Annotated in this window: 46 protein-coding genes (2 of these 46 cut by a window edge); 30 read left to right on the forward strand and 16 right to left on the reverse strand. The window is 47.6% G+C overall.

Annotated features, from left to right (window positions below):
• The 4 genes from QFZ48_RS02105 to QFZ48_RS02120 all read left to right on the forward strand — a co-directional run.
• Nucleotides 1–123, forward strand: the final stretch of a protein-coding gene (locus QFZ48_RS02105; RefSeq protein ID WP_429060932.1) for a hypothetical protein. The gene continues 174 nt to the left of window position 1, outside the view; only the last 123 of its 297 coding nucleotides appear in the window; its start codon lies off the left edge, out of view; its stop codon occupies nt 121–123.
• A 70-nt stretch (nt 124–193) separates the two neighbouring features.
• Nucleotides 194–781, forward strand: a complete 588-nt coding sequence (locus QFZ48_RS02110; RefSeq protein ID WP_429046129.1) for a DUF445 domain-containing protein — start codon at nt 194–196, stop codon at nt 779–781.
• Nucleotides 782–948: 167 nt separating this feature from the next.
• Nucleotides 949–3,525, forward strand: coding sequence for a TonB-dependent receptor domain-containing protein (locus QFZ48_RS02115; protein ID WP_429060934.1), 2,577 nt, complete (start codon nt 949–951; stop codon nt 3,523–3,525).
• 170 nt (nt 3,526–3,695) lie between these two features.
• Nucleotides 3,696–6,164, forward strand: coding sequence for an outer membrane beta-barrel protein (locus QFZ48_RS02120; protein ID WP_429060937.1), 2,469 nt, complete (start codon nt 3,696–3,698; stop codon nt 6,162–6,164).
• Nucleotides 6,165–6,212: 48 nt separating this feature from the next.
• Here the strand turns inward: QFZ48_RS02120 and QFZ48_RS02125 are convergent, their stop codons facing one another.
• Nucleotides 6,213–6,866, reverse strand: coding sequence for a protein-L-isoaspartate(D-aspartate) O-methyltransferase (locus QFZ48_RS02125; protein WP_429046124.1), 654 nt, complete (start codon nt 6,864–6,866; stop codon nt 6,213–6,215).
• A gap of 124 nt (nt 6,867–6,990) precedes the next feature.
• Between QFZ48_RS02125 and QFZ48_RS02130 the strand changes: the two genes are divergently transcribed.
• Together QFZ48_RS02130 and QFZ48_RS02135 are read left to right on the forward strand one after the other, a co-directional pair.
• Nucleotides 6,991–8,715, forward strand: coding sequence for a phospho-sugar mutase (locus QFZ48_RS02130; RefSeq protein WP_429046122.1), 1,725 nt, complete (start codon nt 6,991–6,993; stop codon nt 8,713–8,715).
• Between the two features lie 102 nt (nt 8,716–8,817).
• Nucleotides 8,818–9,756 carry a DUF2279 domain-containing protein gene (locus QFZ48_RS02135; protein WP_429060940.1) on the forward strand — a complete coding sequence of 313 codons (939 nt, stop codon included), beginning with the start codon at nt 8,818–8,820 and terminating at the stop codon, nt 9,754–9,756.
• A gap of 4 nt (nt 9,757–9,760) precedes the next feature.
• Here QFZ48_RS02135 and QFZ48_RS02140 read toward each other — a convergent pair whose 3' ends face one another.
• Nucleotides 9,761–10,258, reverse strand: a complete 498-nt coding sequence (locus tag QFZ48_RS02140) for a phosphoribosyltransferase family protein (protein WP_370912661.1) — start codon at nt 10,256–10,258, stop codon at nt 9,761–9,763.
• 126 nt (nt 10,259–10,384) lie between these two features.
• On the opposite strand from QFZ48_RS02140, the gene QFZ48_RS02145 reads away from it, so the two are divergent.
• Nucleotides 10,385–11,701, forward strand: coding sequence for a 4Fe-4S dicluster domain-containing protein (locus QFZ48_RS02145; RefSeq protein WP_429060943.1), 1,317 nt, complete (start codon nt 10,385–10,387; stop codon nt 11,699–11,701).
• A gap of 47 nt (nt 11,702–11,748) precedes the next feature.
• Here the strand turns inward: QFZ48_RS02145 and QFZ48_RS02150 are convergent, their stop codons facing one another.
• From QFZ48_RS02150 to QFZ48_RS02175, 6 genes are all read right to left on the reverse strand, one after another.
• A complete protein-coding gene (locus QFZ48_RS02150) occupies nt 11,749–13,155 on the reverse strand; it encodes a PKD-like family lipoprotein (protein ID WP_429046118.1) in 1,407 nt (468 codons plus the stop codon).
• A 16-nt stretch (nt 13,156–13,171) separates the two neighbouring features.
• Nucleotides 13,172–14,011, reverse strand: coding sequence for a DUF4843 domain-containing protein (locus QFZ48_RS02155; RefSeq protein ID WP_429046116.1), 840 nt, complete (start codon nt 14,009–14,011; stop codon nt 13,172–13,174).
• A gap of 10 nt (nt 14,012–14,021) precedes the next feature.
• Complete coding sequence (locus QFZ48_RS02160) at nt 14,022–15,476, reverse strand: RagB/SusD family nutrient uptake outer membrane protein (RefSeq protein ID WP_429046114.1); 1,455 nt, start codon at nt 15,474–15,476, stop codon at nt 14,022–14,024.
• Between the two features lie 11 nt (nt 15,477–15,487).
• Complete coding sequence (locus tag QFZ48_RS02165) at nt 15,488–18,967, reverse strand: SusC/RagA family TonB-linked outer membrane protein (RefSeq protein WP_429046112.1); 3,480 nt, start codon at nt 18,965–18,967, stop codon at nt 15,488–15,490.
• Between the two features lie 128 nt (nt 18,968–19,095).
• Nucleotides 19,096–20,139, reverse strand: a complete 1,044-nt coding sequence (locus tag QFZ48_RS02170; RefSeq protein ID WP_429046111.1) for a FecR family protein — start codon at nt 20,137–20,139, stop codon at nt 19,096–19,098.
• A gap of 106 nt (nt 20,140–20,245) precedes the next feature.
• Nucleotides 20,246–20,824, reverse strand: a complete 579-nt coding sequence (locus QFZ48_RS02175) for an RNA polymerase sigma factor (RefSeq protein ID WP_370912668.1) — start codon at nt 20,822–20,824, stop codon at nt 20,246–20,248.
• A gap of 196 nt (nt 20,825–21,020) precedes the next feature.
• Here QFZ48_RS02175 and QFZ48_RS02180 point away from each other — a divergent pair, with 196 nt between their 5' ends.
• The 12 genes from QFZ48_RS02180 (at nt 21,021) to QFZ48_RS02235 (ending at nt 30,341) form a co-directional block, all read left to right on the forward strand.
• Nucleotides 21,021–21,467: a (Fe-S)-binding protein gene (locus QFZ48_RS02180; protein ID WP_429060946.1), complete on the forward strand. Its 447-nt coding sequence runs from the start codon at nt 21,021–21,023 to the stop codon at nt 21,465–21,467.
• Between the two features lie 28 nt (nt 21,468–21,495).
• Nucleotides 21,496–21,801: a heterodisulfide reductase-related iron-sulfur binding cluster gene (locus QFZ48_RS02185; RefSeq protein WP_429065449.1), complete on the forward strand. Its 306-nt coding sequence runs from the start codon at nt 21,496–21,498 to the stop codon at nt 21,799–21,801.
• Between the two features lie 23 nt (nt 21,802–21,824).
• Nucleotides 21,825–22,331: a hypothetical protein gene (locus QFZ48_RS02190; protein WP_429046103.1), complete on the forward strand. Its 507-nt coding sequence runs from the start codon at nt 21,825–21,827 to the stop codon at nt 22,329–22,331.
• 217 nt (nt 22,332–22,548) lie between these two features.
• Complete coding sequence (miaB, locus tag QFZ48_RS02195) at nt 22,549–23,961, forward strand: tRNA (N6-isopentenyl adenosine(37)-C2)-methylthiotransferase MiaB (RefSeq protein WP_429060949.1); 1,413 nt, start codon at nt 22,549–22,551, stop codon at nt 23,959–23,961.
• A 127-nt stretch (nt 23,962–24,088) separates the two neighbouring features.
• On the forward strand, nt 24,089–24,292 hold the full coding sequence (locus tag QFZ48_RS02200) for a HepT-like ribonuclease domain-containing protein (RefSeq protein ID WP_429065451.1): 204 nt from the start codon (nt 24,089–24,091) through the stop codon (nt 24,290–24,292).
• 6 nt (nt 24,293–24,298) lie between these two features.
• Entirely contained in the window at nt 24,299–25,537 is a 1,239-nt protein-coding gene (locus QFZ48_RS02205; protein WP_370912672.1) for a sigma-54 interaction domain-containing protein, read from the forward strand.
• A gap of 24 nt (nt 25,538–25,561) precedes the next feature.
• Entirely contained in the window at nt 25,562–26,083 is a 522-nt protein-coding gene (lptE, locus tag QFZ48_RS02210) for an LPS assembly lipoprotein LptE (RefSeq protein WP_370912673.1), read from the forward strand.
• Between the two features lie 33 nt (nt 26,084–26,116).
• Entirely contained in the window at nt 26,117–27,055 is a 939-nt protein-coding gene (locus QFZ48_RS02215) for a hypothetical protein (RefSeq protein ID WP_429060952.1), read from the forward strand.
• A gap of 5 nt (nt 27,056–27,060) precedes the next feature.
• Nucleotides 27,061–27,420, forward strand: coding sequence for a preprotein translocase subunit SecG (secG, locus tag QFZ48_RS02220; RefSeq protein ID WP_429046097.1), 360 nt, complete (start codon nt 27,061–27,063; stop codon nt 27,418–27,420).
• A gap of 133 nt (nt 27,421–27,553) precedes the next feature.
• The gene (mltG, locus tag QFZ48_RS02225) at nt 27,554–28,606 is read left to right on the forward strand and encodes an endolytic transglycosylase MltG (protein ID WP_429046096.1); all 1,053 of its coding nucleotides are present in this window, start codon (nt 27,554–27,556) and stop codon (nt 28,604–28,606) included.
• 14 nt (nt 28,607–28,620) lie between these two features.
• A complete protein-coding gene (locus tag QFZ48_RS02230) occupies nt 28,621–29,580 on the forward strand; it encodes a YihY/virulence factor BrkB family protein (protein WP_429046095.1) in 960 nt (319 codons plus the stop codon).
• A gap of 152 nt (nt 29,581–29,732) precedes the next feature.
• On the forward strand, nt 29,733–30,341 hold the full coding sequence (locus QFZ48_RS02235) for a redoxin family protein (RefSeq protein WP_429046094.1): 609 nt from the start codon (nt 29,733–29,735) through the stop codon (nt 30,339–30,341).
• Nucleotides 30,342–30,343: 2 nt separating this feature from the next.
• On the opposite strand, the gene QFZ48_RS02240 is transcribed toward QFZ48_RS02235, so the two are convergent.
• Nucleotides 30,344–32,875 (reverse strand): M14 family metallopeptidase, encoded by a 2,532-nt coding sequence (locus tag QFZ48_RS02240; RefSeq protein ID WP_429060955.1) that lies wholly within the window; start codon nt 32,873–32,875, stop codon nt 30,344–30,346.
• A 129-nt stretch (nt 32,876–33,004) separates the two neighbouring features.
• Here QFZ48_RS02240 and ggt point away from each other — a divergent pair, with 129 nt between their 5' ends.
• From ggt to QFZ48_RS02265, 5 genes are read left to right on the forward strand one after another with little or no spacing between them, the layout of a single operon-like run.
• Nucleotides 33,005–34,711: a gamma-glutamyltransferase gene (ggt, locus tag QFZ48_RS02245; protein ID WP_429060957.1), complete on the forward strand. Its 1,707-nt coding sequence runs from the start codon at nt 33,005–33,007 to the stop codon at nt 34,709–34,711.
• A 15-nt stretch (nt 34,712–34,726) separates the two neighbouring features.
• Nucleotides 34,727–35,254 carry a DUF1572 family protein gene (locus QFZ48_RS02250; protein WP_429060960.1) on the forward strand — a complete coding sequence of 176 codons (528 nt, stop codon included), beginning with the start codon at nt 34,727–34,729 and terminating at the stop codon, nt 35,252–35,254.
• Between the two features lie 6 nt (nt 35,255–35,260).
• Nucleotides 35,261–35,683 carry a hypothetical protein gene (locus QFZ48_RS02255; protein ID WP_429046088.1) on the forward strand — a complete coding sequence of 141 codons (423 nt, stop codon included), beginning with the start codon at nt 35,261–35,263 and terminating at the stop codon, nt 35,681–35,683.
• A gap of 5 nt (nt 35,684–35,688) precedes the next feature.
• A complete protein-coding gene (locus tag QFZ48_RS02260; RefSeq protein WP_429060961.1) occupies nt 35,689–36,459 on the forward strand; it encodes an aminotransferase class I/II-fold pyridoxal phosphate-dependent enzyme in 771 nt (256 codons plus the stop codon).
• Between the two features lie 8 nt (nt 36,460–36,467).
• Nucleotides 36,468–36,743, forward strand: coding sequence for a hypothetical protein (locus QFZ48_RS02265; RefSeq protein ID WP_429060963.1), 276 nt, complete (start codon nt 36,468–36,470; stop codon nt 36,741–36,743).
• Nucleotides 36,744–36,884: 141 nt separating this feature from the next.
• On the opposite strand, the gene QFZ48_RS02270 is transcribed toward QFZ48_RS02265, so the two are convergent.
• Genes QFZ48_RS02270 through QFZ48_RS02290 form a run of 5 tightly spaced genes read right to left on the reverse strand, consistent with a single transcriptional unit; the run spans nt 36,885 to nt 43,334 of the window.
• Nucleotides 36,885–37,874, reverse strand: coding sequence for a DUF5007 domain-containing protein (locus QFZ48_RS02270; RefSeq protein ID WP_429060964.1), 990 nt, complete (start codon nt 37,872–37,874; stop codon nt 36,885–36,887).
• 23 nt (nt 37,875–37,897) lie between these two features.
• Complete coding sequence (locus tag QFZ48_RS02275) at nt 37,898–38,572, reverse strand: hypothetical protein (RefSeq protein WP_429046083.1); 675 nt, start codon at nt 38,570–38,572, stop codon at nt 37,898–37,900.
• A gap of 26 nt (nt 38,573–38,598) precedes the next feature.
• Nucleotides 38,599–39,945, reverse strand: coding sequence for a RagB/SusD family nutrient uptake outer membrane protein (locus QFZ48_RS02280; protein WP_429060966.1), 1,347 nt, complete (start codon nt 39,943–39,945; stop codon nt 38,599–38,601).
• A complete protein-coding gene (locus QFZ48_RS02285; RefSeq protein ID WP_429060967.1) occupies nt 39,908–40,159 on the reverse strand; it encodes a hypothetical protein in 252 nt (83 codons plus the stop codon). Before QFZ48_RS02285 ends, QFZ48_RS02280 begins: the two co-directional genes overlap by 38 nt.
• A gap of 19 nt (nt 40,160–40,178) precedes the next feature.
• Complete coding sequence (locus QFZ48_RS02290) at nt 40,179–43,334, reverse strand: SusC/RagA family TonB-linked outer membrane protein (protein WP_429046079.1); 3,156 nt, start codon at nt 43,332–43,334, stop codon at nt 40,179–40,181.
• A gap of 660 nt (nt 43,335–43,994) precedes the next feature.
• On the opposite strand from QFZ48_RS02290, the gene QFZ48_RS02295 reads away from it, so the two are divergent.
• Together QFZ48_RS02295 and QFZ48_RS02300 are read left to right on the forward strand one after the other, a co-directional pair.
• Nucleotides 43,995–46,466, forward strand: coding sequence for a hypothetical protein (locus QFZ48_RS02295; RefSeq protein WP_429060969.1), 2,472 nt, complete (start codon nt 43,995–43,997; stop codon nt 46,464–46,466).
• Nucleotides 46,467–46,482: 16 nt separating this feature from the next.
• On the forward strand, nt 46,483–48,786 hold the full coding sequence (locus QFZ48_RS02300) for a translocation/assembly module TamB domain-containing protein (RefSeq protein WP_429060971.1): 2,304 nt from the start codon (nt 46,483–46,485) through the stop codon (nt 48,784–48,786).
• A 109-nt stretch (nt 48,787–48,895) separates the two neighbouring features.
• Here the strand turns inward: QFZ48_RS02300 and QFZ48_RS02305 are convergent, their stop codons facing one another.
• A complete protein-coding gene (locus QFZ48_RS02305) occupies nt 48,896–50,098 on the reverse strand; it encodes a bifunctional 3,4-dihydroxy-2-butanone-4-phosphate synthase/GTP cyclohydrolase II (protein ID WP_370912690.1) in 1,203 nt (400 codons plus the stop codon).
• A gap of 428 nt (nt 50,099–50,526) precedes the next feature.
• Here QFZ48_RS02305 and QFZ48_RS02310 point away from each other — a divergent pair, with 428 nt between their 5' ends.
• The 3 genes from QFZ48_RS02310 to QFZ48_RS02320 all read left to right on the forward strand — a co-directional run bounded on the left by QFZ48_RS02310 (nt 50,527) and on the right by QFZ48_RS02320 (nt 56,168).
• Nucleotides 50,527–53,769 carry a TonB-dependent receptor gene (locus QFZ48_RS02310; RefSeq protein WP_429046075.1) on the forward strand — a complete coding sequence of 1,081 codons (3,243 nt, stop codon included), beginning with the start codon at nt 50,527–50,529 and terminating at the stop codon, nt 53,767–53,769.
• Between the two features lie 295 nt (nt 53,770–54,064).
• Nucleotides 54,065–54,508, forward strand: coding sequence for a TonB-dependent receptor plug domain-containing protein (locus QFZ48_RS02315; protein WP_429060973.1), 444 nt, complete (start codon nt 54,065–54,067; stop codon nt 54,506–54,508).
• 28 nt (nt 54,509–54,536) lie between these two features.
• Complete coding sequence (locus QFZ48_RS02320) at nt 54,537–56,168, forward strand: TonB-dependent receptor (RefSeq protein ID WP_429060975.1); 1,632 nt, start codon at nt 54,537–54,539, stop codon at nt 56,166–56,168.
• Here the strand turns inward: QFZ48_RS02320 and QFZ48_RS02325 are convergent.
• A complete protein-coding gene (locus tag QFZ48_RS02325) occupies nt 56,165–56,908 on the reverse strand; it encodes an alpha/beta hydrolase (RefSeq protein WP_429060977.1) in 744 nt (247 codons plus the stop codon). The two genes, QFZ48_RS02320 and QFZ48_RS02325, sit on opposite strands and share 4 nt — an antisense overlap.
• A gap of 57 nt (nt 56,909–56,965) precedes the next feature.
• Here QFZ48_RS02325 and QFZ48_RS02330 point away from each other — a divergent pair, with 57 nt between their 5' ends.
• Nucleotides 56,966–57,671, forward strand: partial view of an esterase family protein gene (locus QFZ48_RS02330; protein ID WP_370912694.1) — the 5' portion only. Its footprint extends 2 nt past the window's final position; the window shows 706 of its 708 coding nt (coding positions 1–706); it begins with the start codon at nt 56,966–56,968; its stop codon straddles the right edge of the window (only 1 of its three bases is visible, at nt 57,671).

Consider the following 57,671-nt stretch of genomic DNA (forward strand, 5'->3'; position numbering starts at 1 on the left):
TTAGCCCTGCACCTGGCTACCAAAAAGGACGATCTCATAACTTTTCACATCCCCCCTGACGAAATGCCGTTATGGTTCCGCAACGGTCTCCCCAACCTATTCCAACAAGGCTCTTTTGTCTAAAACAAAAAAATCATTTACTTATTGACTCCCAATTTTTTACATTTGTAATAGCTGAAAATCAATTCATTCAATGATCTTTTTCCTTCCCCTCATCGCTGCTGTCATCGGTTGGTTACTCAATAGCCTGGCGCTTACCCTGCTTTTCCGCCCGTATAAACCCGTTAAAATCGGCTTTATCACCCTGCAGGGATTGTTTCCAAAACGACAAACACACCTCGCCAACAGCATCGGAACACTGGTAGCGCAACAGTTTTCCTTTGAGGATATCAAAACAAAAATGACAGATCCGGAAAAGATCAAAAAAATTATTCCACTGGTAGAAGCGCACCTGGACAGCTTCCTGCGGGAACGGCTCCCCAAAGCAATGCCCGTACTGTCCATGTTCATTGGCGATAGTATTGTTAACCAGATAAAAACCCACCTGGTAGCAGAACTGGACACCCTCTTTCCCGTGCTGATCCGCCAATACCTCGATAACGTGGAACAGGACCTGAACCTGGAAAAAATGATATCACAGAAAATTGCAGGTATCTCTGCAGCACAACTGGAAACCATTACACATAACCTCCTCAGCAGGGAACTAAAAAGTTTCAAACTCCTCGGCGCCATCAGCGGACTGATTACCGGGTTAATTTGTATGGTCATCACCCTTTGGTAATCCGCTGAAACACAGCTCTGTTAACTACTGTTAAGACCTCTTAGCGCTTATATTTGCAATTTCCTGCGCATAATAATTCCACTCATCACAATCTTAAACCATTCATACCTGTACCCCGATACATTTGTCCTTATCTGAGAAGAAAGTCCGGATAAAAAACGATAAGGATGAAAAAATGCTACGCAGTTCTTGCTGGTATACTTTTGTTGCAGGCGCACACCTTTGCACAGGCGCCTGGAGCCACAGCCCCGCGGCAGGGACAAGGACAGGGACAACAGGGAAGACCTAACATGCCCCAGATTGGCCATCTTTATGGCAAACTGGTGGATGCAAAAACAGGGAAACCAATAGAATATGCTTCTGTTACTTTATTAAGGCAGAAAGATTCCTCACTGGTGACAGGTATGCTCACCAAACCCAATGGCGACTTCAGCCTCGAAAGCCTGCCATTCGGCCCCATGATACTGCGCGTCAACTTCATGGGCTACACCAGCATGCAGAAAAAAGTAATCATCACCCCGCAGGCTACAGAACAGGATCTCGGCAATATCAAAATGCAACAGAATGTAAAAACACTGCAAAGCGTGGAAGTTACCGGGCAAAAAAGTGCCTTCGCCATGGGTATCGATAAAAAAATATTTAATGTAGACAGGAATCTCACCTCCGTTGGCGGAACAGCACAGGATGTACTCAAAAGCGTACCTTCCGTGAATGTAGACCTCGATGGAAATGTTACCGTGCGTAATGCTTCTCCCAACATCTTTGTAGATGGTAAACCTTCTACACTTACCCTCGATCAGATACCCGCAGATGCTATAGAAAGTATTGAACTTGTTACCAACCCCTCTGCAAAATATGATGCGGAAGGTATGTCCGGCATACTGAATATTGTACTGAAGAAAAACCGCAAAGCCGGCTTCAATGGCGCTGTGAACGCAGGTATTGGTACCGGTAACAAATATAACGGCGGTGGCAATATTAATATCCGGCAAGGCAAATTCAATGTGTTCGCCAACTATAATATCAATGCCAATCAGAACTGGGCAGATGGTACTACCAGCCGCAGCAACTACAGCAACGGTCAAAAGGCAGACACCAACTTCCTCCTCCAGAACAGCAACAGCACCAGCAAACCAACCTTTCAATTCGGACGGTTCGGACTGGACTATATGCTCGATAACAGGAACACCATCTCTATCTCACAAAATATTGTAGCCGGCGATTTTAAAAACAATGAAGACCTGCGAAGCACCTTCTCCGACAAGAATCACGTGGTAACCGGGATCAGCGACCGCCTGAACAATAATAACTTCAGCTTCCGCAACTACACCACTGCACTGAGTTTCAAACATACCTTTGCACAGCCGAATAAAGAATGGACCGCTGATATCAATTATAACAACAGCAAAAACAACCGCAACGGCGACTATCTCACACAGGCGCAAAACGCCGATGGATCACCGCTCGGACAGGCATTGCTGCAAAATAACACCACCAACGGTAAAACCACTTTTGTTACTTTCCAAACAGATTACACCAATCCCATCGGAAAGAACGGTAAGCTGGAAGTAGGCGCCAAAGCTACTTTACGCGATTATACCAGTCTATACAACGTATACGACAGGGATACCACTACCGGCGAGTTTATCAACAATCCGCAGCTCTCCAACAATTATAAATACAACGAAGAGATCTATGCCGGTTACGCCAACTTCGCCAACACCATTGGCAACTTCGGCTACCAGGCAGGCTTACGTGTGGAACAATATGTGTACGCAGGCGAAAATGAAGGCACTAAGTATAAACCCACCAAAGCGGTACCAGGATTATTTCCCAGCCTCTTCCTCTCCGAAAAATTAAAGAACGATCAGGAACTGCAGTTGAATTATTCCCGCCGTGTAAACAGGCCCAATTTCTTCCAGCTGATTCCTTACCGCGATTACAGCGATCCGCAGAATCAGCGGGAAGGTAATCCCAACCTGAAACCGGAATATACCAACAGCTTTGAATTTTCATATGTAAAAAACTGGGCTAACAGCAACTTCCTCGGCAGCGTGTATTTCAGGAATACCAACGACATGATTTCCACCATCAGCACGCCCATCGGTGCGGATACGCTGCTCACACAATACATCAATGCCAACAGGAGCAATTCCTATGGTGCTGAGCTGACCATGAAGAATCAAATCCTGAAAGGATGGGACCTCACCAGTAACGTGAACTTCTATCAAACAGATATGAAGGTAAACGCCAATGGCCAGAACTATGATAATAACGGCTTCAGCTGGTTTGCCAAAATAAACTCTGAAACAAAATTACCGGCCAACTTCACGGTGCAGGTAAATGCCACTTACCAGGCGCCCACCATTGCGCTGCCCTCATCCGGCGGTGGTGGCGGAGGCGGCCGTGGTGGCGGAGGCGGCGGATTTAACCAGATCCCCAGCTCCGCACAAGGCACCATCAAAGGCTTCAGCACAGTAGACCTGGCAGTGAAAAAAGATTTCCTGAAAAATAAAGCAGCTTCTTTAACACTCAGCTTATCCGATATTTTCAATACCCGTCAGTATGAGCTGAACCAGGCATCACCGGAGTTTGCACAGGATTATATCCGCAAACGTGAATCCAGGATACTGAAACTCAACTTCAGCTACCGCTTCGGTAAATTTGATGCATCGCTGTTTAAAAAGAAAAGAAAAGACTCCGGAAACGATACGCAGATGGGCGATCCCATGCAGAGTTTCTAAAAAACATATTAAAGAAGGTGAATGCAAACCACAGGCCGGTTAGTAGTGTTACAACACTCTGCCGGCCATGTTTTTTTAGCTACCACTCATCATATTTCGTGAATGTTTACACATACGCCTATTACTTTTACGCTGTTGTTGTATCATTATTAAAGTTGCTAAGTCCACGCATGCGAAATCTTTTTTCACTCATGGTCGTGCTGTTTGTTGTGTCGTATAACGTTAACGCACAAACGCCCATCCCTGCCAGCCTGAAGGTAACAGGAAAGGTAGTAGATATTGTTACCGGGAAACCCATTGAATACGCTTCCGTGGTACTGCTAAATCAAGCCGATTCTTCCATGGTTACCGGCGCTTACACCACACCCGCCGGCACATTTTCACTTAATAATGTCACACCCGGCATCTATGTTGTCCGCATCACCTTTATGGGATACGAAAAACTGGAAAAGGCAGTGCGGGTAACAGCAGGAAAAAATACACTGGCCGGCACACTTCGCCTGCAATCCGCCGGTAAAGTGCTGAATGCGGTGGAAATCAAAGCAGAAAAACCAGCGTTCTCCATGCAAATAGACCGGCAGGTATTTGATGCCGGTAATATGATCAACGCAGAAGGAGGAACGGGAACGGATATACTAAAAAACATTCCCAGCGTGGATGTGGACATCGATGATAATATTACGCTCCGTGGTAAAAGTGTTACTATTTATGTAGATGGTAAACCCTCTCCTTTCGGGGATGCTAAAACAGCCCTGCAAATGATTCCCGCGGAAAGCATCGATCACGTGGAAGTCATCAACAATCCCTCTGCGAAATTTGAAGCCAACGGCAGCGGCGGTATTATCAACATCGTACTGAAAAAAGATAAAGCAATCGGCTATAACGTTATGTTCAACGTGGGCGGCGCCACCCGCGGGGAAGGCTTCGGAAGCGCCAATGCAAGCCTGCGCATGAAACGGTTCAATTTCTTCGGCAACTACAACGGTCGCTACGAACAGGTAAACGGCAGCGGGAAAAGCTTCCGCCAAAACCTGGTAGCAGACAGCAGCAATACCTGGTTCTTCTCCCAGAACAGTAAAAATGAAAACAGGAACACCAATAACGGCGGCCGCTTCGGATTCGATTACTTCATGGATGATCACAATACCTTCACACTGTCGCAGGGACTTAACTTTGGCCACAGCCAAAATGAAGATAATATCCTCCTGAACTACATGAACCAGAAAATGGAATCCCTGCGTAACGGAGAGCGCGCCAACAACAGCTACAACCGCAGCAATAATAAAAATACCAATCTCAGTTATAAACACACCTTTGAAAAGCCCAACCAGGAACTCACGGCTTACATCAGCTACAGCGGTAATAACAGCAGCAGCGGCAGTAACTACAATACCCAATATCACATTGCATCAGTAGATACACTTCCCAACGCCGACAAACAAAGCAATAAAGGGAAAAATGGTAACCGCTTCTGGAACCTGCAATCAGACTACACTTCCCCACTTGGAAAGAAAGGTAAGCTGGAAGCAGGCGTGAAAGCTACTATGCGGCATATCGACAATAATTACGTGGCTACGCTGTTCGACTGGGACGACAAGGATTATGTGATCAGCCCTACCCTGTCGAATAAATATGATTATGAAGAAGACATTTATGCAGGCTATCTCAACTTCGCCAATGCCATCGGCAACCTCGGTTACCAGATAGGCGTGCGCGCAGAACAATCGCAGCTCAAAGGATACTCGTTTACAAAAGATACCACGGTGAATAACCGCTTCTTTAACCTGTTTCCAAGTATATTCCTGAAATATAATATGCCGAAGAACCAGAACCAAAGCCTGGTATTCAACTATTCCACCCGGATAGACCGGCCCAACTTTGATCAGTTGCTGCCCTATATCAACAACTCCGACCCGCAGAATATCCGTACCGGCAACCCGGAGCTGCAGCCGGCACTGTCGCATAAGTTTGAGGTCAGCTACTCGGTATACTACCCGTCGTCCAATAATTACCTGAGCACCAGTACGTATTTCGCGCAAACAAACGATAATATCGACCGTATCAGCACACTGGACACTATTTCCGGCGTTACCACTACCAAACCCATGAACCTGGCCACCCAGCAGAATATGGGCGGTAATGTTTCTTACAGCCTGAATCTTACCAAATGGTGGAAAGTATGGGCCAACCTGAATGTGGAGTACAGCAAGCTTACCAGCATCGCCGTCAATAACGAAAACTTCAGCTACGGGTTAAATGGAAATACACAATTTCGTTTACCCGGTAAGTTTAGTGTGGAACTCGGCGGTCATTTCCGCTCTCCCCGCATTCAGCCCCAGGGAACCTTCAAGGCCATGAATGGCATTGATTTGGGAATCCGCAAGGAATTGCTGAACAAATCGCTGGTAGTGGCCCTCAATATCTCGGATCTGTTGAATACACAGCAGTTCAGCTCACATTACGAAACAAATACCTTCATCCAGGACTACGACCGTAAAAGGGCTACCCGCTTCATCCGGCTGAATGTGCGTTACCGCTTTGGCAAAATGGACCCGAACCTCTTTAAGAAAAAGAAACCACAGGAAGAAGAAGAAAAACAGGAAGAAGAAAAGCCCAGGGAGGGCGCCGGACGGCTTTAATAAAATCAGGCAGGATCATATCAGTGCAGGGGTATCATCACCCCTGCATTATTTTTTTCCGGCCAGCATGGGAACAAAAGAGAAGTTGTCGAACAGCTCTTGTTCAGTCTCCGTTTCGCTGATCCTGGTGATCCGCAGCATACGTTGTACATCCTGTCCGCCCACGGGAATCACCATTTTGCCGCCGATCTTCATCTGTTGCAGTAATTTTTCAGGGATATGCGGAGCGGCCGCTGTTACCAGCACCTTATCAAAGGGCGCATAGGTCGACAATCCCTCATAACCATCCCCGTAAAAGAAACGAAGATTGCGATATTGGGCTTTGAAAGGAAAACTTTTCACCTGGTCAAACAGCTTCCGTTGCCGTTCTATCGTATATACATTGGCTTTCAGCTCGGCCAGTACGCAGGCCTGGTAGGCGCTGCCAGTCCCTATCTCCAGTACTTTTTCATAAGGTTTTACCTCCAGTAGCTGCGTTTGATAGGCTACCGTATACGGCTGTGAAATGGTTTGCCCCTCCCCGATAGGGAAGGCCCGGTCGTCGTAGGCTATACTCTCAAAAGCCGTATCCAGGAAAAAATGCCTGGGAATATTGCCAATAGCTGCCAGTACGTTTTCATCTGTAATACCTTTCTGACGGATACTATCGACTAACTGTTTACGTAATCCTTTTTGTTTATAAGTATCTTCATACCGCCTCATGGCCGCAAAATTAACCAATACAAGGGATTTTCAATGTATTTTGAAATCCGTAATTTCCAACATTCATTTTTTTATTTTTACTTTACAATCCATTTTAGCATTTACGGCTCACAAAAAAAAGACCATGGATATAAATATTCAAAACAAAGTAGCGCAATGGCTCAACGGTAATTACGACGCTGAAACCGTTGCCACACTGAAGAAAATGCAGGAAGGAAACCTTGATGACCTCAACGACGCCTTTTACCGTAACCTCGAATTTGGTACCGGTGGCCTCAGGGGCATCATGGGCGTTGGCACCAACCGCATGAATAAATATACTCTTGGAATGGCCACCCAGGGCTTCGCCAATTACCTCAAAAAAACCTTTACCGGCGAAATTAAGGTAGCCATTGCACACGACAGCCGCAACAATGCCCGCTTTTTCGCAGAAACCGTTGCCAACGTTTTTGCCGCCAACGACATTAAGGTATTTCTTTTTGAAAGCCTGCGTCCCACACCGGAACTGTCTTTTACCATCCGTCACCTGCGTTGCCAGGGTGGTGTGGTACTCACCGCCTCCCACAACCCGAAGGAATACAACGGCTACAAAGCCTACTGGAACGACGGCGCACAGCTGGTGCCGCCCCACGATAACAACGTGATCCGTGAAGTAGAGAACATCGCCTCCCCGGATGAGGTAAAATGGACCGGTGGTGAAGCCAATATCACCCTCATCGGCCAGGAAATAGACGAAGCTTACCGCAAGGAACTGCTCAGCCTGTCCATCAATCCCGATATCAACAAACAACAGCACGACCTTAAAATAGTATACACACCTATTCACGGTACCGGTATCACCCAGGTGCCCCAGCTGCTGGAACAATACGGCTTTACCAATGTAACCATTGTACAGGAACAGGCCACGCCGGATGGAAATTTCCCCACCGTAGTGTACCCTAACCCGGAAGAATCCGAAGCCATGAGCCTCGGCCTCAAAAAAGCCAAAGAACTCGATGCCGATATTCTCCTGGGTACCGACCCCGATGCCGATCGTGTAGGCATTGCCGTGAAAGACCTCAAAGGAGAGTGGATCCTGCTTAACGGTAACCAAACCGGCGTACTGCTGTTTAACTACATCGTGGAAAGCCGCAAAAGCAAAGGACTCGCCAAAGCAAACGACTATATTGCCAAAACAGTAGTAACATCCGACCTGATCGATGTATTCGCTGCCAAAAACAATATTACCTGCTATAACGTACTCACCGGCTTCAAATGGATCGCTGACCTGATCCGCCGTAAAGAGCCGGAGGAAAACTTCATCTGCGGAGGTGAAGAGTCCTATGGCTATATGATTGGTCAGAATGTGCGCGATAAAGATGCCATCGCCTCTGTAGCCATGATCTGTGAAATGGCGGCCTATGCCCGCAGTCAGGGCAAATCCCTGTTTGAACAGCTGATCGACATCTATGTACGCTATGGCTATTACATGGAAAGTTTGATTTCCATTACCAAAAAGGGAATGAGAGGCGCGGAAGAAATCGCCGAAATGATGCGCGGATACCGCGAAAATCCACCGGTTACCATCAACGGATCACCGGTAGCAACGCTGTACGACTACCAGCTGCAACAGATCAGGGATATTAAAACCGGCGACACCAAAGCGCTGGATCTCCCGAAATCCAATGTACTGCAGTTTGTATTGGAAGATGGCAGCAAAATATCTGCCCGTCCCTCCGGTACCGAACCAAAAATCAAGTTCTACTTCAGCGTAAACGCACCACTGGCCAGTGCAGGAGACTACGACAAAGTGACCGCTGAACTGAATCAGAAAATAAATGGCATTATTCAGGATCTGAAACTGAAATAAAGCCCGTCATCTGAAAAGATGATAAAAGCCGGGAATGTTGAAAGAAAGGACTCCTCCGGAATTTCCCCCTTTCAGCATTCCCGGTATTGTTTAGCCACCCGCATGAAAAAGCCACTGCTTATCCTGATCCTGTTACTGCCGTTTTTCAGCAGCATGGCACAAAAAAAGGTGCCTTTTTCCACTATTCCTGATACCACCATCCCATCACGCGTATGGATCCTGAGCGGCACCACCGCAGCTCTTTACGGCGCGGGGCTGGCAGCACTCAATACCGCCTGGTACAAAGGTTACCCCAGGTCGGGATTCCATTTTTTTAATGATATGGGAGAATGGAACCAGGTGGATAAAGCCGGGCATATTTTCAGCGCTTACTTCATCGGTAAATATAGCCGCGAAATGTGGCGCTGGTCGGGGCTTCCACGAAAAAAACAGATCTGGATCGGGGGCCTGAGCGGATTTGCTTACCAGTCCGTTGTGGAGGCACTGGATGGCTACTCGGCTGAATGGGGATTTTCCTGGGGTGATATGGGCGCCAATGCCATCGGCTCCGCCCTGCTCATCAGCCAGGAACTGGCCTGGAATGAACAACGCATCCAGCTGAAGTTCTCAGCACATCCGCAACATTACGATGACCCGGTACTACAGCACAAGGCAGATCAACTCTTTGGCACCACCTTCTGGGAAAGAACCCTGAAAGATTATAACGGTCAAACCTACTGGCTGTCAGTAAACCTCTACTCCTTCCGGAAAGAAAGCCGGCTCCCCAAATGGCTGAATATTGCCCTGGGATATGGCTCACAGGGTATGATGGGTGGCCGCGATAACACCTGGACAGACGAACGCGGCATCGGTCACGATTACAGTCAACTACAGCGTGTACGGCAGTTTTATCTTTCCCCTGATGTGGATTTCACGAAAATACCCACACGGAAAAAGGGTGTTAAAGTAATATTCCAGGTATTGAATATGCTGAAGTTTCCCGCCCCCACCTTTGAAATCAACTCAAAGGGGAATATGAAATTACACGCGGTTTATTTTTAACGCCTTATTCGAAATAAGCGGAGATGATCTCTTCGCCGTTCATTTCCACCAGCACCATGTCCTGCAGGGTGGTAGCCAGTGAATATCCTACGAAGTCAACGGATAAAGGAAAGGACTTATGCTTACGGTCTACCAGCACGGCCGTCTGGATCTTTTTGGGGAGATATTTCAGCAATGGTTTCAGGGCGTACAGCATGGTGCGGCCGGAGTTGGCCACATCATCCACCACCACTATCACTTTGTTATTGAAGTCAATTTCTTCAGATACCACTACTTCACCGGGATGCTGCTTATCCAGGCGTAATTCAATAATATGGATGTTCAGGGGGGATATCTGTCCGAGGATAGCAGCCAGCTTATGGGCTATGATCACGCCACGGTCCCAGATACCCGCTAATATGATATCCGTGCCATCGCTGTTATGCTCATAGATTTCATATGCGATACGCTCAATTTTCTTTTGAATGATATCCTGCGTTAGAATGATGTTCCTGCTTTCCATGGTTGCAAAAATAAGCAATTAGCCATTAGCAGTTAGCACTTAGCAAAAAAATCAAATACACTAAACCTTAACCCCTAACGGCTGATAGCTAAAAAAGACATAAATTAGGGAGTCAAATCTGAGCTAATGCGAATTGTACAAGAATTATTATTTGTGATCCTGTTCGGAACAGCGGTATATCTTTTTGCCCAAAAAGCAATCCGGATAAGAAAAAACATACTACTGGGACGTGATAAAGACCTGAGCGACCATCCGGATCAACGCTGGAAAAACCTGCTGTTGCTGGCTTTTGGTCAGAAAAAAATGTTCCGTAACCCGCTGGTAGCTGTACTCCACTTCTTCGTATATGCCGGATTCCTGATCATCAACATTGAAATCCTGGAAATCATCCTGGATGGTATCCTGGGCACACATCGTTTATTCGTTCCCGTATTAGGCCCGGTTTACCCGGTGCTGATCGGTTTATTTGAAATACTGGCTGTGCTGGTGATTGCCGGCTGCGCCATCTTCCTCATACGTAGGAATATATTGAAGCTGAAACGCTTTATGGCCCGCGAACTCAAAGGGTGGCCGCGCTCAGATGCCAACTATATCCTGATCACGGAAATTGTGCTGATGCTGCTGTTCCTTACTATGAACGCTGCAGATCAGGCTTTACAGGCCAAAGGCGCCTCACATTATGTAGCTACCGGCAACTTCTGGATTTCAGGGATGTTTGCGCCCCTCCTCAGCGGCATGTCTGAGGGCTCGCTGGAAGTACTGGAACGCAGCTGCTGGTGGCTGCACATTGCCGGCGTACTCGCTTTCCTGAACTATCTTCCTTACTCCAAGCACCTGCATATTATCCTGGCATTCCCCAACGCATATTACGCCAGCCTGGAACCAAAAGGTGAAATGGAAAACATGCCCTCCGTACAGCATGAAGTACAGCTGATGCTGCAACCGGAGCTGGCTGCCAACGCGCCCGCCTCCGATACCGTGCCTAAGTTCGGCGCCAAAGATGTAATGGACCTTACCTGGAAAAATTTGCTGGATGCCTATAGTTGCACAGAATGCGGCCGCTGCACGGCTGCCTGCCCGGCCAATATCACCGGTAAACTGCTGTCGCCCCGCAAAATCATGATGGATACCCGCGACCGCCTGGAAGAAGTAGGCCACAACATCAAAGCCAACGGCGGCACCTTTAAAGATGATAACAAAGCCCTCTTACGCGATTATATTTTAGAAGAAGAACTGCGCGCCTGCACCACCTGCAACGCCTGCGTACAGGAATGTCCCGTGAGCATCAACCCCCTGGATATTATCCTCCAGCTGCGCCGCCACCTGGTAATGGAAGAATCCAGCGCCCCGGCAGAATGGACCGGCATGTTCAGCAATATCGAAAATAATATGGCCCCCTGGAAATTCAGTATGGACGACCGGGATAAATGGACCGGGGAATAATCTGCATAAAAAAAGGAAGGTTTAAAACCTTCCTTTTTTTATGCAAATTAATTCGTTCTCACAATCACATCTTTCGGCGCTCCCGGAATACCATCCACCCTCTTTGTGGTTTCACCATTATGCCCCGTGCCTACATTCAGGTAAAAAATACTGCCTCTTACTCCCACCAGCAGCTGGTTGCCATTTTCCAGCAACTTCAGCATAGTGATCGTTTGCCCGCCGAATGAAGAAGCCATTTCCTTTACATCTTTATTCAACGGGTTATACCGGTACACCTTATCTGCCTGTGTAAAATAAAATACACCCACCGGCGACTCTGCCCAAAGCGTGGCCGCACTGATCTTATCCGCAATCACCGGCTTCCTTTTTTCCAGCGCATGAAAAACAGGATCGCTGCCTGTTCTGAACTCCACGCCAAAACGCAGTTCCCTGATCTGCCCCGCACTGTCGCAGAACGCATAACATACGTTATCTGAAAAACGACCCAGGTGCAACATATCCATCTTCAGGTTCTTCGGTGTAAAAGCGGAATCTTTTACAATGTAATTGGTATCAAGATAATTGCCCCAATCCATCCGCACCATCTTCCGCTTCGTTTCTTCAAAACCCACAAAATACCCGCGGTTATCAGGATCACTGGCAATAATAGACGGCGACAGGCTATAGGTACCGGAAAGCGGGATGCCCATAAAACCGTAATAGGTGGCAAAAGGAGCTGTTTCTGTAGCGCCGCGGTATAATTGTTTATTGATAATGCCCACGGGTACACCAAGACTCGAAGGGATAAAAGTAGATACCTCCAGCGGCCCCGGATCAGAATAAAAATTCTTCGCCAGGGTTCTTATCTTTCCAAGGTTATTGGGATCAATATAAACGCCGCCTGTTTTAAAAGTAGCCCAGTAGCCGGTAATGAGATTGCCATAATTAACATTCTTCATCATGGTTAGCTGCAATGCGCCGCCAGGAAGGGTATCGTGATTAATATTGGTATATACGTCGGCTTGTACTGTCCCATCTTCTTTAATAAAAGATATTTTGGAAGACGTTACATCATCACTCAACACCACCGTACCACGTGTAAAAGTAGCGGTACCATTGATCACAAATTTATAATAGTACTTCATGCCGGTAATGCTATCGTACACAATGTATACTGCGGGGTAACGCGATGCGCCCAAACCAAATACAATGCGCAGCTCCTGGCCGGTATAATCCTGCGTTCCCATCTGGCCCGGAACGGATATCTTCCACAATCCCTGGTACTTTGTATTACCGGAGGCCAGCACCACTTTCGGCGATATGATAAAGCTATCCCCTACAACCGCCATGTAAGCGGTATCCAGCTTTGTGATCACCGGCTCCGGGATTGGGTGATAATCGTAATTGCCTTTGTCTTTATAGCAGGCGGTAAATAATACCAGGATGCCAATGATATATAGAAATACATGTTTCATGCGTATAGATTTTTGGTTATTGTGGTACAATCCTGTTCCCGTTTTCATCATGGAAATAATACCTGCCATCCGCAGTACTGTGTTCCAGCGGGTATTTTTTATTAAGATTACCGGTATTGTAGAAATAATAAGTACCGTCCGGTTCCTGCCCGATAGCATATCCCTTATCCTTATAGTCGGCCGCACGGGCAATAGGATCCATCATAAACGCGCGGAACTGCCGCAGGTAAAACAATGTTTTGGGAGTAGACTGCCAGTCGGAATTATCCAGCTGTAATTCAGTGGTACCGGATGTACGGATAAACAGTTCATGCTTCACACGGGAATAAACACCAAGGTCGCTTTCCCATACCACCCACCACAGCGGCTGTTCCAGCCGGTTTGAAAAAGTAACCTTAGCAGTGTCGTAGGAAGGGAAGTCATTGCCAAATGCACTGGAAGCCATGATCTTTAGTTTAATCACCACAGAGGTGTCGAGCAACAGCGGATCGCTGCCGGAAATGATCAGCGGCAAAAAAGTCCTGCCTGAATCTGCCGGGATCTTATAGGCCGAGTCCAGCATTTTGTAATGTAATCCCACGAGGGCGGTAGTACCCTCAGCTATTACCATTGCTTTGAACCACCTGTCGTACGATGCCCGTTCCCCCGAAATCCTTACCGGCAGTAAAAGCGTGTCTATTGATTTTTCAGGAAAAAGCGCAAAGGAATAAAAGAAGCTGTCTATCCTGGTATTCTTTATATAATCTGTAAAATCAAAATAAACATTATTGTTCTCACGGAACACCAGATCATCCTGCTTTTTGCATGCCATCAGCAGTATCCAGCTGAACATGCCTGTCGCTATTATCTTTTTCATGTGTGATATTTTATCGGTTACCGTATGCGATTTCATCATCAGGAAGCGGCAGTACAAACACGCCATCGGAGGGTGGCACCGGCTTACCGCCTAATCCCACTATCGACCTGTTCAGGCGTTTGTACATGTAGAATAGCTGTCCTTCCCCATACAATTCCTTGCGCGCTTCTTTCAGCAGTTCGGCATAAAAACTGTTGGTATCTGCCGGGCCGCTATATGGCCCGATACCGCGGTGTAACCGTACTTCATTGAAATATGCCCATGCCTTATCCGGATCAGTGGCAAAAGTGCATTCCGCGGCGATGTAATAAATTTCACTGAGCCGTAACGCAGGCCCCATCAGGTAATGAAGATTGTCATCTGTGCGCTTGTATTTTTCCAGTTGCAGATAAGTAGTGCTGTTAACGGATTGTTCGCTGAACCACTGTTTAAAGCGGAAATCCTCCCCGCCTACGCCTGCTACTTCATAGATGTTTTTACCTTCTGTACTGGAAATAAATAATCCTTCCCCGGTGCCTTTCCGGAACAGGTCATTCATGGCATCTTTCCGGTTAGGCATATAAAAGCCGAAGATCAGTTCCTTATACAGGATCCTGTCTTTCTTTGCATCATTGCCATTCATGAAATCTTCCTGCCGGGTCCACGGAAATTTATTGGCATTAATGATTTCCAGGGCATTCTGTAATGCGTGTACCGGGTCTTTTTTATAGAGATATACCCTGGCCAGTTCGCCGCATACCGCGTAATAATTTAAACGGTGCCGGCGCTGCTGCGCAAACATTTCCCCATTGGCTTCGGTACTGGAATCCGCGATCATATATCCTACTTTATAACCCGCATTTAAGATAGGGTCTACTCCACGCAGTATTTCTTTTGCTGCAGTGAGATCTTTGATCACAGAATCCAGCAGCGCAGTTACGGTTTGCATCGCGGCAGCGTTCTTGGAAAACGCTGTTGCATAAGGCACGCCTCTGGCGGCCGGCATGCTGGCAAAGGAAGGAGCAAAAAGGCGGAGCGCATCAAAATGGCACCAGGCCCGCATAGCCAGCGACTCTCCCTTTATCAGGCCGTAGTTAACGCCCGACAGGATACTTTTTTGCTGATCTACTTTAGCAAGAATTAAATTGCTGTTGGCAATCACTTCATACAATCTTTGCCAGATCCTGCCTTTCCTGTCGATCAGACTTTTATCTTTATAGTTATACAGGGATGCCTGCCTGTAACCTGCTCCGTCGAGAACAGGGATCGCATAGTTCTGCGCCAGTACATCCGGCAAACCACCCATCAATTCCTTGCCATAGATATCTTCATTCAAACACAGGCTGTAAAGGCCATTCACCGCATCTTTAAAGCCATCTTCGCTTTTGAACAGCTCATCACCGGATACTTCCGAAATCGGTTTAATATCCAGCCATTTGCTGCAGGAAGTGGTAAATAATAAAATGAGGACTAAATACTTCTTCATATATAATGATTTTAGAACCTTGTTTGAAGTGAGAAAGTGAAGCTCCTGGCAAACGGATAGTCAATACCTCTTTCTGCCGCTACGGTAGACCAGTAGCCGATATCATTCATATTGAGGGAAAGCCGGAGGCTTCTCATCTTCAAACGGTTGTAGAAGGCTGCAGGCGCTTCGTAAGAGAGGTACAGCGATTTAAATTCCAGCCTGTTTTCTTTTTGTACAAACCGGGAAGAAGCCCTGGTCAACGACTGATCCGCAATGTCTTTGTAGAAAGTAACATCTCCCGGTTGCTTCCACCGGTCAGTTAGCACGCGGGAGTCTACGTTAAATCTGGGATCTGCATTTTCCACACGGTCCAGCAACGTCTGGTTGTAGTAGTCGCCGCCAAACTTGGTATAGAAGCTCACTTCCAGCATCCAGCTCTTATACACCACGTTGCCGCCAAAGAAGCCTTCCAGCTTGGGTGTTTGGTCCCCTACCGGCACCGTATTTTTTACATCATAGATATACGTTTTGGAGCCATCCTGGTTCAGGAAAATTTCTTTACCGTTTTCAGGATCAATGCCCAGCGACCGTACTGCGTAAATGGTATTCATGGATTGGCCTTCTTTATAGCGCAGCAGCGATAAAGATTTCAATTCATCTTTTTCATTTTGTTGCTTGTCGATATCATCGTTATAGGCTTTGAGCGCATTGGATATTTTGGTGATAACGTTGGTATTATGCACCATGTTGACCCAGAGGTTTACAGACATATCGCGGTTACGGTATACGTTTCCACGGATGTTAAACTCATATCCTTTATTCACCATTTCTCCCAGGTTCTCTTTATACTGGTAAAAACCGGTGGAAGGCGCTACATTGATATCTGCCAGCAGATCCTTGGTGCGTTTATAATAATAGCGGGGCGCTACATACAACCGGTCGTGGAACAGGCCGAGTTCTGCACCCAGGTCGTAGTTTTGTGTGCGCTGCCATTTCAGGTTGGAGTTGCCATACGCTTTAAAATGCGCTCCTACGCCGGTAGAGTACCAGTCGCCAGTATAATACTCATAAGTAGTATTGGACAAATAAGCAGGGAAAGATACTTCCCCTGTTAAACCGGTGGTGGCTCTCAGTTTCAGCTGCGATACAATCGTGTTACGCAAAAACTTTTCGTTGTGCAGGTTCCATCCGAGGCCATACGACCAGAAAGGCGCCATGCGTGCATCTACCCCGAACTTGGAAGATCCGTCAACCCGTAGCGTGGCGTCCATCAGCAGGCGGTTCTGATAAGAATAGTTAATACTTGCAAGCGCGCCAATCAGTCTTTCTTCATACGTTTCGCCGGTAGGCGCTTTATCTTTTTCGTAGGTTCTGGCAAAGGTGATATCGGTAAACCGGTCGTTGGTAAACCCTTGCGCCTTAAAGGTTTTCAGGGAGCTTTTAGCGTCTTGCATGTTTAACCCGAGCGAAGTGTTGAAGAAGTGATCGCCTATTCCTTTGTTGTAATTCAATACCAGGTTACCATTGTACTGTATCTCATCACGAACGCCGAAAGTATAGCTGCCACGGTCTTTCAGGTCGTCGCCGGTTTTATCAAAAAAGTCGTTGCTATAGGGAGAAATGAACTGATCGGCGGTAGAGCGGCGTTTGGTTAAGCTGAAGTCTCCGCGGAGTCTCAAAGTATTGGTGATATTATATTCAGCAGAAAAGGCGTCGGTAAACTCCAGGTATTCTGATTTGTTGAAGCTGGCAAGGGTAGCTTCATACATGGGGTTCAGCACGGTGTTGAGCTTCATGCCATTGGTTGCGTAATCCGGCACATTCCATTTATCCAGTTCCCGCAGCAGCTTGCCGGTAGAATCGGTTTTAGGGAAATAAGGATTCATGCGCGCATAGGTGGAAAACTCCCCGTAAGGCGATTCACGGCCGTTTACCTGCGAGATGGTAAACTGGTTGCGGAACAGTACCTTATTATCTTTCAGGTTGTATTGCAGGTTGGTAGCGAGACTGTAACGGTCGCGTCCCGAGCCTTTCATCGCTCCTGCATTGGTTTGGTAACGGCCGTCGATAATATATTTTAGCGACTGTGATCCGCCTTCCAGCGTCACGGAATGTTTATGACCAAAATCGGTGGCAAGTGGCTGCGACAGCCAGTAGGTATTTACACCCGCCAGTACATTCCTCCGTTTGGCGTAGTACTGCATCTGCAGTTCGTCCTGCCCTTGTCCTAATGCATTTTCGTATACCCCCGACAGTCGCTCATATTCCAGTTTCTGTTCGCCGTTGAGCAGGTTGTATGCCGTGAGGTCTGGTGTGGTAACATTCAGTTCATAGCCATAGGTGAGCGACAACTTGCCTTCTTTCGGAGGGCGGGTAGTGATCACGAGTACGCCGTTGGCGGCACGGGAGCCATAAACTGCGGTGGCTGCTGCATCTTTCAGCAGGGTTACTGCCGCGATCCTGTTGGGATCAAGGTCGTATACCGACTGCACCGGAACCGGGTAACCATCAATTACAAACAACGGCAGGTTGGGTGTGCTGTTGATCTGGTTGCGGGTGAGTTCCGTGGTTTTGCCGGTAGGCAATGCGGTAGTGCCTCTTACATTGATGTTGGGCAGCGCATTGGGGTTGGAACCGGAGAAATTATTCTCTACGAGTTTAAAAGAAGGGTCGAAAGATTGGATACTGGCCAGGATATTCTGGGGGTTGAATCGTTTTAGCTCTTCTCCCGTAATAGTAATAGCCGATCCGGTGAAATTATCTTTCTTGATATTCTGATAACCGTTTACCACCACATCTTTCAGCGACTGCATATCGGTGAGCAGGGTAACGGAAATGGAAGTACGTTTTCCTGCTTTTATTTCCTGTGTTTTAAAGCCGATGTAGCTAAAAACCAGTACAGCGTTATCGGGAACGTCTCTCAGTTCAAAGCGGCCATCTGCGTTGGTTTGTACGCCATTGCGGGTACCTTTCACCACGATAGTGACGCCGGGGATAGGCACACCGTCTTCCTGCGTTACCTGTCCTTTCACCGGCGGATGCATGGGTACCTCCTGCACCGGTGCAGGGGCGGTGGTTACTACAGCTGCTGCCGGGGTCGCAACCGGCGCCTGTTGCTTCGGTGCGGAAGCAGGCGGAGCAGGCGCATCTTTCCGGAAGATGATATAATTATCCGCGCCGGCTTCTTCTACCTCCAGGTTTAGTGGCTGCATCAGGCGTTGCAGGTAAGCCTGCATTTTAACCGATGCTGTTTTTGGCGAAGGAACCGTTGCTTTCAGGTCTTTGATGGTGTTGCCCGTATAGTTGATACGTATCTTATACCGGTCTTCCAGTATCGCAATAACCTCCTTCAGGGGAAGTGGCTGCTGCTGTGTAACCGGGCGGGCAGTGGCATACAATACATCATGTTGACGGTGCAAAGGCGCCGCTGTAGCCGGCGACACACAAAGCTGTATCAGCAGGGCCATAGCCATGCTTCCGCCAACACGCCTGGCGTAAAATTCTATCATAGCAATAGATTAGGTTGGTTGAATAATTGTTACCTCGTTATTATGGCTGATTATAATTTCATCGGTGCATAAGTTTCCCCTTCCCGGATACGGCGGGCAGGGCATTGTTTATTATGTCAGTTCAAATACTATTGTTGGTTGATCCTGTATGTCCGGGCGCCCGTTTTTGTAACGGTTACCTGTAACGATCTGGATAATGTTCTGAAAAATACTTCTACATTATCTGTAGGTACTGTTCCTGTAAATGTTTGCCTGCCGAGGCTTTCTTCCTGGAGCTCAATAGTGATGCCCAGGTTATCCTGCAGGGATTTAATGACTTCTGTAATGGGCGTATCTGTAAATAATAGCTTTTTACTTTGCCAGGAAGAATATACTTCCGGGTCTACTTTTTTATTGGTCAGCTCATTGGTGGTGGCTGAGTAAGTGATCATGTCGCCGGGCTTCATGATGATAGATGCTGCCGTATCGCTTCCGCGGGGACGCAGCGCCAGTTTCACCACGCCGTTGTTCAGTACTACCTGTGTTTGCACCCGCCGGGTGTTAACATTAAAAGCGGTGCCTGTTACCTGTACGTCCATGTCGCGCGTATGCACTACAAAACGCTGGTTATTGTGTTTATGCGTTACCGTAAAAAATGCTTCTCCTTCAATCCATACTTCGCGGGCATCCTTTGCATTCCATTTCTCCGCATATCTCACGGAAGAATTCACGTTCAGCCGGATCTCGGAGCTGTCGGGCAGCAGGATGGTTTTCAGTTCTCCCATTTGGGTAGCCTGATGTACTTCCCCGCCGGAGAACAGGAAAAAAGCAGCGGCATATAAAACTGCAATACCGGCCAATACAGCTGCATAAGGCAGCCATCTCCTGTTTTTAATGGTATTCATTACCGGCTGCAGGGCAAAAATGCCCGGTTTGCCTGATTTTTCTGTTTTGTCGATGGTTTGTTCAATACGGTTCCAGGTATCCGCTTCTGCGGCAGCATCAGGTACCCAGGAAGGGGAACCTATTACCTGCAGCCATTGCCTGGCCTGCATTACGGTTTCACGCTTATCCGGATTATTGCCCATCCATTCCTCCCAGAAAGCGGTGGCGGTGGCATTGTTATCCAGCACCCAGCTCCGGAAAGAAGGTTCCTGCAAAAAATCTGAAATAGTGAATTCCCTGAATCTCATCTTCAATACTTATAGTGTAAAGTAAACCGGTGTTAAAATCTTAGCGTTCCGGCGCCACTTTTTTTTATTTTTTTTTGCCGCCTTTCAATTGTCTGTTAAACACTCATTAAAATGGCCATAATAAAAAGAGGGTAACCAGTTTGTCGCTGTGCTTTTTGAGAAAGCGCAATGCCTGCGACAGCAGCACATACGTGGCATTCACGCTGAGCGACATCAACGCGGCGGCTTCCTTTGTATCCAGGCCCTGGAAATAACGCAGGTGCAATACCTCCTGCTGCCGGCGTGGCAACTGGTTGATCACTTTTACCAGTTTCTGCTGCTGCTCCCTCTCCGACTCCCGCCCCATGATGATCTGTTCCGGGTTGGTGCTGAAATCAGCTTTATCCATCGAATGATCAAACATACTGGGAACATACAGGGGCTTCAGACTGCGGATGATATTCCTTTTAAGACTGGCCAGCAGGTAAAAACGAATGGTATCAGTAATGGATAAACGCTCCCGGCTGAACCAGAGTGTCACAAAAAGATCGTGTATACAATCCTTCACGATGGTTTCATCGGGATGAATCTTCATTCCATAGTTGAACAGTGCGGGGAAATGCTGTGTATAAATAAAAGACAATGCATCCTTATCGCCTTCCACTACCTTGATCCATAGCTCCTTATCATTCAGGCTGGCGTACAATTCAGTTAGATTTAAAATTTGTGCGGTTCTGTTTTTTATCTTTATATTCAATTCGTCTTAAAGATATAAACAGTAATAATAGTAAGCAAGTGTCGGAATTTAAAGGATACACCCAAATTTTAGACAGTTGCATGACTTTTCGGCTTTTCATTTGATTGCATGCAATCATTTTCGGTATTAATTTAAAATAACAAGAATGCATATTAAGACAATGGCAGAATATGCCGCAAACGGAGAAACCCCGGAAGTACTGTTCTGGGTGGGATGTGCAGGGAGTTTTGATCAGCGTGCCCAGAAAATAACCCGGGCATTTGCTACCATCCTTGAAAAAGTGGGCGTCCGTTTTGCCATTTTGGGAAAAGAAGAAAGCTGCACCGGGGATCCGGCAAGAAGAGCAGGTAACGAGTTTATTTTCCAGATGATGGCGCAGAATAATATCCAGTTGCTGAATATGTATGAAGTAAAGAAGATCGTTACTGCCTGCCCGCATTGTTTTAATACGCTGAAAAATGAATATCCCGCACTGGGAGGTAACTACGAAGTAATACATCATACCACCTTCCTCCAGTCGCTGATCGACGAAGGAAAAATAAAGATGCAGGAAGGCGGCACCTTCAAAGGCAAAAAAAATAACTTATCATGATTCCTGCTACCTGGGCCGCGCCAATAATATATATGAAGCGCCCCGCAAGGTATTGGAAACCCTGGACGCCGAACTCGTGGAAATGAAACGCTGCAAAAGCAATGGCCTTTGCTGCGGCGCCGGCGGCGCACAAATGTTCAAGGAAGAAGAAAAAGGCGCCACCCGCATTAACTTTGAACGCGGACGTGAGGCCGTAGCTACCGGGGCGGCCGTGATCGCCTCCAATTGTCCTTTTTGTATGACCATGCTTACCGATGGCGTAAAAGACGCCGGCAAGGAAGAATCCGTAAAGGTGCTGGATATAGCAGAACTGATCGCAGAGAGCATGAAATGAATCCATTTACCTAAATTTGTGTTATGAATACCAGCAACATCTTCCCTTCAGGCTTTTCTCCCGCCTCCAGGGTTTGGATATACCAGAGCAACAGACCATTCAATGAACAGGAGATACTGGAAATTAACGAGCAGTTGCACCAGTTCACCGCCCAGTGGAACGCCCACGGCGCTCCCGTAAAAGGCTGGGGACGGGTGGTGCTGAACCAGGTGATCGTATTGATGGCAGATGAATCGCAGACCGCCGTAAGTGGCTGCAGCACAGATAGTTCCGTTCGCATTATCAAAAGTATAGAACAGCAGTACAGTGTTAATATGTTCGACCGCCTCCTGCTCGGCTTCATCGTAAAAGATAAAGTGGAGTTATTGCCTATGGCCCAGGTCAGCTATGCACTGGAGAAAGGTTATATCGATGAAAATACCATCTACCTGAACAATACCGTACTTACCAGGCAGGAACTGGATACCCGCTGGCTTCAGCCGCTGAAAAACAGCTGGATAGCCACAAAGCTGAAGTTAAAAACCGCGTAACTTTAAACTGGCAGGGCGTTAGCGCTTCAAGTCCACCTTTCCTCCGGGCATACTCCGTGGATACACCGGGTATACAGCGTAAAAACCATATTATCTGTTTCCGGATCATTAATGTCCTTTTATAGAGCACATTAATCATCCGGAAATACTATTTTCTGCCATTCTGTCATTTTGTTATTTTTATTACCTATTTTTGCCTTCCAAAATTTTTGTCAGGATGCTTGATCTGGATACCAAAGTGCATGATGAAAGTCGCCAGGGAGAAGCTTTTGCTCCTGCAACGACTGGCACCCAAACATATACTAAAAAATTTTACATTGAAAGTTATGGTTGTGCAATGAATTTCAACGACAGTGAAATTGTTGCCTCCATCCTGGGCGAGGAAGGCTATGGCCCTACCCGCAATGCGGAAGAAGCCAGCCTCATACTCCTCAATACCTGCTCTATCCGCGAAAAAGCGGAACAAACCGTACGTAAACGTCTTACTGAATTCAAAAAAATAAAGCAGCAAACCCCCGGCATGCTGGTGGGTGTTTTAGGCTGCATGGCCGAACGCATCAAAGGTAAACTGCTGGAAGAAGAGAAACTGGTAGACCTGGTAGTAGGCCCCGACGCTTACCGCAGTCTCCCGGCGCTGATTGCAGAAGCAGGAACCGGTCAGAAGTCGGTGAATGTATTGCTAAGCCGCGAGGAAACCTATGGGGATATCAGCCCGGTACGACTGGATAACAACGGGGTTACTTCTTTTGTGTCCATTATGCGGGGCTGTAATAATATGTGTTCCTTCTGCGTGGTGCCGTTTACCCGTGGCCGTGAACGCAGCCGCGACGCCTATTCCATTGTGAAGGAAGCTGAAGAGCTTTTCACCAATGGCTACCGCGAAGTAACGCTCCTGGGCCAGAATGTTGACTCCTACTACTGGACCAGCAACGACGGCAGCGAAACCATTACATTCGCCATGCTGCTGGAAAGAGTAGCGCTCATCAATCCTTTGCTGCGCGTACGTTTCAGCACTTCCCATCCGAAAGACATTACAGATGAAGTACTATTCACCATGCTGAAGTACGATAACATCTGCAATTATATTCACCTGCCCGTACAAAGCGGCAGTTCACGCATCTTGCAGCTCATGAACCGTACGTATACCCGCGAATGGTATATCAAAAAGGTAGACCGCATCCGTGAACTGATCCCCGACTGCGGCCTGTCTACCGACGTGATCACCGGCTTCTGCACGGAAACTGAAGAAGATCACCAGGATACGCTCAGTCTGATGCGCTATGCCCGCTACGACCTGTCTTATATGTACTTCTACTCCGAACGTCCGGGTACACTGGCAGAACGCCGGTATACAGATGATATTCCGGAAGAAGTAAAGAAAAGTAGACTGGCCGAAGTGGTGGCGTTGCACCGCGATATTTCGCAGGAAAACATGCTGAAAGAAGTAGGCAAAACGTTCAAAGTATTGGTAGAAGGCACTTCCAAACGCTCCGATGAGCAGCTGTTTGGCCGCAACGATCAGAACAAGGTAATCGTGTTTCCAAAGGAAAACTTTAAAAAAGGCGATTATGTGATGGTTAAAGTGGAAAGCTGCACATCAGGTACTTTGATCGGGAAAGCTGTAGTTTAGCAATAAATAATTGATAGTATGATAAATCCGATTATTTCCCGTCACCTGGAAGAGATAAAAGATACTTGCAATAAACATCATGTAAAATATCTCTTTCTGATAGGCTCTGCAGCCAGGATTACAAATAATAGGTGAAGCCGTCATTTGTGCGCTAAAAATAAAGCCCGATCTGAATATCAGTGAGGTGCAAAAAATAAAAGCAACAAGGAACATTATTGTTCATGACTATGATGGGATCAATTACAGGATTCTGTGGGATATCGTCAATAATCATCTTCCCATTTTAAAAACGGAAGCTGAAGCTATTTTAAACCATCAAACATATGAATAACCGCTTATGGACATACAGGCTATAAAAAACAGGTTTGGCATTATTGGTAGTAGTCCTGCGCTCAATTACGCATTGCAGGTGGCTGTTCAGGTAGCCAATACCGATCTCACGGTACTCATTAACGGTGAAAGTGGTGTTGGTAAAGAGGTTTTTTCACAGATCATTCACGCCCTGAGCGCACGTAAACATAATCCGTTTATTGCCGTTAACTGCGGCGCTATCCCCGAAGGTACCATCGACTCCGAGCTTTTCGGTCACGAGAAAGGATCCTTTACCGGCGCGGTCGACAGCCGTAAAGGTTACTTTGAAACCGTTAACGGCGGTACTATTTTCCTCGATGAAATTGGCGAAATGCCAATGGGAACACAGGCAAGGCTGCTCCGTGTACTGGAAACCGGTGAATATATCCGCGTGGGTTCCTCCAAAGTACAGAAAACAGACGTGCGGGTAGTAGCCGCTACTAACCGCGATTTGCTGGAACGTACCCAACAGGGCAAGTTCCGCGAGGATCTTTACTACAGGCTCAACACAGTCCCCATCCGGGTGCCTGCGCTCCGCGACCGTAAAGAAGATATTCCTTTGCTGTTCAGAAAATTCTCGGTCGACTTCTCCGAAAAATATAAAACACCTTCGATACAACTGGATGAAGAAGCCCGTAATATCCTGGTGAACTACCCGTGGAGAGGTAATATCCGCGAGCTGAAAAATATTGCAGAACAAATTTCCGTTCTGTCTTCAGATAAGCTGGTAACTGCCAATGATCTGAAAAGGTTCCTCCCTGATCAACCGGAAGTGAACCGCCTGCCCATGTTGGCGGCGCCACAGCAGAACAGCGATTTTAACAGTGAGAGGGATATCCTGTACAAACTTTTCTTCGATATGAAGAAAGATGTAACAGAAGTAAAGAAAATGTTCTTCGACATCCTGCAAAATCCGAATATGCCACATGCAGCTGAGTATCATCCTGATAATCATGTGCTGCACACTTATCCCGGCGCTGCAGAAATGAATACGCCTCCCGGCGCCGGCCTGGGACCAGCGCAACAGCCCATTATCCTGTCGGATAATAAAATTGATCATCACGAAGAAGTAGAAGAAACATTATCTATTGCCGACAAAGAGAAGGAACTCATTGTGAAAGCGCTGAAAAAACACAAAGGCAAACGTAAGGATGCCGCGCTGGACCTCGGTATTTCCGAAAGAACGCTTTACCGCAAACTCAAAGAATATAATATCGCCGAATAAACGAATCTTAATCTTAGCACCACAATGATCAGCAATATCAAAGTATTTATAGCCATCGGCGTAATGGCAATATTGGCAGGTTGTAGCGTGAAGTACTCTACCACCGGCGCCAGTATCGAACAGGGAGCCACCACCGTGAATGTACGCTTCATCGAAAACAGGGCGCCCATCAATAACCCGACCCTGAGCCAGAAGCTGACAATGAAACTGCGTGATAAGATTACTTCACAAACCCGTCTCACACAGGTGAACGAAACAGAACCCCGCGCCGATTACGAGTTCAAAGCCACTATTACCGGCTACTCCTTTTCCAATGCGGCGGTAACCAATGTGGACCAGGCGGCTACTTCCAGGCTCAATGTTACTGTAAACGTTACTTTCATTAAAAGGATAGGCGATAAAAAAGGCTTCACCCAATCCTTCTCCCGCTCAGCAGAGTTCCCGGCCACGCAATTGCCCAGCTCCGTGGAAAACAATCTGCTGGAAAGCAATATTATTCCCGGTATCACAGATGATATCTTTAACAGGGCTTTTGCAAACTGGTAGTGTGTAATCATTAATTTATTACATTAGCAACCTATGACGGCAAACAGGATTATAGCACATGTGTTTCTACAACCCTCCCTGGAGTTGGTGAATGAAGCGGCAATGGAGCAACTGGTAGCGGATCACCCGTATTTTTCCGCAGCCCGCCTCCTGCTGGCAAAAAAAGTATACCAGGAAACCGGCAACCTTCATCACCCCGCCGTAAAAAAAGCGCTCCTGTATTCAGATCAGCATCACTATGCTTATCAGCTGATTACAGCAGAAGAAGTGTTAAAGGTTGTAGAAAACCACGTAGCTGCCATTATTCCGGAAGATGCACTCCCGGAGGTAATGGAAGAACCGGAGGCGCCCATCGCCGTCGCGGATTTTGAACCGGGTAACGCCAGTCATACCGCCACCGCGGAAATACTCCCACCACCGGTAGTAATGCCGGCGGCTACCAACGGGCAGGATCATGCAGAGGCCGTGGATGAAGAAGAATCAACTTCCTCCGGCCCTATTAAGATATTCCCGATGGCAGCGGCCGAAGAAGAAACGGAACTGATCTTTCAACCTTTATACACAGATGATTATTTTGCTTACAAGAGACTTAAAAATCCCGATGAAGCAGATGATTTAAACGAACAAGGAGCGGCAGAAATGAAGAGTTTTACTTCCTGGTTACGGCAAATGAAAGACAATTTTGCCGGGAAAACCAGCAAAGACTGGTATCACCAGCAGTTACACCGGATGTATGAAGAAGAGGAAGAACCGGAAGTTTCTGAAACCGTGGAAAAAATGGCGATGGACTCCATTGTATTCAACAATGATATCGTTTCAGAAACCCTGGCCGAAATCTGGGTACGCCAGCAGCAGTATGGCAACGCGATTAAGATATATCAAAAATTAAGTTTGCTTAATCCCGACAAAAACGCTTATTTTGCGCAAAAGATATTAGACTTAAAGTCAAAAACAGATAAAAATAAACAGTAATTTCTATGTTGATAATTTTTGGTATCCTGATCATATTAGCCTGTGTGTTGTTGGGCTTCTTCGTGCTGATCCAGAACCCAAAAGGTGGCGGACTCTCCGGCAGCCTCGGTGGTGTTGGTAATCAGGTGATTGGGGTGCGTCAGACAACTGACGTATTGGAAAAAGGTACCTGGATACTGGCGGCACTGATTGCCATCTTGTGCCTCACTGCTCCTTTCTTTATTGGTAAAGGCAGCAAAGTGCAGCAGGTTGCACCAAGTGCAGTAGAAAAAGCATCCGCTGGCCAGCCAATTGCGCCTCCGGCACCATCAACTCCGTTACCAGGCACCCCTGCTCCGGCACCGGCTCCTGCTCCCAACAAGTAATTAACACTATCAGCATAATAATATTTGAAACCTCGCCGTTAAAAGCGAGGTTTTTTTTAATGGCAACCGGCGGCGTATATTGAAAAACCTGGCTGATCACGCCTTTGCCCACTTGTAACTTCCAACACGATCTATGGCGAAGAAAAGCAAACAATCCAGCGCAAAATCAGTCTGGATAAGACGGATACTGGTCATTGCCGGCTGTTTGGCGGCCGGTGCACTGGTATATACCTCCTACCGCGTATTTGGCCCCAATACCAAACCATTTGGCGACAGCAAATACTTTTATGTGCGCACCAACAGCACCTACTCAGCGGTACTCGACGGACTGGAAGAACAGGGCATTATCCGCAACCGCAACAGTTTTAACTGGGTGGCGGAAAAACTCGACTATCCCAACCGCGTAAAAGCAGGACGCTATAAAATTACCCACGGCATGAGCAACTTCGACATTGCCCGCATGCTCCGCTCCGGAAAACAAACACCGGTGGTACTCGTGATCAATAAACTACGCACCAAAAACGATTTCGTCAGGAAGATCTCCAACAACCTGGAAGCAGATTCCAATGTAATGCGCTCCCTGATAAATGACCCGGTATACCTCCGCCAGTTTGGCCTGGATACCAATACCGTCATGTGCGCCATCATCCCCAATACATTCGAATTCTACTGGAATACCGGCGCAGAAGCCGTATTTAAAAAACTGGAAAAAGAAAGGGAAGAATTCTGGACGGCGGAAAGAAAAGAAAAAGCCGCTAAACTGGGCCTCACCGCCAATGAAGTAACCATTCTTGGCTCCATCGTGGAAGAAGAAACCAATAAAAACGATGAAAAGCCAATGGTTGCCAGCGTATACCTCAACCGCTACCGCAAAGGCATGCGCCTCCAGGCAGATCCTACCGTGAAGTTCGCACTGCAGGACTTCGGGCTGAAAAGGATCCGGGAAAATCATACCCTCTTCGATTCGCCGTATAACACTTACCGTTATGCCGGCCTGCCCCCGGGACCCATTTGCACGCCCTCGGAAAAAACTTTAAATGCCGTATTGAATACTCCTGAAACAGATTACCTTTATTTTTGTGCCAGAGCCGACTTCTCCGGCTATCATGCTTTCGCAGCCACCTATGCCGAGCACCTGATAAACGCAAGAAAATACCAGGCAGAACTGAATAAAAGAGGATTCTAAATAAAATAACAAATTTGGCCTTCAGACCCGAAAACATCATCTTCCGTTCAAAACCCTACCGCCGGCTGGTGGCAAGGACTAAAACACTGATCCTTCCCGGGTTTGAAGGCATTCCACTATACGACGTACTGAAACACTTCGGACAGGAAACCAAAAGCCGGGGACTGGGAGACCGCGCCAGGGCCATTTCCTTTAACTTCCTCCTGGCCATTCCACCATTTTTCATCTTCCTGTTCACACTGGTACCATACATCCCGGTGCAAAACATAGAGCCCACCCTCTACGACCTGGCGGAAGACCTGACACCCAACTACAACACCTATATGATTGTGCGGGGAATGATCCACGACTTCCTCTACACACACCGCAACGGATTGCTCTCTATCGCCTTCCTGATGGGATTCTTCTATTCCTCCAACGGCGTAATGGGTATTCTTCGTTCCTTCAGTAAAATACAGGGCGCCGGCTTCCGGAAAAGAAAATGGTGGCAAAACAGGCTGATAGCACTGCAACTCACCGCCATACTGGTTTTCCTGCTGCTCATTACCGTTGCCCTCATCATTGCTCAAGGCGCTACGCTCCGCTGGCTGTTTAACATCATCGGCATCCACAGCACCTTATTACGGAACGTGATCGATATCGCCCGGTGGGTACTGATCATTATGCTTTTTTACTCGGTGAATGCGGTGCTGTACCGCATTGGCGCCGCTACCACCACCCGCTGGAAATTCATTACCGCCGGCGCCGCCGTAGCCACTATATGCATGATCCTGGTGACCATAGGGTTCTCCTGGTTTGTGAATAATTTTGGCAACTATAATAAGATTTACGGATCTATCGGCACCATTCTCGTACTCATGCTGTGGGTGTTCTTCAACTCCTTTATCCTCCTCGTAGGGTTTGAACTGAATGCCAGCATCAGAACCATCAGCGACGCAAGAAAAGAAGCAAAAAAAACTTCCCTGCCCGCATAACAAACCTCGTCAACTTCTTCTTTTATTCCCTGACAAATATTTTTATCTTATTCTTTTTTATTATATCTTAAACGATTATTTGTCTTTGAAAAAAGACAGGAATATCCTGTAGCATTTTACTATATTTAATCAGGACCTGAAAACCATACGCTATGATAAAGGCCACCTTTTATTTATCCTGCTGTACTATTTTACTTTCTTCCTTTCAACCAAACCGGGAAGTTCCCCTGGAACCGGGATCTCCTTTACCAAAGTCAGAAATTGCCTGTACCGATATTTCCGGAAAAGAGATTTCATTGGGCGCAGCAAAAGGCGCCAACGGATTGCTGGTCATCTTTGGAAGTAATCAATGCCCGTACATGCTGCGCAACCAGGAACGGCTGCGTAACATCTGCATGTATGCTTCAAAAAACCGGATCGGCATCATTATGGTGAACTCCAACGAAGCTGCGCGTACCGGCAATGAATCCTTTGCCGCCATGAAGCAGTATGCCACCTCGCAGCATTTCACCTGGTATTATGTGATAGATAAAAATGCGGTACTGGCCAATGCCTTCGACGCCAATCATACACCCGAATGCTTCCTGTTTGATAAAAACAGCCTGCTCGCTTATAAGGGCGGAATTGACGACAGTCCGGGTAATGCAGACGCTGTAAAAACACGCCTCTTACAGAATGCCATCAACGAAATGCTGGCTGGCAAACCTGTCAGCGTAAACACTTCCCATACCCTGGGATGTAATATAAAAAGGAACCTGTAAAACTATTGTCCCACCAGGAAAACTGCATTGCTAAACAACAGCTTGCCATTTTCCCAGAAACTTCTGAACAGGGGATTATCTGCAAGAATAATCACTGATCCGTTACCTATTTCTTTCACACCAAACAGCAGCCCGTCTTTCAACTGCTGCCGGGTAGATGCCCCCACAAAGCCGGTGAGGTAGCTGTCTTTCTTTAACACGCCCACATTCCAGCCGCTGCTTTCAATAAACTCATACAAATGCGCATCCTGCTTCAATGTATAATACAAAGCAGGGTAACCAAAAGCCAGCGGATGCGTGGTATCCAGCTGCACTTTATAAATGGCGCCGGGTATAAACTGTTTAATGCTTTCCCGCTCCCTGTTGGCATAAGGTTTCACGGCATCATACGGATGCGCTGCTGCGGCTTTCTCTTTGGCGTCTTTATCTTTCTCTTCTTCCTTTTTCAGTTTAATGCCCCAGTCGACGCCCGCTACCTGTACCGCCGCACTTTCCAGTGCAATCAGTTTTCCCCCGTTATTCACCCATTCTTTCAGTTTGTCGGTAGCCGCTTTATCTTCAAACATCTTATAATCCCCATCTGCTAAAATCAGCACATCGGTCCGGTCCCAGTTAATATCATCCACATTTCGTTCATCCACTACCGTTACAGGGAAATCCAGCTGCTGCTCAAAGAAATGCCATATCTCCCCCATGCCCAGTGAAGAGATGCCTCTTCCTGCCAGCAGGGTTACTTCCGGCTTGCGGATAAACCGGATCTTGTCTGAGCCAAAGTCCATTCCTTTATCTACGAACCCAGTAGCCACTGCTTCCAGTGAAATCTTAAAATGATTGGCCTGCATGGTGATGAACCGGTCGAACTGATCTCCTTTGGCAGTATTGCCCGAACGGGTAATAATAAGCGTACCTGCGGGGAAATCCTTACCGCCGGCAGTAAACGGTGTTTCTGTAAACCGTACTTTAATATCGTTTTGCAATAACGCCGACAGGAATTTCACATCGCGCACGCTGTTCCATTTAGCCAGGTAAGCATAGGGTTGCTGTATCGACAACGGCGCGTTGTTACGTGCCGCCGGCGCGTCTGCCGCTGGTGTTAACGGCAGCTTCACCGCATAGGAAGTTAACCCGTAAGCATACGGCAACGCCCATGCAGTAATATCGTAGGTAATGGAATCTGTTAAATGAGAGACCGGTTCAAACAATACCCGCAGCATATTGGAATGTGGCTGATAGGCATTGATCACCAGGTCTTCTTTATCGATGGTAAACGTTTCTGTTTTGCCGGTAAAGTAATTGAAGCCGCTGGCGCTGCCGGTGTTGGCGCCAAAGCCGAATGCGATATTATTTTTACGCAGCAGTTCTGCCAGCGTGTTAAGCTTTTCGGTGTTGCCGCCGGCCTTCACCACATATGATTTATACCCGCCCTGTGGCGCTTTCTGCGCCGCTTCAAAGTATTGGGTATACTCCTGGATAATCTTGTCTGCCTGTTGGGACGCCACTTCTATGGTAGACATGCTGGTGGTGAAATGATGCGCAATACGGTCGGTCAGTGTAAGCGTATCGCCGTCTTTTTTCAGTACTGCCACGCCTGCCCTTCCGCTGCCCCCCTGCTCGTACGTCATGCCAATGGCGCCGTTGTACATGGGATAGGTATCGCCATAGCTGGGATAGAACAGATCGAAACGTTCCTTTGTGAAATACAACCAGCCCTGCTGATCAAAGTACTTCGCATTGTTTTTACCAATGAGCACCTGCAACTGGCGCTGCCAGGGTGTAATAGCGTCATGAAAAGGTTCTGCTGCAGGCGCAAAATAATAAGGCGCTTCTATTTCCTGCTCATGAAAATCCACATGCAGCTGTGGCATCCACTGGTTGTACTTCGCCACCCGCTGCTGCGATTCTTTTTGTGTTTGCCAGGCCCAGTCGCGGTTCAGATCGAAGTAGTAATGATTAGCCCTTCCGCCTGGCCAGGGTTCATTGTGCTCCCTCGACCAGCGGTTTACATTTGGTGTAGCGCCGCGGGTGTTGTTATAGAAGTTCACATATCTTTCACGTCCATCGGGGTTCAGGCAGGGGTCAATTACCACCACGGTATTCTTCAGCCACTGCTGCGTTTGTGCATTCGCGTTATTCACCAGTTCGTAGAGGGCCTTCATCGATGCTTCCGTGGAAACCGCTTCATTACCGTGCACGTTATAGCTTAACCAGACAATCACCGGCTGATTGCCGGCGCTGTTGCCTTTCGCGTTGGACATGTCCAGGCTGTGCTGCCGGATCTCCTCAAGCCGGCCGGCATTTTCAGGAGAAGCAACAATTGCCAGCACCAGCGGCCTGCCTTCATAGGTAGTGCCATACTGTTCCAGCTTTACATTTTTCGCTGTAGCGGCTACCTGTTTGAAATAGTCTACCACTTTATAATGTGGCGTAAACTGTGTTCCCAGGGGATAACCGAGAAACTGATCAGGGGTTGGCACCTGGGCATTTGCAAAAAGAACGCCCAGCATAACAACGGTCATTAGTATAAATCTGCGCATAGAAAGCCTGCTATTATTGGATACTGTAAGTTAGGAATTGTTTTCGGGTGATAATTATTAACACTGCTTAAATTATTAAATTTCCTATAATTCCCCGCATATCCTTAATTTCGATCCAAACAGATACCCATGCGTTTCCTTATCATGCTGGGGATGACGGTATGCACTTTACATACCGCCTGTGCCCAGCAAACAACAGATGAACTACATCCTTACGATTATAGTGTAGAAAAAGATATCAAAGTGCTGCATGGAGCAGTAGTATCTGCGCATCCGCTGGCCAGCCGTGTAGGCGCCATCGTACTGCAACAGGGCGGCAACGCGGTGGATGCGGCCATAGCCACGCAGCTGGCGCTGGCCGTGGTATACCCGGGCGCCGGCAATCTTGGCGGAGGAGGGTTCCTGGTAGGTCACCTCAAAAGCGGCCGGAATATCGCCATTGATTACAGGGAAACAGCCCCGGCAAAAGCGCACCGGGATATGTACCTCGATTCTCTTGGCAACCCGGTTACCCAGCTGAGTCTTGATGGCCAGCTGGCCGCAGGCGTGCCTGGCACCGTTGCGGGGTTATTTGCCGCGATGAAGTACGCCAGGCTGCCTTTTGCAAAACTCATAGATCCGGCTATCCGCCTGGCAGAGAAAGGGTTTGTGATCACTGAAGCAGAAGCCAGTGGCCTGAACAACGCCAGGGCTGATTTCGAAAGACTGAATACCAGCAAAACCGCCTTTGTAAAAGAACAACCCTGGAAGGCCGGCGACACACTGATACAAAAAGAGCTGGCACATACGCTCACGCTTATACGAAATAAAGGAGCCGCAGGATTTTACCAGGGAGAAACCGCCGCCAGCATCGTGGCAGAAATGAAACGCGGCAACGGTATCATGACCCTGCAGGATCTCAAAAGCTATAAAGCAAAGGAAAGGACAGCGGTAGCTTTTAACTATAAAGGCTATACGATTGTAACCATGCCCCTGCCTTCCAGCGGCGGCATTTGCCTGCAACAGCTGATGGGCATGGTGGAAAACTATCCCATCTCGCAATGGGGATTCCAGTCGCCACAGGCGGTTCAACTGATGGTGGAAGCGGAAAGGCGCGCGTATGCCGACCGCGCCCAGTTTCTCGGCGACCCCGATTTTGTGAAAGTGCCCATCTCACAACTTACTGATAAAAAATACCTGGCTGCCCGCATGCAGGACTTTACACCCGGTAAAGCAGGTTCCAGTGAACAAACCAAAGCGGGCGTGCTGCCGGAAAGCGAGGAAACCACGCACCTCAGTATCATCGATGCCGATGGCAATGCAGTGGCGGTAACCACCACCCTCAACGGCCACTTCGGCAGCAGAACAGTGGTAGGCAAAGCAGGCTTTCTACTCAACAATGAAATGGACGACTTCAGCGTAAAACCCGGCGTGCCCAATATGTACGGACTGGTAGGCACCGAAGCCAACGCCATTGCACCGGCCAAACGCATGCTCAGCTCCATGACGCCTACCCTCGTTTTACAAAAGAACGAAGTATTATATTCATTGGGTACACCCGGCGGCGCGACTATCATCACCTCCGTTTTTCAAACGCTGATGAATACACTGGAATTCGGGCTTACCCCATCAGAAGCTATCAACAAACCTAAATTCCATCACCAATGGCTGCCGGATGAAATTGCCGTGGAGAACGATTTTCCCGACACCACCATCCAGGCGCTGGAAGGGATGGGCTATAAAGTAGTGAAACGCGGCGGCATTGGCCGTACAGAAATTATTAAACGGGCGCCTGAAAGCCGCTACCTGGAAGCTTCCGGGGATAAACGCGGCGACGACAGCGCAGCAGGATATTAACTTAAAAACATTGACATGTCTATTCAGTCTATCTATTTACAAAGTGTACTAAAACGGCTTGAAATACACCGGGAGCTGGGCCTTAAAACCATGCTGCGGCTCAACAAAGCGCAGCTGAACTGGCAACCGGAGGGAGAGCCGAACAGCATTGCCATGATTATAAAACACCTGCATGGCAATATGTTATCACGCTGGACCGACTTCCTCACCACCGACGGAGAGAAGCCCGGCCGTAACCGCGACGGGGAATTTGAAGAAAGCGATCTTTCCCCGGAACAAATCCTCCAGCTTTGGGATGAAGGCTGGAACTGTATGCTCCTGGCTATCCGCAGCCTGCAGGAAACGGACCTGGACAGGACCGTGTTTATCCGTAATGAGCCTCACATTGTGATAGATGCCATTAACCGGCAACTGGCTCATGTGCCCTACCACGTGGGGCAAATCGTATACATCGGGAAAATGATCCTGAAAAGTAATTGGGAAAGCCTGTCCATCCCCAAAGGCGGATCGGCAGCCTTCAATAAAGAAAAAACAGGGAACTGACCATCCATGAAAATACGTCATCTACTTACCGTTATCGCGGTGCTATCTGTGATCACCGCCTGCCAGGGTAAAAAGAACAATGAACTGCTGATGAATAAAAAGTGGCGGGTATACGATGTAAAAATTCCACCGGAGTCGCCCATCAGCAACACACAATACATACAGGCGCAGGACCTTAAAAAAGGTTACTACCGGGATGCTTATTATCAGTTCCTCGATAACAACGTTTTCGTGGCCACTATTGCAGGCAGGTCGGATACCGGTAAGTACTTTATCCTCAGCAATGGCGCCATGATCTCTGTTACCGCGAAGAACGGCGACCGTAAGGTGGAGAACCTGGTTACTGTTACCCGGCTTACAGAAGATTATTTCGACATGCAGGTAACTTCTACCGATTTCCAGTTTATCTTATGTACTAAGAAAGATTAACGGCTATGTTGTATACGGATCACACGCCCGGCAGAACAGTGACACAGGACGGCCGCAGCTGCCTGTTCTTTTCGGGGTTTGCCTACCTGGGGCTGCATCAGCTGCCAGCCTTCAAACACCTGCTTATACAGGGGATTGAAAGGTATGGCGCCCTGTTTCCTTCTTCCAGGTCGGCAAACTTACGTTTATCCATATACGAAGAAATAGAACATGCCCTGGCTGTTCATTTGCAGCAGCAGTCGGCCGTTGTTTTTTCCTCCGGGTACCAGGCATCGCAAGCCGCTGCACAATACGCTGTCAGTAACAAGCAGCCCCTGTGTGCACCGGATGCGCATCCTTCGCTGTGGCAGCAGCAACCGGAGTTGCCGGCTATGAGCCGCGAAGAATGGATTACCCAAACCACTGAAAAAGTAAACACTCACCCGGATCATCACTTTGTGATCATCACGGATACGGTGAACCCGCTTACCGGCACTATTCATTCTTTTCACTGGTTGCAGGAATTGCAGCGCAAAGTATTGGTGCTGGCAGATGATTCCCATGGCATCGGTATATTAGGCCCGGCCGGGCAGGGCGCCATTCATTTTCTGCCGCAAACACCTTTTGTAAGATACCTGCTCACCGCCTCATTGGCAAAGGCCTACAGTATTCCCGGCGGCGTTGTTGCCGGTCATGCAGCCGATATCATGGCCATCAAAAAACTGCCCGTGTTTTCCGCCAGCACGCCTATGATGCCGGCCTATGCTTATGCGTGGCTGCAGTCCGCGGTGAACTGATTGTCAAAATGCACCGGTCGTTACAGCAAAACATCGCCTTTCTTCTTCATCTTACCGCCAACACCGCTGTGCATAATCCGCATGGCCTGCCCATGTTTATTCTTCCACCCGGTGAAGCATTGGTACAATACCTGCAGGAAAGGGACGTGATCATTTCCAGCTTTGCATATCCGCAGCCACATAGCCCGGTAATCAACCGGGCGGTAGTTTCTGCGTTACATCTCCAGGAAGATATGGCAACGCTGCACCGGTTCCTCCAAGAGTTTGGTGTCACAAAAGCATAAATGCCTGAACAGGAGATAGCCCATACTTTACAGTTGCTTTTGACATGCTTTGGAGATACACCTGATCAGCGGGAATATCAAAAAAAAGAGATTGTATTACGTTGAATACAACCTCTTTTTTATTTATGTTTTACCGCTTTCTTATGGCGTTACCTTTACCGTTTTAGGCATCCTCAGCTCCACAACATAGGTTCCCGCTTTCATCAGGCGGAAAGCAAACAGCGGGTTTACGCTGCCTATTTTGCTGGATACATTTTTATCTACCGATACAAAGGCAGAAGGAATACGATAGTACATCAGGTAGTTCCAGTTGGTACCGCCATTGGAATAGCGGCTCAATGGGAATGGTGCAATCTCAAAGTTGCAGATCATGGCGGTATCTGTATACTCAATGGGATGGAACCTGGCGTAGTTTTCAAAAATAGGACGGTCGCCACGCTTAATGATCTCTCCCTTTTTAGGATTGAAAGGCTTGCCATCTTTATCCGTTATTTTCAGGATCACGGAAGCGCCGCTTTCACTAACCCTGGTAATCGTCATTACCGGTGCGCCCATTGGCACGGTGGGAGAAGCATCATCCGGGAAGAAGTTACAGTTGGCCGTTGTTTCCGTAACCAATGGCGGATCCATAGTAGTGAGCGTTCCGATATTCTTATACACTTTGGAACCGGCCACGTTGGATACTTCCACATCATATTCGTAGGTAACATCCAGCGGTAAGCTGTCGGTGGCACCGTTAAACACAAACTGGCCACTGGTCAGGAATACATAAGGCTGCATCTTTTTCAGTTCACGCTTTTTGTTCACCAGTTCAATGGTGGTGTCTTTCGCGGGATCTACCGCTGCCGTATATACGTAAACAGGGTATTCTTTATAAAATTCATCCGCATGTTTTTTGTTATCTGCCCTCCTGATGTCGAGCAGCTTCACGGTCATGGGCTGGGTGGTACCATCTGCAAGGATGGCGCTTGTTTTCTGGAAAGCGTTACCCCGCTGCACTTTTATGGGGGTGTCCGGTACGTAGAGTCCTTCGCTCAGAAAGCCTTCCTCAATTTTTTTACATCCGGCGATCAATAGTCCCAGCAGAACAACGGATGTAAGGAATTTTATCCCTTTATATTTATACAACATACTTTTAAGTTTAGTGGTGATGACTATTTCCAATAAAACACGTGGTTGTTTTGCAGTACATGCAATACACCTGTTTTGGTAATGATACCGGTTGTTTGCAAGGTATACTGCATATCCCTGTCTTCCTCCGGATAGTCATCCGGACGGGGATCCGGATCGAGACCATTAATCACTTTTGTAAGCGCCATATACCGCACACCCCCGGAAAAAATATTGCCAAATGCGTCGGTTTTAGTAAGCTTGAAAGCGAAGTCTTCGTTCACTTTATTTTTATATACCTGCGATTCCAGTGAAAGGTCTGCACGTACAATTTTACCTGCAAAAGCATAGGCCAGCAGGGAGTCGCGCAGTTCAGGCGTTTTCAGGCTATCAATCGTATACTTAACGTTTTCATCGTTCAGCTCAATCTGCAACAGCTTGGTCCTCACCGCCAGGAATTGTTTGATAGAATAATCTGTAGGCGCAACAAAAGTAATATCGCTGTTGATGGTTTCTTTTAAACCGGCCTTGTCGATCAGCAGGATCAGCGTATCGAAATTAGGATTTGCTTTCAGGTAATCGTAGGTAGTAAGATCGGTGTGATCGTTGGTAGGACTGCCTCCCAGGAAATGATCATCTTTCTTACAGGCAGCGAACAACAGGGTGATCATTAAGATGCCCCATCCTGCTTTTGTGGTAAATATTTTTAGTTTGTTCATGTCAGTACGTTTAAAATTTCAAGATGCTATTTCACTTTACCCAGCCAGTATGTATTTTGTATAAGCACGCTGTTATTGAGGAACAACGAGCGTCCTACCGGCCATTTCCAGCCACCGGCATCAAAGCGGTCCTGCGGGAAACCTGGAGCAGCGTTCACATTACCATTCATGAGCATGCCGGTGCGAACCAGGTCGTACCAACGTTGTCCTTCTGCATATAATTCACGGGAGCGTTCCAGGAATGCTTCTTCTTTAATGTCGGCCACATCTTCTGCTAAAATAGGTTCCGCATGCGAGCGTGCCCTTACCCTGTTGATATCCTGCAAGGCGGCGCCTACATTGCCCTGGTCGGCACGGGCTTCTGCACGTAACAACAGCAGATCTGCATACCGCATCAGGATGATGTTGGCGTCTACAGCACCATCTGTAAAGTTGCCCGGATTACGGTAGTTAATGTTTTCCCGGTTAGGGCCTGCAAACTTGCAGATCATCACATCATACTGCCCAAACGCATCCAGGTTGGTGAAGTAATAATGACGGCGCACATCGGTACCGGCTTCATCATACAGTAAATTGATCAGGTCAATATTCGGCGCGTCTACCTTTCCATCTTTATTACTGATAAAAGGTGTTTTCAGGATGCTATAATAAAATCCTTTTTCTACCTGCTGTTCTCCATCCGCTACCTGCATATTGATTTCGAATATACCTTCCATTGATTTTCCGTGGAAGATCTTTGGATACATTTCGGCGGCGAGTAACTGGTATTGACCGCTTTGCTCAACCGAATCGATGGCGGCAATCGCATTGGTTACGTCGGATACTACCTGTCCTTTGTTCAGGAAGTTTCTCCACATGTATGCGTGCGCCAGTAAGCCAAATGCGGCGCCCCTGTTAGCTCTTACCGCTCTTTCAGTGCCGTTTTTGTATTCCCACGGCAACAGGCTGATAGCTTTCTTCAGATCAGCTATACAAGTATCCAGGATGATCTTCTCATTGGTTCTCGGAATATTTTCTGCTCCCACAGGATTAGGATCATACTTCGTTACCAGCGGCACATCGCCCCAAAGGCGCACCATATAGAAATAACTGAACGCGCGCAGGAAGTAAGCTTCTCCGACGAAACGGTTACGGGTACGGGTAGGCTGATCCGTAAACTGTGCATCGGGGATATTGGGAATATTATGCAACATAATATTCGCTTGTGTGATCACTTTATAGTAGGGAGACCAGTCGTGATATTTATCCAGGTAAGATCCCAGGAAATCGGCGGTATTCATCCCATCTCCACCTTTCACCAGGAACCTCACATCATACACGTCGTAGTCGTTAAATTCATACGCGGGTAAGGAGCCATATGCAAAATGCGACATGTCTCTGGTCCCAGTCCGTATTGGTAGTTAATGCCCTGCGCAATAACGCATAGCCGCCGGCCACACCCTGTTCTGCATCCCGCTGGTTTTTCCAGAAAACGGAATTATAGGGAGAATTGATCGGCTCCTGATCCAGCAGCTTCTTACAGGACACGAAAGGCGACAACAGCAGTCCTGCAGCTATTACCGTGAATATATTTTTCAGACAATTCATATCTTCTTCTTTTTAAAAATTAAAAACCAACATTTACACCGAGGGTGAACTTACGTGGTATCGGGTAGCCGCCACCGGTGTAAGTACCTTTTTCATCCACTGCTTCCGCATCCGGAACGCTTGATTTCTGGAACATCTTTACATTGTCTACCACACCATAGATCTGGAGTTTGCTCAGCTTTGCACGTTCCAGGAACTTAGGACTGAACTGGTAAGCCAGGTTCAGGTATTTGATACGCAGGTAAGAACCATTTTCTACAAAGGCTGACGAAAATGGAAGGAACTGGTAGTAATACTGCTGGCTGTAAGGAATTACTTCTGAATATTGGGCGTTATCGCCTTCTTTATGCCAGCTGTTGATCGAAGAAGGATCTATGCCCGCAATAGTAGCGTAGCTGTTGGTTAAGCCGGTGAGCCTGTCGGACATGTATTTGTTGTAGATATCACGTTTAAGGGTAAACGTCATATACACCTGCATGCTCCAGGGGCCGTAAGAAAATACGTTGGTAAAACCGCCGGTACATGCCGGGTTGGGATTACCGCTGCGCACCTTGTCATTCCAGTCCCACACGTCGTAGTCGCCGTTCTGGTCTTCCCAGATAAAGTCGCCCGCCTGCACGGTATGGTTGCCATTCCAGTAGGTGAGCTTTTCACCGGTGTAAGGGTTAAACGGAATATCTTTTTCGCTGGCATATACGCCTTTGCTCTTCATCAGGTAAAACTCGTTGATAGCGCGGCCCTTAGTGAGCACATACGTCATACCGGTATTGTTATCCGGTACCATCAGGTCACGGTTACCATTGGGTAATTTAACAATCTGGTTTTTGATGAAAGATAATATCAGGGTAGAACTCCACTGGAATTTGCTGGTGGGCGGCGTGATACGGCCCTGCACCGTGAATTCCACGCCAGTGTTGCGTACATCTACCGCGTTGGTATTTACTTTATCATACCCCGCAGTGGAAGGCAGCAGCAGGTTAAACAGCAGCTTGGAAGTACCCCTGTTAAATGCGTCGGCAGTTACATTTAATCTGCCGGCAAAGAAGCTTGCATCCACACCAATGTTGGACTGGATGGCCTGTTCCCAGGTGAGTCCGTCCTGTGCCACACCATCTGAGAAGTTAGGCGTTACGGCATTCACGCCGTTGTAGGTGCCGCCGGTAGATCCGCCGTAGGTACCCTGGTTGATGCTGTAATTATTATACTGGAGGTAATATTGTTTTGGTAAACTTCCGGTTACACCATAGCTTCCGCGGATCTTGAAATATTCCACCCACTTTTTAAGCGGGGCCATAAATGGTTCGTCGGAAATATTCCAGCCACCGGATACAGAGGGGAAGTAACCCCATCTGCTGTTACGGCCAAAACGGGAAGAAGCATCAGCACGATAGGCAAATGACAACAGGTATTTTTCTTTATAGTTATAATTCACACGGGAGAAAAAGGACAGCATACCGGAAGACTGGTAATCGGAACCTGAAACGAGGTTGCCATATGCATCCCTGTACATCAGGTAGCTGAGGTTGTAGCCCTGTACCACTTTCACGTTATCATTACTCAGCGCGCCGCTGCCAATACCGGTAAATTCATTCCTGATATTGTTGATAGTGTTACCCAGCAGCACGTTCAGATGATGATCTTTATTGATGATATCAGAAGTATAGCTCAGGGTGTTGTCGAGGTTGGCATTTTCAAAACGCGACTTACCACTTTGTGCGTAAGATAACCCGGCGGTGTTCAACTCTCCGGGACGGAAAATATCGCGGGTATTGATGCTGGACTGGATAGACCCGATGGAAGCAAAGCGCAGCTTTTTAGAGATATCGTAGTTCACGGTAAGACTGGCGGTGATATCATCATTGATATTTTTATCACGACCGGATTCCAGGTCGCCGGTAAAGTTCTTACGGTCGATATCCGAGATATTGAACAGGGAAGAAAGATACTGGCCATCTATTAACGGGATCACATTTTCTCCGGGGAACACGCCGCGACCGCGGGATCTGTCGCCGCGGCTCAAACGGAACAGGGAGGCCACATTTAGGCGGGACGACATTTTTACGCCCATGGCGGCTGAAATAGTGTACCGTTTAAAGCCGGTACCACGGATGGTTCCATCTTCATCGTAGTAGTTACCACTCACGCGGTAGTTGGTATTTTCTGAAGCGCCGGAGATAGACAGGTCGTAGTTCTGGATAATACCATTCTGGTAGAAGAGGTCCTGCCAGTCGACCGCTCCACTGAAGGCAGGATTCAGGCTATCTGTCAGCATCATGGGAATACCATTCACTTTCTGCTGATCAGTAAGATACTTCTGCAGGTAGTCCATTTTGAACCATCTTTCTTCTGCGCCGCCATATACGGTTTCAAACTTTGGTTTCTGGATCATACCGGCATAGGTGGAAAAGTTCACCTGTGGTTTGCCCTGTTTACCGCGTTTGGTTTTCACGATCACCACGCCGTTGGCGCCGCGGGAGCCATAAATGGCGGCAGCGGATGCGTCTTTCAGGATATCTATCGATTCAATGTCGTTGGGATTCAGCCCGGCGATGTAGTTGGTACCGGTGTTGTCAAATGCGGCGGCATCGTCCAGTGAAACAGGGATGTCGTCGATCACGAACAGCGGGGAGCTGAGGGTACGGGCGGCGCTGGCATCTCGGCTGATGGAGGTATTTCCCCTTACCACGAAAGAGCCTCTTACGCCTGGTTCACCGGTGAAGTTTTGTACGTTCAACCCGGCTGCGCGGCCTTGCAGGAGCTGGTCGAAACTGGGAGAAGGCAGGTTTTCGATATCCTTGCCTTTCACGCTGGAAACCGCCGCTGATACGGTTTTACGTCGTACTTCCTGGTAGCCGATAACCACCACGTCTTTCAGACTTTTAGCATCCGGCTTCAGGGAAACAGTAATCGATGTTTTCCCCGACAACACCACTGTTTGCGTTTCAAAACCTATAAATGAAATGGAAAGTTTGTTGGAATTGCCTTTCAGGGTAAGCGTAAACTGGCCGTCGGGGCTTGTGGCTGCCCCATTATTGGTACCTACTTCTTTTACAGATACGCCGGGCAATGCCGCTCCTTTATCATCTGTAACAGTACCTGAAATTTTTCGCTCCTGGGCCCATGCGTGCAGGCATAGGAATCCCATTAGCGCTAGTAGTAGCAACTTTTTGTGCATAGATTCTGGTTTATTGAATTATTCTGGAATTATCAGACTGGTTGACTGAATGCTCACTGAAATTTGTTCACTGGTGAATTAATCCTTGTTACTGTTATTGAAACGGGTGAATTACAACTGTTGCTGGTATGCTATAGTTTGGCTTGAATAATTCCGGTTGCTAAAATGTTTTGTTCACTGAAATGCTACTTTGTTCATCGATTGCTCACTTGTACTTCATTGTTCTGGAAGGAAATTTAGAAATGTTAAAGTTTTCCTAATAGGCCGGAAAGAATTAGTGACACTACCGTGACGGAGATTTTCACGCGGCAGAAAACGCTTATATCTTCTTGTAAATTATTGACAATCAGATATAAACAAGAGAGACCCATTTAAGCACCTGTCTTTTAAAGACAAAATACTATTATTAAATACGAATATAACATCACAATAAAAAGACAGGTCCGACAATTTCGTGATAAACTTATCACCAGAGGATTTTCCGGACGTATAACGGACCTGCACATACTCACTGGCACCTATATACGAAATCGTCCGTCAGCATACTTAAACCGGAAATACATCTTATTTATTTGCTAAATGGCATTGGCTGCCAACTATTAATTATTTTTGCCGGATAAACTTTGCCGCCTGAAAAAAGTACGGAAAATATTATCTGTCGTGTTACTGTGTTTGTTAGGCCTTGTCATTCTGATCGGAATACTGGTAAACATCCCCGTAGTGCAGAACTTCCTCGTGCATGAAGTGACCAGCCGCTTGTCGCAGCAGCTTAAAACGCGCGTGGAAATAGACCACGTGACTTTCCGGCTGTTCAACAGCATGCAGCTGGAAGGTGCGCTCATTGAAGATCAGCACAGAGACACGCTGTTGTATGCAGGCAAGCTGCAGGTGCGCATTACCGACTGGTTCTTTTTCCAGGACAAGCCCGTGATCAAATTCATCGGGTTGGAAAACGCCCAGGTAAACCTGTTGCGTACCCGCAAAGATTCCGTCTGGAACTATCATTTCCTCGAAGAAGCATTTGGCTCGTCCAAAACCGATACCAGTAGTCAACCCTCCGGCGGCATCTCCCTTGACCTGAAAAAAATTGATCTTAAAAACATCCGGCTCAACCAGGTGGATGCCTGGGTGGGTGAAGATATGCGGGCATCTGCCAAACGCATTTATCTCGATGCGAAGAACCTGGACCTCCAGAAACATAACATCGATATACAGGAATTGACGCTTACCAATCCAGACTTCATTATCAGCAGTTATGCCGCCTCTCCCCTGCGGCGCCGGCGGAAACCCAGTCCGGACCACCCGGTACCAGATACAGGGCAACTGCAGCAGCTGCGCTGGAATAATGCCAACTGGAAGCTGGTGGTGAAAGAACTCAATATCAAAGACGGCATCTTCGGGGTGGATAACCCCGACGACAGCACGAAAATTGAACCCGGCTATTTTGCACCCAATCATATCCGCTTCAATGACATCAATCTCTCCCTCAGCAATACCAGCCTGGTAAAAGACAGTGTGATCGGGGATCTTACCCTGAGCACCAAAGAACGCAGCGGCTTTGAGGTGAAAAAATTAACCAGCCGGTTTAAAATGTCGCCCGTGGAAATGGAATTTTCACAGCTCGACCTGGAAACCAACCGCAGTCATATCGGCGACTATTACACCATGCAATACAGCGACATCAGTGATATGAGTGATTATATCAATGATGTGTTTATGCAGGCCCGGTTTAAAAATTGCAAACTATCGTCAGACGACATCGCCTTTTTTGCACCGCCCCTTTCCTCCTGGAAAAAGGAAATTACGCTGAGCGGTAAAGCCAGGGGCCCGGTGAGCAACCTGAAAGCATCTGAAATAGATCTGACCGCAGGTAGCACCACCCGTCTTAAAGGGAGCCTGGAAATGCGCGGACTGCCGGATATCTTTGAAACATTTATCGATTTTCATACAGAAGAACTCATCACCACCGGTAATGATGTGATGCAGATCATGCCCATTGTAAAGGACATTGTGAGCACCGTGCGCATCGACAAGCTGTCTTCTATCCGCTTCCAGGGAAGCTATACCGGGTTCATCAACGACTTTGTGGCCTATGGCCAGTTCCAGACCAACCTTGGTAAGGTAAACTCCGATCTGAACTTTAAAACCAGCCGCGATGTCCCTGTTTACTCCGGGAGTTTAAAAGCTACCAACTTTGATATCGGCACCCTTTTTAATAACGCTAATCTTTCTACCATCTCCCTCGATGCCAAAGTAGACGGCGCGGGCTTCAATTTTAAAACGCTGAAAGCTACCGTGGATGCAGATATCCAGGAAATATCCCTGCTGGGATACAATTACCGGAATATCAAAACAAAGGGGGAAATGAGCCGCAAATTTTTTAATGGTGCGCTCACGGCCACTGATCCTAACCTGGACATGGACTTTGCCGGGACCATTGATTTTAATGCCGCCCTGCCGGAATTCAAATTCAATTCAGAAATCCGTAAAGCAGACCTGAAAGCGCTGCATATCACAGAAGATTCCGTTACCCTGCAGGCCAAACTGGAGCTGAACTTTGTGGGCAGCAACATCGATAACTTCGATGGTACCGCGCGGATGTACGATGTATCTGCGTTTAAGGACAACCGCCGCCTCGAATTTGATTCCCTGTATGTATCGTCGCATATGGCGGATAACCAAAAGCTGCTCGAATTTACCGGCAGTGAAATCGACGGCTTTGTAAAAGGACAGTACAGTTTCCTCCAGCTGCCGGATGCTTTTCACCTGCTGCTGTATAAATATTATCCCAGCTATTTCAGTGCCCCGCAAAATGCGGTCATCAATCAGAACTTCACCTACGCCATTAATCTCGGTGAAGTGGATAAACTGCTGAGTGGCTTTACCAACCAGTTTTCAGGGTTTGACCATGCGACCGTAACCGGCGCCCTCAATACCATGAATGGCGGCAACCTGGCGTTGAACATCCAGGTACCCGAAGCCGGCTACCTGGGATATCATGTACAGGAATTACAGATTAAGGGAGATGGTAACTTTAATAAGGTTAACATCAGTGCGAGCATCGGCAAAGTATTATCCGGTAAAAATGTGATCCTCGAAAACCCGGTGATACTGGGCCAGTTCAGGGCATGACACCTCTTTTGTAAAAGTGGACCTGGCTGCGGAAGACACTTCCTCCCTGGATGGCTTCTACGCCCGGATCATTACCGTATCGGACGGGTTGAAGATCAATTTCCTCAACAGCGCCTTCACCGTAAATGAACGGCAATGGAATGTTACCCCCGGCAATGAAATATACTGGAGCAAACATTTCCTGACGGTAAAAAACCTGCGGGTAACCCGCAACGACCAAAGCATTACCGTAGAAACCAATGAGTTTAATCCTGATGAATCCAAATTCATCGTTACCCTCAAAAATCTGAACCTGGCTGATGTAATTCCTGCCCAGCTGATTTCCACCAGGGTGGAGGGAATTACGGACGGCACTATTAATATTGCAGATCCCACGCAGAACCTGGATATCAATACAGCGCTGAGAACAAGGGAACTGCGCATCGACAATGACTCCATCGGTATTTTAAACATAGATGGCACCTATCATCACCTTACCGGTGACGCCACCTTTAACATACAATCGGATAACGAAGGAAAAGCTTTCCTGGCCCGTGGTAAAGTAGGATTAACGGCGTCCAACAATGGGATTGATGCCAGCGTGAAGCTCAACGGTACTTCTATCAGCCTGTTGAATAAATACCTCGCGGGCTATGTATCCAATCTCACCGGTGCGGTAACCGGTACTTTAAATGTAAGCGGCACCACGCGCGTGCCATCTGTAAAAGGCGCGCTCACCCTCGATACCGTGGGTGTTACCGTAGATTACCTGGGCACTCACTACCGCATTCCGAAGCTGAATGTGAACATAGATGACAACCTGATTGAATTCGGCAACTTTACGCTGGTAGATAAATACAATACCAAAGGCACTGCCAGCGGGTATATCAGTCATGACCATTTCGACAAGCTCAATTTCGACTTTGATGTCACCGGCCGCGGATTCCTGTTCCTGAATACCAGCGCTTCCGATAACGACCTGTTTTACGGAGATGTGCTGGCCGACGGAAAGGTATATTTCTCCGGTCCGCTGAATGATATGCAGATGCACATCCTGGCCCGCCCGATTAAAGGCACCCACTTCTATCTCCCTATGTCCGACAGCAAGGATATCGGGAAATACGACTACATCACGTTCAAAAGCTATGGCACCGAGATTGTTGAAAAGAAGAAGAAAAAAGACAATACGAAACTGACCGTCAAGCTGGACATTGCCGCCAACCCTGATGCGCAGATCGATGTTATCCTGGACGCCACCACCGGCGATATTATTTCCGCCAACGGTACCGGTAACCTGCAGATCACGGTGAATACAGAAGGCGACTTCACCATGTTTGGCAACTACGAAATCAATAACGGTTCCTACAACTTCAATTTCCAGCGGCTCACCAGCTGGAAGTTCGACATAGAAAAGAACAGTACCATTACCTGGAACGGCGATCCGTCGGAAGCCAGGGTAAACATTATGGCAAAATATTCCCTGCCAAAGGTAAGCTTGTATAACCTGGTAGGTCAGGGTACCAATGTGAGCACAGATAAGCTGGCCACGCGCACCGAAAAAGTGGATGTGCGGATCAATCTGCGTGGCGCCCTGCTGAAGCCGGATATTACGTACTCCATTGAATTGCCGGAAGTCGGCAGCCTGGCTTATGAAAGTGGTGTAGCCGCGCACCTGAAAGAGATTAACAATGACCAGAACAAGGCATTGTTCCAGGTGTGGGGGTTGCTGTTTTCCAACCAGTTCCTGCCGGATGACGCTACTACTACCGCCGCTGCCAACGTGGGCATTACCGGGAAAAACAGCGTGGGGCAGGCGTTATCGGCCCAGGCGCAGGCCATTCTCAACAATATTACCGGTGTGCTGCTGAAAGGAAGTGGCATCGGGGTGAATGTGAATTACCGCGCGTACAATGTGGGCGGGCCACAGGACAACTCGTCCGTAGACCGTAACCAGGTGAGCGCAGGTATTACGAGCAATTTGTTTAATAACCGTTTCCGTTTATATGCCGGTGGGGATTACGATTGGGGTAAAACGGCTACTTCCGCCAATACCAACCGTTTTGCCGGCGACTTCCGCATTGAGTACCTGCTTACGCCGGATGGCCGTTTCCGTATCAACGCCTTCAGCAAAACGGATTATGATGTATATAACCTCAACAACCGTACGAAATCCGGGGTGGGTATTTCCTATATCAGGGAATACAACCGCTTCAGCGAGTTGTTTAACGACAGGCGGCGCAGGCGCACGCCGTTGCTGGATTCCCTCCGCCGCGCGGCGATGCTGAAACAGGAACAGGAAGATTCTTCCCGGGTTAAAGCAGATACTACCAACATTGAATAAAACAACAAAGGGAGCAACCTGCTGTTAAACAGTATTACTCCCCTGTGTGGTTTACTTTGCAGGAATGGATTCATTCCTTACTATACGCGTTCTCAATGGTGACCGTCACTTATCCCCTGAGGATATCATGCCCTAATTTATCGCGTTTGGTTTTAAGATAATTCTCGTTGTGTGGGTTTGGATGAATTTCTATGGGTACATTTTCAACAACTTCCAGGCCATAACCACTTAAACCGGCGCGTTTACGCGGGTTGTTGGTAATAAGACGGAGTTTGCAGATACCGAGATGGCGGAGGATCTGTGCGCCTACGCCATAGTCGCGTTCATCCATTTTAAAGCCCAGTTCCAGGTTAGCTTCCACGGTGTCCATGCCTTCCTCCTGCAGCTTATAGGCTTTCAGTTTGTTCATGAGCCCGATACCTCTTCCTTCCTGGTTCATATATAATATAAGGCCTTTCCCTTCTTTCTCCACCATTTGCATAGCGGCGTGCAGTTGTTCGCCACAGTCGCAACGCAGTGAATGGAGGATATCCCCTGTCACGCAGGATGAGTGGACCCTTACCAGTACCGGTTCATCTTTTTTCCAGTCGCCTTTTTTCAGTGCCATGTGAATTTCACCGGAGTTGATTTGTTTAAAGGCGATGAGTTCAAAGTTGCCGTATTTGGTGGGCATCTGTACTTTCACGCCTTCTTCGATCAGCGTTTCTGTGCTGAGGAGGTAGGCGATCAGGTCTTTTATGGAAATGAGTTTAAGGTTGAATTTGGTGGCTATTTCGCGGAGTTCCGGCAGGCGGGCCATGGAGCCGTCTTCATTCATAATTTCCACCAGTACGCCGGCAGGCTCAAATCCTGCGAGTCGGGCCAGGTCGATGGTGGCCTCCGTGTGGCCGGAACGGCGTAAAACGCCGCCGCTTTTGGCTTTTAGTGGAAATATATGGCCTGGTTTACCCAAATGTTCAGGTTTGGTAGTGGGGTCAATCAGCGCCTGCACTGTTTTGGCCCTGTCGTGTGCGGAGATGCCGGTAGTGCAACCGTGCCCGAGCAAGTCTACCGAAACGGTGAAAGGGGTTTGGTGCAGGGCGGTATTATCGCGGACCATGAGGTCCAGTCCCAGTTCCTCGCAACGCTCTTCCACCAGCGGTGCGCAGATGAGCCCACGGCCGTGGGTGCTCATAAAGTTGATGATTTCAGGAGTTACATTGCGTGCTGCCGTGATAAAATCACCTTCATTTTCACGGTCCTCGTCATCTACCACGATCACCAGCTTACCGTTTTTTATATCTTCTATTGCTGCTTCTATTGTATCTAACATATATTATTCCCTCCGGGTCAGTAATGTTGAATTGCGCAAAGTTACGACATATACTTATGAAAAGTTGCCGGGGGAAGTAAGTGTGATTCTACCCGAAAAGTATTGGGAAGATGTTAATTATACAGCTGAATTTTAACATATAATAATGATTGTCAATTTGATAACGGAATTATACACCTGAAACCTTATAAGGTTCACTGTGGTGGCAGATTTCTCTCATTATTATTATCTCATATTTGAGAAATCGTAATTTTCAGGGAAATTCTTGGAAAAACTATTTATTAAGAGGGCTATAGCTAGATGTCATTCAAATTTTATTGTGCCGCTTGAGATATCCACAGTGTACTTAACAATTTGTTAATTCCGCGTTAAAATTTTCACGGGAAAATTGTTCAACTTTGCGTCTGAAACAACAACTTCTTTGCTTTATGGGGTTTAAAAAACTACTCTTTACATTTTCATTGTTGCTCACCGTGTTTGTAACCTATGCGCAGGTAACTACCAGCAGCATCACCGGTGTTGTAACCGATTCAAAAGGCCAGGGCCTGATTGGGGCCACTGTAAAAGCCACCCACACACCTACTGGAACAATTTATGGCACCACTACCCGCGGCAGTGGTGAATTTACCATCCCTAACGTTCGTGTTGGCGGACCTTACAAGGTGGAAGTTTCATTTATCAGCTATGGCACTGAAACTTACAACGACATTTTCCTTAAACTCGGAGAACCGCTGAAGTTAAATGTTACGCTTTCTGAAGGCTCTACCAGCCTGAAAGAAGTAAGCATTACAGCCAGCAGGGCGATTGCTAAAGGTAATGGCGGTACCGCACTGAACGTTTCCCGTACCCAACTCGATAACCTGCCTACGGTTAACAGAAGCGTACAGGATTTCGTAAGACTGAGCCCACAGGCATCTGTATCTACCAATGGTAAAGATGGGTCACCTATGGGTATCTCTTTTGGCGGGCAGAGCAACAAGTACAACCAATTCGCGGTTGACGGCGCTGTAACCAACGACGTATTCGGCTTATCCGCTTCCGGTACCAATGGTGGCCAGGCAGGAGCCAACCCTATCTCCATAGAAACTATTGATCAGCTACAAATTGTACTGAATCCTTACGACGTTAAACAAAGCGGTTTCACAGGTGGTGGTATCAATGCTATTACCAAAAGCGGAACAAACGATTTTCATGGTGCCGCTTACTTCTTCTACCAGGGTCAATCCCTCGTAGGTAAAGCCCCGGATTCTACCCGTGCAGACTACGGCAGTTTCACCAATAAAATATTCGGCGCATCACTCGGCGGACCGATTATCAAAAACAAATTGTTCTTCTTTGTAAACGCGGAGAGATCTGTCAGGAATAACCCGATAGATTATAACCCTGCCACCGGAGCTTCCAACGTAACCACAGATGAACTGAAAAGCATCTACGACTTTGTTTCCAATAAATATAAAGTAGACCTGGGAAGCTATACAGACCAGGAACGTGATAAACCAGCTACCACCCTCTTTGGACGTATCGACTGGAACATCAACTCCGTTCATAAACTGACTGTACGTCATAATTACCTGAATGCAAGTGATTTGATCTACAGCCGGACCAATAGCTCTGCTGCTTTTGCAAATAACTATTATAAATTCCCTTCTAAAAGTAATTCCAGTGTGATTGAGCTGAATTCCAACTTCTCTAACAGGCTGAGTAATGAACTGAGGATCGGTTATAATAATGTAAAAGACAGAAGAACTTCCCTCGGTCAACCTTTCCCAACTGTTACCATTAATGATAACGGGCGTACTATCAACCTGGGCAGTGAGTTTTCTTCTACTGCCAATGCATTGGATCAGAGTATCTGGACGATCACAGACAACCTGACCATGTATAAAGGTAAACATACCATTACAATAGGTGCGAATGCTGAAATCTATAAGATCAAAAATACCTTTATCCAGGGTGCTTTCGGTTCTTACACTTATGATTCCATCAGCGGATTTATCAATAACCTGAAACCAAGACAATACCAGATCAACTACAACACCGCTGATTCTACCCTCCGGGATGGTATTGGCTTTAAAGCAGCACAGATCGGTATTTATGCACAGGATGAGTGGAACATCAGGAAAAACTTCACCCTGACTTATGGCGTGAGAATAGACATTCCTATCTTCCCAACCACCCCTCCGGATAACGTAGCATTTTCTAAAGACCCGAACTTTGCAGGCTATTCCACTACCACCATTCCAAAATCAAGACCATTGATTGCTCCGCGTATTGGTTTTAACTGGGATGTAACTAACGATGGACTGACTACCATCCGTGGTGGTGTGGGTATTTTTACAGGACGTGTTCCGTTTGTATGGATTTCCAACCAGTACGGCAATACCGGTAACGTATATACCAACGTAAGTTTGAGCGGTTCCGGTTTACCAAATAGTTTCCGCTTCAACTACGACGGTAACAGTCCTTTCTACGGACAGTATTCTGCCGCCAACCTGTCGGCGATGGGTGCTAACGTAGGAAGCAGCCCTTCCAACATTAACCTGTCTGACAAGGATTTCAAATTCCCGCAGATGTTTAAAACCAACCTGGCTGTAGAAAGAAGACTGCCATGGGGAATGAGTGCTACTATAGAAGGTAATTTTACCAAAACGCTTAACAATGCCATCTGGGAAAACCTGAACGTTGTTCCTACCGGCGACAGCGTTTCTTTAGGTGGTGGTGTTAAAAGACCTACCTGGAAAAAGAAAACCACTAACTGGGGTAACCAGATCCTCCTGCTGAAAAATACCAGCGAAGGTTATACCTATAACATCTCCGGTGAACTGACCAAACAAACAAGCAATGGTCTGTTCCTGAAAGTGGGTTATTCTTACGGAGACTCCTACTCAGTAAATGATGGTACCTCTTCTACTGCCGGCTCCAACTGGCGTTTCGGACCAAACATCAACGGTTTGAATAACCTGGAAATGGCCCGCTCTAACTACAGCATGGGCAGCCGCGTACTGGCAGTAGCTTCCAAAACCTTTAAATATGGTAAAGAAGATAAGTTCCGTACTACCGTAACCCTGTTCTATAACGGTCAATCCGGTATTCCTTACTCATGGGTTTATTTCAACACGGTTGATCCTACTGGTGATGACCTGAACTCCAGCGGTAACAACGACCTGATCTACATTCCAAAGGCTACAGAAGTTGCTACAATGAGCTTCGACCTGATCTCTCAGAAAGATTCTAAAGGTAATGTGACCTATACCCGCACACCCGATGAACAAAGAGCCGACCTGGAACGCCTGATCAGCAACGACAGCTACCTGAGCAAACACCGTGGTGAAAATGCAAAGAAAAATGCAAGCCGCACGCCGTTCGAAAATATCTTCGACTTTAAAGTGGCACAGGTACTGCCTATTTACAAAGGTCATAAAGTGGAAATCACTTTCGACATCCTGAACGTAGGCAACCTGCTGAACCAGGATTGGGGCAGAACTTACTTTATCGCCAACAACGCTTCTACTCCACTCACCTTCAGAAAATATGATGCTACCTCAGGTGCAGCAGTTTTCCAGTATGACAGAAGAAGAGAAATCAATGGTTTTGGCGATGAAAAACCTTACTATATCAACAACTTCACTGCACGCTGGAGAGGACAACTTGGTCTTCGTTACAGCTTCTAAGAAAGCAGGGATTAATTTATAAAGAGAGGGCTGGCCGGATGGTCAGCCCTCTCTTATTTAGCCTTTTGTCTTCCAGGTGATTATTCTTTCTCCAGGAAGCTTAAAACCATCCTCAAAATTTTCCCGATTGCGTAAATCAATCGCCCGCCTTTTACCTAATTTCGCCCCCGTAATAAATTCGGGCCAATACCCAAATCTGTACATTTTAAACGGCAACACTACTGCCATACACCACATGCTACACAAAAAATTATGCCTTCTGTTACTCTCCGGCTGCGGATTTACCGCACCTTTGATGGCACAACAGCAAAATACCACCAACCATAAAAAAGATACCCTCGGTGAACCAAGAGCACTGGGCGAAATTGTAGTTTCTGCCAGCCGCAAGCCGGTAACACTGGATAATGTTCCTTCCTCGGTGACGGTGATCACCCGGAAAACACTGGAAAACGACATGACTGTTAATACAGATGTAACGGATATCCTCGCCCGGGAAGTACCCGGCCTGGCGCCCGGCACACAAACCAACAGCAACGTTGGTCAATCCCTCCGCGGCCGCGCCGTACTCATTATGATCGATGGCGTTCCGCAATCCACCCCGCTCCGTAACGGGGAAGTAGATATGCGCTCTATTGACCCATCCGTCCTGGAAAGGGTGGATGTACTGAAAGGCGCTACTGCCCATTTACGGCAATGGTGCTACCGGCGGGCTGATCAACTATATCACCGTTACGCCTAAAGAAGATAAAATTCTGTCCGGTAAAACAATGATCAATGCCACCGGTTCGCTCACCAGCATCAAAAATAGTGTGGGGGGCCGTTTAAACCAGGTATTGCAAGGGAAATATAAAAAGTTCGACTACATCGTGAGCGGTGTGGCAGAGCAAACCGGCGAATTCAAAGACGCCAAAGGCAAGCTGGTAGGCCCCAACTACAGCCTGGGCGAAACAGACAGCTACAACGCCTTTGCGAAAGTTGGCTACCAGGTAAACAGCCGTCAGCGTATACAGCTGATGTACAACTACTACCGCAGCCAGCAGAACTCCCACTATAACCTCGTGAACGGCGACATCGCCAAAGGCATCCCTGCCTCCGGTGTATTGGGTACGCCCACCGGCGTAGCCACCGGGCCGAGAGGAAATCAAACCCTCCACCTCCTGTACCAGGCTGATAGCCTGATTGGCGGGACTTCCCTCACGGCAGATGCCTATTATGAATCAAGGGATGATATCTTTTATGTATCGTTTGGCCGCTTTGAAGGCGGCGACGGACAATCGCATACCATCGACAAGAAAAAAGGATTGCGGTTGATGTTTAACTCCCCGTTGTCGAACAAATCCGCCTTTAACGGTACACTTTCCTATGGCGCTGACCTGTTGAACAATGTGACCTCGCAGCCGCTGGTAGATGGCAGGGTATGGGTTCCGGAGATGAACATGCTGAACTATGCCCCCTTTGCGGAAACACAATGGTCGCTCTGGCAGAATCTGATCCTGAAAGCGGGTGTGCGCGTGGAAAGGGTCCGGGTAAGTGTGGATGATTACACCACCCTTCAGCTCACTAACGCCAACGGCACTACGAGCGCGCCGAGTATTGCGGTAAAAGGCGGCGACCTGGATTATACAGCTACTTTATTTAACGCAGGCATCCGTTACAACAGGCTGCCGGCATTCATGCCCTACTTTAGTTTCTCACAGGGGTTCTCCGTGTCTGACATAGGTTTGGCGCTGCGCGATGCTAAAGTAAACGATATTAAAAAGATCAATACAGAAGCAGTATTGGTGAATAACTATGAACTGGGCTTTGTAAGTGAATATAAAAAGCTCCGCTTTGAACTGAGCGGGTTCATCAGCACTTCCAAGCTGGGTGCAGATATGATCTTTGATCCCAACACCGACCTGTTCAATGTAAGCAGAACACCCGAACGCATATACGGTTTTGAAGCATCGCTTCAGTACCAGGTACTGCATAACCTCGATATCAGCGCCAGCTACAGCTACCTGGAAGGGAAAGCCGATACCGCTAAAACAGGCGGCAGCTATAATGTATACCTGAACGGCAGAAGGATTGCTCCTCCAAAAGTAACCGGCAGCATCGCCTATCGCCCCCTGCCAACGCTGGAAGTAAGACTGCAGTACATGGGCGTAAATGGCCGCAACCGCTTTGAGAAAAATGCCAAAGGTGTTTACAATGGCAACGAAGGAAAGGTGTCTGCCTACAACCTGGTGAATTTCAATGCCAGCTATAAAGTAGCTCCCCGTACCCTGCTTACGCTGGGTATTGATAACCTTTTCAACGAAGACTATTTCCCCGCACGCGCTCAGTGGTTTATGCAGCCCGGGTTTTATTCCAAAGGGAAAGGCGCCTCTTTTAATGTAGGCATTGCCGTTAATTATTAATAAAAGAAAGGTAATTGTAAGAAGAGATCCATAGCAGTTTTCCAGGTGGCCATATCATGCCGGCCACCTGGAATCTCCAGGTAAAAAATATCCTTGTCCGGTTTGTAGCCCTTCTGTAATAACTCCTTTATCAGGTCCCGGGTATCATCTATACTATCAATCACCCCGTTGTTATTCCTGTCGGCCGTTTCATCAGCAGTACCACACTCAAAGAAGAACTGTTGCCCCGGATGATAGCTGCCAGCACGGATCAGTTGGTGCATAATTCGATCGGTATCATCCTGGTAGCCAGGTCCCAGCGCTTTACTACGCCACCACAATGAACCCGAAAAAACGCCGGCCAGCTGGAAGATGTCCGGGTGGCGCCATACAATATCCAATGCAGATAAGCCTCCCAGGGAGAAGCCTGCAAAGGCGCGTTTTACAATCCGCATATCCGGATACTGCTGTTGCAGGAATGGCAGCAATTCTTCTATGATAAAGCGGGTATAGCTTCCGGACAGCTGGCCCTGCCCCAGGTAATCCGGCACACCGGCGGTGCCGTAAACCGCTTTCCGGTCGGCGTCCGCATAAATGCCTGCCACCAGCACAGTGGCTGGCAGCTCCGGTAATAACCGGGAAAGTTCCTGACCATCATTTACCAGTAAAAGTATATGGGGAGATGTACCGGTGAAGCAGGTATCCAGCTGCACACTGCGCGCCAGGTACACAGAATCGATATAATGTTGACGTATTTGCACCGGAACAATTTACCAATAAACCAATAATCTTCTTTAAATTTATCTAAACACTTTCCCGTGACCGAAAACTATTTAAAATGGCATTCTCCCAACCTGGGAAAGGAATTTGAGATGTTGGTATATGGCGACAGCGGCTACCCTTTGCTCCTGTTTCCTACCTCTATGGGGCGTTATTATGAAAGCAAGGACTTCGGCCTGATTGAAGCACTCCGCTGGTTTATTGAAGAAGGAAGAATTAAAGTGTATTGTCCCGATAGTATTGATGCACTCAGCTGGTATAATAAAAATATTTCCCCGGAACAAAGAGCGTATAATCATACCTGTTACGACAAGCTACTCATGGAAGAAATATTACCCCGCATTGTTACGGAAACAGGACATCAGCGGATAGTGGTTGCCGGCTGCAGCTTCGGCGGTTATCACGCTGCCAACTTTGCCTTCCGGCATCCGGACCGGGTTTCTTATTTATTCAGCCTCAGCGGGATCTTTGATATTAAATTCCGCATGGATGGACATTACGACGACAACGTATACTATAATAATCCGGCCGATTATGTGCCGGAAAACCAGCATGAAGACCTCTGGCGCATGGGTATTGTATTGGGCGTGGCCGACAGGGATGTAACCCGGCCGCAAAACGAATTGTTGTCCGGCATATTAGCCGGCAAAAAAATAGCCCACTGGCTGGATATCCGCCCGCAAACCACCCACGACTGGCCGGTATGGCGGGAAATGCTGCCGCATTATGTTTCACTTATCAAGT

The sequence above is a fragment of the Chitinophaga sp. W2I13 genome (assembly GCF_050434005.1).
Taxonomy (GTDB): domain Bacteria; phylum Bacteroidota; class Bacteroidia; order Chitinophagales; family Chitinophagaceae; genus Chitinophaga.

What these genes read in the sequence shown, in the direction of transcription:
- QFZ48_RS02110 (WP_429046129.1), top strand. Translation starts at nt 194, where the DNA reads ATGATCTTTTTCCTTCCCCTCATCGCTGCTGTCATCGGTTGGTTACTC.
- QFZ48_RS02115 (WP_429060934.1), top strand. Translation starts at nt 949, where the DNA reads ATGAAAAAATGCTACGCAGTTCTTGCTGGTATACTTTTGTTGCAGGCG.
- QFZ48_RS02120 (WP_429060937.1), top strand. Translation starts at nt 3,696, where the DNA reads ATGCGAAATCTTTTTTCACTCATGGTCGTGCTGTTTGTTGTGTCGTAT.
- QFZ48_RS02125 (WP_429046124.1), bottom strand. Translation starts at nt 6,866, where the DNA reads ATGAGGCGGTATGAAGATACTTATAAACAAAAAGGATTACGTAAACAG.
- QFZ48_RS02130 (WP_429046122.1), top strand. Translation starts at nt 6,991, where the DNA reads ATGGATATAAATATTCAAAACAAAGTAGCGCAATGGCTCAACGGTAAT.
- QFZ48_RS02135 (WP_429060940.1), top strand. Translation starts at nt 8,818, where the DNA reads ATGAAAAAGCCACTGCTTATCCTGATCCTGTTACTGCCGTTTTTCAGC.
- QFZ48_RS02140 (WP_370912661.1), bottom strand. Translation starts at nt 10,258, where the DNA reads ATGGAAAGCAGGAACATCATTCTAACGCAGGATATCATTCAAAAGAAA.
- QFZ48_RS02145 (WP_429060943.1), top strand. Translation starts at nt 10,385, where the DNA reads ATGCGAATTGTACAAGAATTATTATTTGTGATCCTGTTCGGAACAGCG.
- QFZ48_RS02150 (WP_429046118.1), bottom strand. Translation starts at nt 13,155, where the DNA reads ATGAAACATGTATTTCTATATATCATTGGCATCCTGGTATTATTTACC.
- QFZ48_RS02155 (WP_429046116.1), bottom strand. Translation starts at nt 14,011, where the DNA reads ATGAAAAAGATAATAGCGACAGGCATGTTCAGCTGGATACTGCTGATG.
- QFZ48_RS02160 (WP_429046114.1), bottom strand. Translation starts at nt 15,476, where the DNA reads ATGAAGAAGTATTTAGTCCTCATTTTATTATTTACCACTTCCTGCAGC.
- QFZ48_RS02165 (WP_429046112.1), bottom strand. Translation starts at nt 18,967, where the DNA reads ATGATAGAATTTTACGCCAGGCGTGTTGGCGGAAGCATGGCTATGGCC.
- QFZ48_RS02170 (WP_429046111.1), bottom strand. Translation starts at nt 20,139, where the DNA reads ATGAGATTCAGGGAATTCACTATTTCAGATTTTTTGCAGGAACCTTCT.
- QFZ48_RS02180 (WP_429060946.1), top strand. Translation starts at nt 21,021, where the DNA reads ATGCATATTAAGACAATGGCAGAATATGCCGCAAACGGAGAAACCCCG.
- QFZ48_RS02190 (WP_429046103.1), top strand. Translation starts at nt 21,825, where the DNA reads ATGAATACCAGCAACATCTTCCCTTCAGGCTTTTCTCCCGCCTCCAGG.
- miaB (WP_429060949.1), top strand. Translation starts at nt 22,549, where the DNA reads ATGCTTGATCTGGATACCAAAGTGCATGATGAAAGTCGCCAGGGAGAA.
- QFZ48_RS02205 (WP_370912672.1), top strand. Translation starts at nt 24,299, where the DNA reads ATGGACATACAGGCTATAAAAAACAGGTTTGGCATTATTGGTAGTAGT.
- lptE (WP_370912673.1), top strand. Translation starts at nt 25,562, where the DNA reads ATGATCAGCAATATCAAAGTATTTATAGCCATCGGCGTAATGGCAATA.
- QFZ48_RS02215 (WP_429060952.1), top strand. Translation starts at nt 26,117, where the DNA reads ATGACGGCAAACAGGATTATAGCACATGTGTTTCTACAACCCTCCCTG.
- secG (WP_429046097.1), top strand. Translation starts at nt 27,061, where the DNA reads ATGTTGATAATTTTTGGTATCCTGATCATATTAGCCTGTGTGTTGTTG.
- mltG (WP_429046096.1), top strand. Translation starts at nt 27,554, where the DNA reads ATGGCGAAGAAAAGCAAACAATCCAGCGCAAAATCAGTCTGGATAAGA.
- QFZ48_RS02235 (WP_429046094.1), top strand. Translation starts at nt 29,733, where the DNA reads ATGATAAAGGCCACCTTTTATTTATCCTGCTGTACTATTTTACTTTCT.
- QFZ48_RS02240 (WP_429060955.1), bottom strand. Translation starts at nt 32,875, where the DNA reads ATGCGCAGATTTATACTAATGACCGTTGTTATGCTGGGCGTTCTTTTT.
- ggt (WP_429060957.1), top strand. Translation starts at nt 33,005, where the DNA reads ATGCGTTTCCTTATCATGCTGGGGATGACGGTATGCACTTTACATACC.
- QFZ48_RS02250 (WP_429060960.1), top strand. Translation starts at nt 34,727, where the DNA reads ATGTCTATTCAGTCTATCTATTTACAAAGTGTACTAAAACGGCTTGAA.
- QFZ48_RS02255 (WP_429046088.1), top strand. Translation starts at nt 35,261, where the DNA reads ATGAAAATACGTCATCTACTTACCGTTATCGCGGTGCTATCTGTGATC.
- QFZ48_RS02260 (WP_429060961.1), top strand. Translation starts at nt 35,689, where the DNA reads ATGTTGTATACGGATCACACGCCCGGCAGAACAGTGACACAGGACGGC.
- QFZ48_RS02265 (WP_429060963.1), top strand. Translation starts at nt 36,468, where the DNA reads ATGCACCGGTCGTTACAGCAAAACATCGCCTTTCTTCTTCATCTTACC.
- QFZ48_RS02270 (WP_429060964.1), bottom strand. Translation starts at nt 37,874, where the DNA reads ATGTTGTATAAATATAAAGGGATAAAATTCCTTACATCCGTTGTTCTG.
- QFZ48_RS02275 (WP_429046083.1), bottom strand. Translation starts at nt 38,572, where the DNA reads ATGAACAAACTAAAAATATTTACCACAAAAGCAGGATGGGGCATCTTA.
- QFZ48_RS02280 (WP_429060966.1), bottom strand. Translation starts at nt 39,945, where the DNA reads ATGTCGCATTTTGCATATGGCTCCTTACCCGCGTATGAATTTAACGAC.
- QFZ48_RS02285 (WP_429060967.1), bottom strand. Translation starts at nt 40,159, where the DNA reads ATGAATTGTCTGAAAAATATATTCACGGTAATAGCTGCAGGACTGCTG.
- QFZ48_RS02290 (WP_429046079.1), bottom strand. Translation starts at nt 43,334, where the DNA reads ATGCACAAAAAGTTGCTACTACTAGCGCTAATGGGATTCCTATGCCTG.
- QFZ48_RS02305 (WP_370912690.1), bottom strand. Translation starts at nt 50,098, where the DNA reads ATGTTAGATACAATAGAAGCAGCAATAGAAGATATAAAAAACGGTAAG.
- QFZ48_RS02310 (WP_429046075.1), top strand. Translation starts at nt 50,527, where the DNA reads ATGGGGTTTAAAAAACTACTCTTTACATTTTCATTGTTGCTCACCGTG.
- QFZ48_RS02315 (WP_429060973.1), top strand. Translation starts at nt 54,065, where the DNA reads ATGGCACAACAGCAAAATACCACCAACCATAAAAAAGATACCCTCGGT.
- QFZ48_RS02320 (WP_429060975.1), top strand. Translation starts at nt 54,537, where the DNA reads ATGATCAATGCCACCGGTTCGCTCACCAGCATCAAAAATAGTGTGGGG.